The 57,671-nt window shown below is 36.9% G+C and carries 53 protein-coding genes and 1 tRNA gene (1 of these 54 running past the window's edge); 36 read left to right on the top strand and 18 right to left on the bottom strand.

Annotation, left to right across the window (positions count from 1 at the left end; all coding sequences use genetic code 11):
- Both NPY00_RS00270 and NPY00_RS00265 read right to left on the bottom strand, forming a co-directional pair.
- Nucleotides 1–132, bottom strand: the 5' portion of a protein-coding gene (locus NPY00_RS00270) for a lysophospholipid acyltransferase family protein (RefSeq protein ID WP_269020028.1). The gene continues 690 nt to the left of window position 1, outside the view; the window shows 132 of its 822 coding nt (coding positions 1–132); the start codon lies at nucleotides 130–132; its stop codon lies off the left edge, out of view.
- Nucleotides 133–744: 612 nt separating this feature from the next.
- Nucleotides 745–819 (bottom strand) — tRNA-Gly (locus NPY00_RS00265).
- 207 nt (nucleotides 820–1,026) lie between these two features.
- On the opposite strand from NPY00_RS00265, the gene NPY00_RS00260 reads away from it, so the two are divergent.
- The 6 genes from NPY00_RS00260 (at nucleotide 1,027) to NPY00_RS00235 (ending at nucleotide 6,325) form a co-directional block, all read left to right on the top strand.
- Complete coding sequence (locus NPY00_RS00260; protein ID WP_269020027.1) at nucleotides 1,027–1,992, top strand: ABC transporter substrate-binding protein; 966 nt, start codon at nucleotides 1,027–1,029, stop codon at nucleotides 1,990–1,992.
- A gap of 46 nt (nucleotides 1,993–2,038) precedes the next feature.
- The gene (locus tag NPY00_RS00255) at nucleotides 2,039–2,935 is read left to right on the top strand and encodes an ABC transporter permease (RefSeq protein WP_269020025.1); all 897 of its coding nucleotides are present in this window, start codon (nucleotides 2,039–2,041) and stop codon (nucleotides 2,933–2,935) included.
- The gene (locus NPY00_RS00250; protein WP_269020024.1) at nucleotides 2,928–3,722 is read left to right on the top strand and encodes an ABC transporter ATP-binding protein; all 795 of its coding nucleotides are present in this window, start codon (nucleotides 2,928–2,930) and stop codon (nucleotides 3,720–3,722) included. The genes NPY00_RS00255 and NPY00_RS00250 overlap by 8 nt, the downstream gene beginning before the upstream one ends.
- Nucleotides 3,723–3,726: 4 nt before the next feature.
- Nucleotides 3,727–4,770, top strand: a complete 1,044-nt coding sequence (gene holA, locus NPY00_RS00245) for a DNA polymerase III subunit delta (RefSeq protein WP_269020023.1) — start codon at nucleotides 3,727–3,729, stop codon at nucleotides 4,768–4,770.
- 194 nt (nucleotides 4,771–4,964) lie between these two features.
- Nucleotides 4,965–5,819, top strand: a complete 855-nt coding sequence (locus tag NPY00_RS00240; RefSeq protein ID WP_269020022.1) for a YihY/virulence factor BrkB family protein — start codon at nucleotides 4,965–4,967, stop codon at nucleotides 5,817–5,819.
- A complete protein-coding gene (locus tag NPY00_RS00235; protein ID WP_442864017.1) occupies nucleotides 5,816–6,325 on the top strand; it encodes a YaiI/YqxD family protein in 510 nt (169 codons plus the stop codon). Before NPY00_RS00240 ends, NPY00_RS00235 begins: the two co-directional genes overlap by 4 nt.
- A gap of 1 nt (nucleotide 6,326) precedes the next feature.
- Here NPY00_RS00235 and NPY00_RS00230 read toward each other — a convergent pair whose 3' ends face one another.
- Nucleotides 6,327–7,025, bottom strand: a complete 699-nt coding sequence (locus NPY00_RS00230) for a TlpA disulfide reductase family protein (protein WP_269020241.1) — start codon at nucleotides 7,023–7,025, stop codon at nucleotides 6,327–6,329.
- A 336-nt stretch (nucleotides 7,026–7,361) separates the two neighbouring features.
- Here NPY00_RS00230 and NPY00_RS00225 point away from each other — a divergent pair, with 336 nt between their 5' ends.
- The 4 genes from NPY00_RS00225 to NPY00_RS00210 all read left to right on the top strand — a co-directional run bounded on the left by NPY00_RS00225 (nucleotide 7,362) and on the right by NPY00_RS00210 (nucleotide 12,368).
- Nucleotides 7,362–7,541 carry an LptM family lipoprotein gene (locus tag NPY00_RS00225; protein ID WP_269020019.1) on the top strand — a complete coding sequence of 60 codons (180 nt, stop codon included), beginning with the start codon at nucleotides 7,362–7,364 and terminating at the stop codon, nucleotides 7,539–7,541.
- Nucleotides 7,542–7,549: 8 nt separating this feature from the next.
- Nucleotides 7,550–8,824, top strand: a complete 1,275-nt coding sequence (gene lysA / locus NPY00_RS00220; RefSeq protein ID WP_269020018.1) for a diaminopimelate decarboxylase — start codon at nucleotides 7,550–7,552, stop codon at nucleotides 8,822–8,824.
- 123 nt (nucleotides 8,825–8,947) lie between these two features.
- Nucleotides 8,948–11,365: a TIGR02302 family protein gene (locus NPY00_RS00215; RefSeq protein ID WP_269020017.1), complete on the top strand. Its 2,418-nt coding sequence runs from the start codon at nucleotides 8,948–8,950 to the stop codon at nucleotides 11,363–11,365.
- A gap of 268 nt (nucleotides 11,366–11,633) precedes the next feature.
- On the top strand, nucleotides 11,634–12,368 hold the full coding sequence (locus NPY00_RS00210; RefSeq protein WP_269020016.1) for a class I SAM-dependent methyltransferase: 735 nt from the start codon (nucleotides 11,634–11,636) through the stop codon (nucleotides 12,366–12,368).
- A gap of 56 nt (nucleotides 12,369–12,424) precedes the next feature.
- On the opposite strand, the gene NPY00_RS00205 is transcribed toward NPY00_RS00210, so the two are convergent.
- Nucleotides 12,425–13,108 (bottom strand): response regulator transcription factor, encoded by a 684-nt coding sequence (locus NPY00_RS00205; protein WP_269020015.1) that lies wholly within the window; start codon nucleotides 13,106–13,108, stop codon nucleotides 12,425–12,427.
- A 68-nt stretch (nucleotides 13,109–13,176) separates the two neighbouring features.
- Between NPY00_RS00205 and NPY00_RS00200 the strand changes: the two genes are divergently transcribed.
- Nucleotides 13,177–13,740, top strand: a complete 564-nt coding sequence (locus NPY00_RS00200; protein WP_269020014.1) for a L,D-transpeptidase family protein — start codon at nucleotides 13,177–13,179, stop codon at nucleotides 13,738–13,740.
- On the opposite strand, the gene NPY00_RS00195 is transcribed toward NPY00_RS00200, so the two are convergent.
- Together NPY00_RS00195 and tsaD are read right to left on the bottom strand one after the other, a co-directional pair.
- On the bottom strand, nucleotides 13,732–14,166 hold the full coding sequence (locus tag NPY00_RS00195) for an EVE domain-containing protein (protein ID WP_269020013.1): 435 nt from the start codon (nucleotides 14,164–14,166) through the stop codon (nucleotides 13,732–13,734). The two genes, NPY00_RS00200 and NPY00_RS00195, sit on opposite strands and share 9 nt — an antisense overlap.
- A 227-nt stretch (nucleotides 14,167–14,393) precedes the next feature.
- Entirely contained in the window at nucleotides 14,394–15,488 is a 1,095-nt protein-coding gene (tsaD, locus tag NPY00_RS00190) for a tRNA (adenosine(37)-N6)-threonylcarbamoyltransferase complex transferase subunit TsaD (RefSeq protein ID WP_269020012.1), read from the bottom strand.
- Between the two features lie 436 nt (nucleotides 15,489–15,924).
- Here tsaD and NPY00_RS00185 point away from each other — a divergent pair, with 436 nt between their 5' ends.
- Genes NPY00_RS00185 through NPY00_RS00175 form a run of 3 tightly spaced genes read left to right on the top strand, consistent with a single transcriptional unit; the run spans nucleotide 15,925 to nucleotide 19,647 of the window.
- Nucleotides 15,925–17,223 carry a COG4223 family protein gene (locus tag NPY00_RS00185; RefSeq protein ID WP_329957987.1) on the top strand — a complete coding sequence of 433 codons (1,299 nt, stop codon included), beginning with the start codon at nucleotides 15,925–15,927 and terminating at the stop codon, nucleotides 17,221–17,223.
- 39 nt (nucleotides 17,224–17,262) lie between these two features.
- A complete protein-coding gene (locus tag NPY00_RS00180; RefSeq protein WP_269020011.1) occupies nucleotides 17,263–18,834 on the top strand; it encodes a heme biosynthesis protein HemY in 1,572 nt (523 codons plus the stop codon).
- A gap of 57 nt (nucleotides 18,835–18,891) precedes the next feature.
- Complete coding sequence (locus NPY00_RS00175; RefSeq protein ID WP_269020010.1) at nucleotides 18,892–19,647, top strand: glutamine amidotransferase; 756 nt, start codon at nucleotides 18,892–18,894, stop codon at nucleotides 19,645–19,647.
- A gap of 246 nt (nucleotides 19,648–19,893) precedes the next feature.
- Here the strand turns inward: NPY00_RS00175 and NPY00_RS00170 are convergent, their stop codons facing one another.
- Nucleotides 19,894–24,594 (bottom strand): NAD-glutamate dehydrogenase, encoded by a 4,701-nt coding sequence (locus NPY00_RS00170; RefSeq protein ID WP_269020008.1) that lies wholly within the window; start codon nucleotides 24,592–24,594, stop codon nucleotides 19,894–19,896.
- Nucleotides 24,595–24,820: 226 nt separating this feature from the next.
- On the opposite strand from NPY00_RS00170, the gene NPY00_RS00165 reads away from it, so the two are divergent.
- The 4 genes from NPY00_RS00165 to rpsP all read left to right on the top strand — a co-directional run bounded on the left by NPY00_RS00165 (nucleotide 24,821) and on the right by rpsP (nucleotide 28,004).
- Nucleotides 24,821–25,468 carry a carbonic anhydrase gene (locus NPY00_RS00165; RefSeq protein WP_269020006.1) on the top strand — a complete coding sequence of 216 codons (648 nt, stop codon included), beginning with the start codon at nucleotides 24,821–24,823 and terminating at the stop codon, nucleotides 25,466–25,468.
- Between the two features lie 254 nt (nucleotides 25,469–25,722).
- Nucleotides 25,723–27,294 carry a signal recognition particle protein gene (gene ffh, locus NPY00_RS00160; protein WP_269020005.1) on the top strand — a complete coding sequence of 524 codons (1,572 nt, stop codon included), beginning with the start codon at nucleotides 25,723–25,725 and terminating at the stop codon, nucleotides 27,292–27,294.
- A gap of 13 nt (nucleotides 27,295–27,307) precedes the next feature.
- A complete protein-coding gene (locus NPY00_RS00155) occupies nucleotides 27,308–27,496 on the top strand; it encodes a hypothetical protein (protein WP_269020004.1) in 189 nt (62 codons plus the stop codon).
- A gap of 145 nt (nucleotides 27,497–27,641) precedes the next feature.
- Nucleotides 27,642–28,004 (top strand): 30S ribosomal protein S16, encoded by a 363-nt coding sequence (rpsP, locus tag NPY00_RS00150; protein ID WP_269020003.1) that lies wholly within the window; start codon nucleotides 27,642–27,644, stop codon nucleotides 28,002–28,004.
- Between the two features lie 146 nt (nucleotides 28,005–28,150).
- Here the strand turns inward: rpsP and NPY00_RS00145 are convergent, their stop codons facing one another.
- Nucleotides 28,151–28,369 carry a DUF1674 domain-containing protein gene (locus NPY00_RS00145; protein WP_269020002.1) on the bottom strand — a complete coding sequence of 73 codons (219 nt, stop codon included), beginning with the start codon at nucleotides 28,367–28,369 and terminating at the stop codon, nucleotides 28,151–28,153.
- An 85-nt stretch (nucleotides 28,370–28,454) separates the two neighbouring features.
- Between NPY00_RS00145 and htpX the strand changes: the two genes are divergently transcribed.
- The 5 genes from htpX (at nucleotide 28,455) to NPY00_RS00120 (ending at nucleotide 34,795) form a co-directional block, all read left to right on the top strand.
- Nucleotides 28,455–29,504 carry a zinc metalloprotease HtpX gene (gene htpX, locus NPY00_RS00140; RefSeq protein ID WP_269020001.1) on the top strand — a complete coding sequence of 350 codons (1,050 nt, stop codon included), beginning with the start codon at nucleotides 28,455–28,457 and terminating at the stop codon, nucleotides 29,502–29,504.
- Nucleotides 29,505–29,553: 49 nt separating this feature from the next.
- Entirely contained in the window at nucleotides 29,554–30,921 is a 1,368-nt protein-coding gene (locus NPY00_RS00135) for an RsmB/NOP family class I SAM-dependent RNA methyltransferase (RefSeq protein WP_269020000.1), read from the top strand.
- A gap of 32 nt (nucleotides 30,922–30,953) precedes the next feature.
- Entirely contained in the window at nucleotides 30,954–32,693 is a 1,740-nt protein-coding gene (locus NPY00_RS00130) for a heparinase II/III family protein (protein ID WP_442864016.1), read from the top strand.
- Nucleotides 32,694–32,860: 167 nt separating this feature from the next.
- Nucleotides 32,861–34,477, top strand: coding sequence for a bifunctional phosphoribosylaminoimidazolecarboxamide formyltransferase/IMP cyclohydrolase (gene purH, locus NPY00_RS00125; protein ID WP_269019999.1), 1,617 nt, complete (start codon nucleotides 32,861–32,863; stop codon nucleotides 34,475–34,477).
- 159 nt (nucleotides 34,478–34,636) lie between these two features.
- Nucleotides 34,637–34,795, top strand: coding sequence for a DUF1127 domain-containing protein (locus NPY00_RS00120; protein WP_269019998.1), 159 nt, complete (start codon nucleotides 34,637–34,639; stop codon nucleotides 34,793–34,795).
- Between the two features lie 275 nt (nucleotides 34,796–35,070).
- Here NPY00_RS00120 and NPY00_RS00115 read toward each other — a convergent pair whose 3' ends face one another.
- Nucleotides 35,071–35,835, bottom strand: coding sequence for an SURF1 family protein (locus NPY00_RS00115; RefSeq protein ID WP_269019997.1), 765 nt, complete (start codon nucleotides 35,833–35,835; stop codon nucleotides 35,071–35,073).
- Nucleotides 35,836–36,037: 202 nt separating this feature from the next.
- Between NPY00_RS00115 and rpmB the strand changes: the two genes are divergently transcribed.
- The 4 genes from rpmB to NPY00_RS00095 all read left to right on the top strand — a co-directional run bounded on the left by rpmB (nucleotide 36,038) and on the right by NPY00_RS00095 (nucleotide 40,395).
- Nucleotides 36,038–36,322: a 50S ribosomal protein L28 gene (gene rpmB, locus NPY00_RS00110; RefSeq protein WP_269019996.1), complete on the top strand. Its 285-nt coding sequence runs from the start codon at nucleotides 36,038–36,040 to the stop codon at nucleotides 36,320–36,322.
- 718 nt (nucleotides 36,323–37,040) lie between these two features.
- A complete protein-coding gene (locus NPY00_RS00105; protein ID WP_269019995.1) occupies nucleotides 37,041–37,256 on the top strand; it encodes a hypothetical protein in 216 nt (71 codons plus the stop codon).
- A gap of 1,969 nt (nucleotides 37,257–39,225) precedes the next feature.
- Complete coding sequence (locus NPY00_RS00100) at nucleotides 39,226–39,387, top strand: hypothetical protein (RefSeq protein ID WP_269019994.1); 162 nt, start codon at nucleotides 39,226–39,228, stop codon at nucleotides 39,385–39,387.
- A 345-nt stretch (nucleotides 39,388–39,732) separates the two neighbouring features.
- Nucleotides 39,733–40,395, top strand: a complete 663-nt coding sequence (locus tag NPY00_RS00095; protein WP_269019993.1) for a VUT family protein — start codon at nucleotides 39,733–39,735, stop codon at nucleotides 40,393–40,395.
- A 159-nt stretch (nucleotides 40,396–40,554) separates the two neighbouring features.
- On the opposite strand, the gene cobT is transcribed toward NPY00_RS00095, so the two are convergent.
- The 3 genes from cobT to NPY00_RS00080 all read right to left on the bottom strand — a co-directional run bounded on the left by cobT (nucleotide 40,555) and on the right by NPY00_RS00080 (nucleotide 44,218).
- Entirely contained in the window at nucleotides 40,555–42,426 is a 1,872-nt protein-coding gene (gene cobT / locus NPY00_RS00090; RefSeq protein WP_269019992.1) for a cobaltochelatase subunit CobT, read from the bottom strand.
- A 14-nt stretch (nucleotides 42,427–42,440) separates the two neighbouring features.
- Nucleotides 42,441–43,427 (bottom strand): cobaltochelatase subunit CobS, encoded by a 987-nt coding sequence (cobS, locus tag NPY00_RS00085; RefSeq protein WP_269019991.1) that lies wholly within the window; start codon nucleotides 43,425–43,427, stop codon nucleotides 42,441–42,443.
- Between the two features lie 170 nt (nucleotides 43,428–43,597).
- Nucleotides 43,598–44,218 carry a J domain-containing protein gene (locus NPY00_RS00080; RefSeq protein ID WP_269019989.1) on the bottom strand — a complete coding sequence of 207 codons (621 nt, stop codon included), beginning with the start codon at nucleotides 44,216–44,218 and terminating at the stop codon, nucleotides 43,598–43,600.
- A gap of 121 nt (nucleotides 44,219–44,339) precedes the next feature.
- Here NPY00_RS00080 and NPY00_RS00075 point away from each other — a divergent pair, with 121 nt between their 5' ends.
- Nucleotides 44,340–44,618, top strand: coding sequence for a BolA family protein (locus tag NPY00_RS00075; RefSeq protein WP_269019988.1), 279 nt, complete (start codon nucleotides 44,340–44,342; stop codon nucleotides 44,616–44,618).
- Between the two features lie 21 nt (nucleotides 44,619–44,639).
- On the opposite strand, the gene NPY00_RS00070 is transcribed toward NPY00_RS00075, so the two are convergent.
- Both NPY00_RS00070 and NPY00_RS00065 read right to left on the bottom strand, forming a co-directional pair.
- A complete protein-coding gene (locus tag NPY00_RS00070; protein WP_269019987.1) occupies nucleotides 44,640–45,596 on the bottom strand; it encodes a tyrosine recombinase XerC in 957 nt (318 codons plus the stop codon).
- A 14-nt stretch (nucleotides 45,597–45,610) separates the two neighbouring features.
- Nucleotides 45,611–46,435, bottom strand: a complete 825-nt coding sequence (locus NPY00_RS00065; RefSeq protein WP_269019986.1) for a SapC family protein — start codon at nucleotides 46,433–46,435, stop codon at nucleotides 45,611–45,613.
- Between the two features lie 149 nt (nucleotides 46,436–46,584).
- Between NPY00_RS00065 and rimM the strand changes: the two genes are divergently transcribed.
- From rimM to NPY00_RS00025, 8 genes are all read left to right on the top strand, one after another.
- Entirely contained in the window at nucleotides 46,585–47,169 is a 585-nt protein-coding gene (rimM, locus tag NPY00_RS00060) for a ribosome maturation factor RimM (protein WP_269019984.1), read from the top strand.
- A complete protein-coding gene (gene trmD / locus NPY00_RS00055; RefSeq protein WP_269019982.1) occupies nucleotides 47,166–47,864 on the top strand; it encodes a tRNA (guanosine(37)-N1)-methyltransferase TrmD in 699 nt (232 codons plus the stop codon). Before rimM ends, trmD begins: the two co-directional genes overlap by 4 nt.
- A gap of 198 nt (nucleotides 47,865–48,062) precedes the next feature.
- Nucleotides 48,063–48,503, top strand: a complete 441-nt coding sequence (rplS, locus tag NPY00_RS00050; RefSeq protein WP_269019980.1) for a 50S ribosomal protein L19 — start codon at nucleotides 48,063–48,065, stop codon at nucleotides 48,501–48,503.
- Nucleotides 48,504–48,972: 469 nt separating this feature from the next.
- Nucleotides 48,973–49,332, top strand: coding sequence for a hypothetical protein (locus NPY00_RS00045; RefSeq protein ID WP_269019979.1), 360 nt, complete (start codon nucleotides 48,973–48,975; stop codon nucleotides 49,330–49,332).
- A gap of 657 nt (nucleotides 49,333–49,989) precedes the next feature.
- On the top strand, nucleotides 49,990–50,391 hold the full coding sequence (gene sdhC, locus NPY00_RS00040; RefSeq protein ID WP_269019978.1) for a succinate dehydrogenase, cytochrome b556 subunit: 402 nt from the start codon (nucleotides 49,990–49,992) through the stop codon (nucleotides 50,389–50,391).
- An 18-nt stretch (nucleotides 50,392–50,409) separates the two neighbouring features.
- Nucleotides 50,410–50,796 carry a succinate dehydrogenase, hydrophobic membrane anchor protein gene (sdhD, locus tag NPY00_RS00035; RefSeq protein ID WP_269019977.1) on the top strand — a complete coding sequence of 129 codons (387 nt, stop codon included), beginning with the start codon at nucleotides 50,410–50,412 and terminating at the stop codon, nucleotides 50,794–50,796.
- 5 nt (nucleotides 50,797–50,801) lie between these two features.
- A complete protein-coding gene (gene sdhA, locus NPY00_RS00030; protein WP_269019976.1) occupies nucleotides 50,802–52,646 on the top strand; it encodes a succinate dehydrogenase flavoprotein subunit in 1,845 nt (614 codons plus the stop codon).
- Nucleotides 52,647–52,660: 14 nt separating this feature from the next.
- Nucleotides 52,661–53,440: a succinate dehydrogenase iron-sulfur subunit gene (locus NPY00_RS00025; RefSeq protein WP_269019975.1), complete on the top strand. Its 780-nt coding sequence runs from the start codon at nucleotides 52,661–52,663 to the stop codon at nucleotides 53,438–53,440.
- Between the two features lie 610 nt (nucleotides 53,441–54,050).
- Here the strand turns inward: NPY00_RS00025 and virB11 are convergent.
- The 4 genes from virB11 to NPY00_RS00005 form a co-directional block, all read right to left on the bottom strand.
- On the bottom strand, nucleotides 54,051–55,112 hold the full coding sequence (gene virB11, locus NPY00_RS00020) for a P-type DNA transfer ATPase VirB11 (protein WP_329957986.1): 1,062 nt from the start codon (nucleotides 55,110–55,112) through the stop codon (nucleotides 54,051–54,053).
- Nucleotides 55,087–56,241, bottom strand: coding sequence for a type IV secretion system protein VirB10 (virB10, locus tag NPY00_RS00015; protein ID WP_269019973.1), 1,155 nt, complete (start codon nucleotides 56,239–56,241; stop codon nucleotides 55,087–55,089). The genes virB11 and virB10 overlap by 26 nt, the downstream gene beginning before the upstream one ends.
- Entirely contained in the window at nucleotides 56,241–57,041 is an 801-nt protein-coding gene (gene virB9 / locus NPY00_RS00010; RefSeq protein ID WP_269019972.1) for a P-type conjugative transfer protein VirB9, read from the bottom strand. The genes virB10 and virB9 overlap by 1 nt, the downstream gene beginning before the upstream one ends.
- 26 nt (nucleotides 57,042–57,067) lie before the next feature.
- Nucleotides 57,068–57,671: virB8 family protein (locus NPY00_RS00005; protein ID WP_269019971.1), on the bottom strand; the 604-nt coding region annotated here is incomplete at its 5' end.

Below are 57,671 nucleotides of genomic sequence, written 5' to 3'. Positions count from 1 at the left end.
AATCCATGCTTTTTTACGCGGCATTAAAAAATAAAAAGGGGCATAAAGAATCATTTGTAAAAAGGTTGCAATGTAAAAAACTAATGTAAAAAGAAGAGAACGAAAAACAAGCACGACATTGTTCTGTTTCATGGTTGCTAAAAACCTTATTGTATAAATCAGTTATACCTGAAAAATATCTTTATTTATATTTTTCAGTTATTTATTTTTAAATGTTTAAAATATAATACAAAACAATTGATGACATCATAAATACTTAAAAACAAGTTTTTTATTTTGCCATTTCTCTTCGTTGTTATTTCTCAAATTTTTATTGAAATTGTAATCTTGTGTTGATCATAACAATCCCTGATAGTGAGTGTGGTAAACATGAATAGCAATATCCGTATTTTCTACATTATATTTTTATTCATTGAATTATTTTGAAATATGCAAATAAGCATAAGATATTAAGTTTTACAGCTGAACTGCATGACAAAATTGTTATTACGATTTATAAAAAATTACCATGTTTTATAACTATGAGTAATTTATAGAACAAGATTCCATTTTATTAAAAAGGTGCTATTTTCGTTCATAAAGTTTGGCAGTTAAAGAAGCAATAAACTGCTTTAAAAATACTTTAAATTATCTCAATTTTTTTTGAGAAGAACAGAATTCAATTGACTTTCTTATAATAGAGAAAATCGAAATATTCTCATAGAAAATTTCTAACGCCAATTTGCATAACAACAAATTAAAAAATGGAGCGGGCGATGGGATTCGAACCCACGACCCCAACCTTGGCAAGGTTGTGCTCTACCCCTGAGCTACACCCGCTCACCGATTTGAAACAAATTCTGTCTCACGCATTGTCTGTATGGCGTAGGCTTATCAGAATTGCAACAAAAAAATATTATTTTTTGTGATTTATTTTTTCAATGTTAAAAAATGGAAATAAATATTGATTTTTAGAGTGCTCTTTAATAGGTTTGCCGCTTAATGGGATACTGCCTGTATTTTTCATCAATAAGGGTAAGATAGTAAGTGTTGAAAATAGTAAGTGTATGTTTTGCTGTTGTATTTTCTTTTATAATAAATGATTTTGCAAAAGCTGAAGATCGAGTAAAAATAGCTGTTACTCAAATTATCGCGCATAATTCTTTAGATGCAATTCGTAAAGGAATGGAAGATTTTCTGTTAGAAAGCGGTTATAAAAATGGTGAAAATTTACAAATAACCTTTTTATCAGCACAAGGAAATATTACTACAGCAACTCAGATTGCACGGAAATTTGCAGGGGAAAAACCTGATGTTATTGTCGCGCTTAGTACACCTTCAGCGCAAACGATGTCAGCTGCGACAAAAAAAATTCCCATTGTTTTTGCTGCAGTTTTTGATCCTGTTGAAGCAAAATTAGTTCCCTCGTTAATTAAGCCTGGAGGCAATGTGACAGGAGTTTCTGATTATACAGATATTGCAGAAAATCTTAAGCTGTTACAAAAAGTAAAACCAGAGTTGAAAAAAATAGGTTATCTGTATAATGCATCAGAAGCTAATTCTGTTTCAACTTTTAAGGTTTTAAAAAAATTGGCGGATGGTGCTGGAATGGATGTTATTCCTTCATCAGCAGCAAAATCTTCCGATGTTCAAGCTGCAATACGTGCCTTAATCGGTAAGGTAGATGTTATTTTTGTTCCTACAGACAATACGATTGTATCTGTTTTAGAAGGAGCCGCAAAGGTTGCTCTTGAAACAAAAACGCCTTTATTTGTTGCTGATTCTGATACTATTGGGCGTGGCCCTTTCATAACGCAGGGTGTAGATTATTATGATATGGGGATTGAAACTGGAAAATTGATCTTGCGTATTTTAAAAGGTGAAAAACCAGGGGATATTGATGTGGTACGTGTCAATAACAACAATATGATGGTTGATATGAAGGTAGCCAAACAAATTGGTGTGATGATACCGCAAACAGTTCTTGAATCTGCAGTGAAAGTTCTTCAATAGATTTCCATTAATAAGTATCTTAAGTTTTTATATAGGCTATTATCTTATGAATATATTCGCTGTTTCTGGAGCTGTAGAGTTAGGCCTTATTTACGCATTTGTTGCTCTTGGTGTTTATCTTTCATTTCGCGTTTTGGATTTTCCTGATTTAACCGTCGATGGTTCGTTTCTTCTTGGATCATGTGTGTGTGGTGTTTTGATTCTTTTGGGTTTTAATGCGTGGATTGCTATGGCGTGTGCTTTTGCTGCAGGAATGATGGCTGGTTTATTAACGGCTTTGTTAAATTTGCAATTTGGTATTTTAAATCTTTTAGCTTCAATTTTAACAATGTCAGCACTTTATACGGTTAATCTGCGTATTATGGGAATTACAGGAGGAGCAAATGTTAATTTAGCGCTTTCTGATACAGCTTTAACACCTTTTTATGGTTTGTTTGGTTTACCAGATATATTTGTGCGTCCTCTTTTTGTTGGTTTTATTTTGCTTGTTGTTGCTTTTTTTGTTTGGCGCTTTTTAGTGAGTGAACTCGGTCTTGCTATGCGAGCTATGGGTACTAATTCACGGATGGCGACAGCACAAGGAATTCATACATCTGCATTGATTTATTTTGGGATGGGTCTTTCAAATGCGTGTGTTGCACTTGGAGGAGCTCTTTATATTCAAACAGCAATAGCGACAGATATTACAGGTGGAATTGGGACAATTGTTTTTGGTCTAGCTGCTGTTATTATTGGTGAAACTTTGTTTCGGACGCGAAGTATTTTTTGGATTATTGTTAGCTGTATTGTAGGCTCTGTTCTTTATCGTGTTGCGGTTCAATTTGCATTTGAAATAGGGGGACTTGGAATTGATCCGTCGACAGATCTTCAATTAATTACAGCACTTTTAGTTGTTTTGGCTCTTGTGGTGCCGCGCTATTTAGAAAGACGTAGACATGATTGAGTTTTCTCATGTAGAGGTTACTTTTAAGCCAAAAACACCTTTAGAAAAACGAGCTTTGATTGATATTAACTTCAAAATTGATCAAGGAAGTTTTGTTACGATTATTGGGTCTAATGGTGCTGGGAAATCAACATTATTGAGTGTTTTAGCAGGAGCTATTCTTCCGACAAAAGGACAAATCATTATCAATGGGCATAATATTTCTCGCCAGTCGGTAAGCGAACGAGCAGAAAGGATTGCTTGTGTTTTCCAAGATTCATTAATGGGAAGTTGTGGTGCTTTGACCATTGAAGAAAATTTAGCGCTTGCTACTCTTAGGGGGCATAAACGGGGTTTTCGTCTAGCTTTAACGCGCGAAAATAAAGAGTTTTTTCGAGAGAAGATTGCTCAATTGGGTCTTGGCCTTGAAAAATGCATGCATAACCGCATGGATAGTTTATCGGGTGGACAACGTCAGGTAATTTGCCTTGTGATGGCAACTTTAGCGCGTGCAGATGTTTTATTACTTGATGAACATACCTCAGCGCTTGATCCGGGAATGGCTGATTTTGTAATGAATTTAACAGAAAAAATTGTTAAAGAAAAAAAACTAACAACTATGATGGTGACGCACTCTATGCGCCAAGCACTTGATCATGGAGATCGTACATTGATGTTGCATGGGGGACGTGTTATTTTGGATGTACATCAAGAAGAACGTAAAAATTTACATGTGAATGATTTAATTGCTATGTTTCAAAAAGTTCGCGGAGAAGCTCTCGATGATGATGAACTTTTAATGGATTAAAGTTTTGGCTCAAAAAAAAGCGCATGAAGTTGATGCTTTTTTAACGCGTTTTTCGCGCTCTTTTCCTATTGTTTTAATTTATGGGCCTGATCGTGGTCTTGTTTGTGAGCGTGCACGGCGTTTCGTTAAATTGACACAGATCTCGGTAGAAGATCCTTTTTCGACTGTTCGTTTGGATGCAACTGAAATTGATAAAGATCCCGCACGATTAGGCGATGAAGCGCATACTTTATCGTTTTTGGGAGGAGATCGTTTAATATGGATATCGAATGGAGCTAACCAAAAAGGATTTCTTGCTGCACTTAAAATTTTAATTAAAGAGCCTCCTCAAAAAAGTTTTATTTTAATTGAGGCAGAGGATTTGAAAAAAGGAACAGGGTTGCGCAGTCTTATTGAGACAGCATCAACAGCAATAGCTTTGCCTTGTTATTCAGATGATTTTGATGCTCTTGATGTATTAATTAATGAGGTTTTGAATTTTTTTAAGATGACTCTTTCTGTAGAAGCGCGTCAGTGGTTACATGAAAATTTAGGAGGAGATCATCTTGTTTCGCGAAGCGAATTGGAAAAACTGTGCCTTTGTACTTTAGATAAAAAACATATTACTCTTGAGGATGTCAGAGCTGTCGTGAGTAATGTGAGCGCTTTTTCTCAAGATGAAGTGATTGATGCTATTTTATTGGGAGATGTTACTGGTTTTGATGCTTCTTTTCGCCGATATGCGATAACACAAAGTGCACTTTTTTTTATCTTAAGCGCTGCACAAAGACATTTTCAACAGTTACAGCTTTTGCGTTATCAAGTGGAGGTTGAAGGAAAATCTGCTTTTGCAGTTATTTCTCAAGCGCGACCACCCATTTTTTTTCAGCGAAGAAAAACCGTTGAAAGTGCTTTGAGATATTGGAAATTAGAACAAATTGCTTCTGCGATGGAAAGAATTCAATGTGCTGTTTTAGAAAGTCGTAAAAATCCATTTTTGAGTAAAGCGATTATTCGTCAAGCTTTATTAGCTTTAGCTGTGACTGCACAGCGTCAAAAAGCATCTTAAAATATAGAATTTGTGCAATCTGTGGATTGATTCAAATTGATTAGGGCTTAGGCATTTTAAGAACTTGACCCTATTCATGATTATTCTTTAGAATACATCTGTTTTTATACCAAAAGGCTTCCATTTATGAATTTTAGATAACTTTTATAGAGTTTGGAATAAATTAAAACAATATCTCTAGAAGGTATGAAAATGTGGTAAAAGTTATGTTTTGGTATAGTTATCGCATTGTTGTTAATGCTGTAAGTCATTATTGGCGTGATAATGGGAGTGCTTTTGCAAGTCATGTTGCTCTTTCAGGGCTTTTAGCGTTTTTTCCTTTTTTTATTTTTGGAACTTCTGTTGCGAGTTTTTTAGGAGCATTTAAAAATACACCACAAAAAATTGGTGCGCTTGTGCAATTATTACCAGATGCGATTGCAGAGCCTTTATCAAAAGAAATTATCAATGTTTTAATGACTCAACGTAGAGATTTGTTAACACTTTCTGCTATTGGAGCAGCTTATTTTGCTTCTAATGGAGTGGAAGCGTTACGGACAGCTTTGAATAGAGCTTATCGTGTTGTTGATCGGCGGAGTGTATTTTTTTGTCGTTTTCAAAGTTTGTTTTTTGTGATTGTGGGAGCGATTGGTCTTGTTGTGATCAGTTTTTTATTGGTTTTGGCACCTTTGTTGATTAGAATTATGCAAAAACATTTTCCCTTTATTGTTGAATATATTGGTATAATACGTTTATGGCGTTATACGATTGCGATGATTGTTTTATTTATAAGCCTTTTAGTTGTTCACAAATGGTTGCCGGCAGGAAAACGAAAATTTATAGATGTTTTTCCAGGAATTGTGATAACAATGTTTTTTTGGCTTGTGGCTTCAATTGCTTTTGCTCAATATTTAACAATGTTTAATTATACCTCAACCTATGCAGGATTGACTTCCATTATGGTTGCAATCATTTTTCTCTATATGTTAAGTGCAATTTTCATTCTGGGGGGCGAAATGAATGCGGCAATTATGTTTTATCGTGAGAATGTGCAACATTCAGATGAATGAAAGAATTTTTTTTGAATACAAGTAAAGGTGAAAGCAAACATAAAAAACTTCCTATCACTTTATTTGTTGATGCGGATGCTTGTCCTGTAAAGGATGAAATCTATCGCGTTATGGATCGTTATCAGCTTAAAACATTTGTTGTCGCAAATCATTTTTTTTCTCTTCCCAATAATATGCTTCTTGAAAGAGTGATTGTTCCTAAAGGACTAAATTGTGCTGATCATTGGATTGTGAAACATGTGCATGAAGCGAGTATTGTCATCACAAGTGATATTCCTTTAGCAGCACAAGTTGTTCAGGCTGGAGCAGCATGTATTTCACCAGTCGGTCGTATTTTTGATAAAAATTCTATTGGTCAAGCTTTAGCGATACGCAATCTCATGGAAAGTTTGCGAGAACAAGGAAATTTTATAGGAGGTTCTCGCCCTTTTTGTCGTAAAGACCGTTCTTCTTTTTTATCGGCATTGGATTTAACAATACAACGTTTAAAAAGGCGCGGCTATTAAGCTATTGTGTTTCTTTAATAACAGTTTTTATCAATGCCTTAGCATCATCATTGTTCCATGGAGCTGCGCCATTGAATGATGCAATGAGATCGCCATTTTTATCGATTAAAAGTGTGACGGGTAATCCTACAGCCAATCCTTGTTTTCGGATGTCTCTAAAGATATTCATTGTTTTGTCACGGTAGTAAACTAAATTATCTGCGTGTACCTTTTGGAGAAAATCTTGAATTTTTTCAGGAGAAGCTGCTTTATCAACGTTAATCGCCATGACATCAAAGTTTTCTTCGCCCATATCACGTTTTAATTGTGCCAGTTCTGGCATTTCTGCACGGCATGGTGCACACCATGTAGCCCATAGGTTGATGAGCATCGGTTTTCCATTAAATTCAGCGAGTATATGATCTGTACCGTGAAGATCTTTAAAAGAAAGTTGGTTTGTATTATAAGGTGTATCAGCAAAGCGGAGATAAGTAAAAAAGCCTTTAGCTGCTTTTTTTATGACCATTATTTTTTCTGCTTGTGTTTTTTGGGTGTTAATTTCTTGTGCTTTTGCTTCTGAAATAAAGTTAAAAGACAAATCTATTATTTTTTCATTGTGGTTTATTATTGAGTATGAACCAAAAAAAATAAGCGAAAATGCGATGAAGTATTGAATTGTTTTCTTTTGAATTTGAAAGTGAGCAAGAATTTGAGAAATCATCATTTTATCCTAAGTGTGTTGCTTTCAGCGTACAACAAATAATACGTCAAATTTATAAAACAGTTTGAGTTGAGAAGGATTTTTCTACAGTTAAAGAAGAAATTAATATTCTAATTATTTTTGCTCAAAAGTTTTATCTACAAATATTGTATATTTACTTTCTAATGGTGCAATGTTAGCGCAAATGGAAATCATTTTGCAATGTAAAATTTCAGCCGTTTTAATGGAAGAACTCTTTCAGAAAATTTTTATAAAATTGTTTATAGAAAAAAATATTTTGTAATTGATTGAGTGCTTTTATTTTAAATGCATAAAAAATATGAGAGAAAAAGACAGATGAAAATAATTTTTAAACGTTTAGCGATTGTCTTTTTTTACTGCTTTATTATAGCTGGATGTGGACGTAAAGGGGCATTGCTACCACCTGTTTCAACGGTGGTGGAGACTTCGCATGAAGGATTAGTTTCTAAGAGCACAGCAGATAAGTCTTTTGTTCTCGATCGGTTGATACAGTAGGGATTTTTATGCGTTTTTTTTCTTATCACCAGGATATGCTTCACGTTGAAGATCTTTCACTTTCTGCAATTGCACAAGATGTTGGAACGCCTTTTTATTGTTATTCAGCTTGTGCACTGGTTACAGCTTTTAAAGACTATCAAAATGCATTTCGAGATATGCCGAGTTTGATTGCTTATGCTGTTAAAGCGAATTCAAATCAGGCTGTTTTACGACTTTTAGCAATCAATGGAGCGGGCGCGGATGTGGTTTCAGAAGGAGAGTTACGACGCGCACTTGCTGTTGGTATTCCGCCTCATCGTATTGTTTATTCTGGTGTTGGAAAAACGGTAAAAGAAATAGATTTTGCTCTTGAACAGGATATTTATTGTTTTAATGTTGAATCTGAGCCAGAGCTTGAACAATTATCAGCGCGCGCTGTTGCGCTTTCTAAAAAAGCACGTGTTTCATTGCGTATTAATCCAGATGTTGATGCAAAGACGCATAAGAAAATTACAACAGGAAAAGCTGAGAATAAATTTGGTATTCCGTTATCATTAGCTCAGAATGTATATAAAAAAGCAGCACAATTGCCCAATATTCATGTTTGTGGCGTGGATATGCATATTGGAAGTCAAATTTGTGATTTAAAACCATTTGAAGATGCATTTTCTATTGTCGCAGATTTTGTCCGTCAATTATGGAATGAAGGTCTTCCAATAACCCATATTGATATTGGAGGAGGACTTGGTATTTCGTATGGTAATGAGCAATATTCAGTGCCATCTCCTGTTGATTATGCAGCAGTGGTTAAGAAACATATTGCCCCCTTAGGAATCAACATTATCATAGAACCTGGGCGTAGTATTGTTGGTGAAGCTGGTGTATTGGTAACTTCTGTTGTGTATTTAAAAAAAGGACAAGGACGGAATTTTGTTATTGTGGATGCGGCGATGAATGATTTTATTCGTCCAACGCTTTATGATGCATGGCAAAATGTGATGCCTGTTAAGAAAACTCCAGAAAATGCGCCGCTGATGCAGGCGGATATTGTTGGTCCAGTTTGTGAAACGGGTGATTATTTAGGATTGGATCACTCTTTACCTGTTTTGATGACAGGTGATCTTTTAGCGATTACAAGAACTGGAGCTTATGGTGCTGTCATGTCAAGTACCTACAATAGCCGACTTTTGATCCCAGAAATTTTGGTTCAAGGGACGCGTTATGCAATTATTCGTCCGCGTTTTGAGTATGCACAATTAATAGGTTTTGATCGTATTCCTGAGTGGATTGAGCATTGTTAGTGATTATTTGTCTTATTTCGACTTAATTTTGATGAAACAATTTATTTTTTTATTACTAAAGAGATCTTATAATTTTAATGAGCTGCTATAAAAATTATAATAAAGAAGGATAAAGATTGATCAATGAGGAATAAAGACATCAAAAGTTTTGCGAGAATAAAGCTTTTGTATGTGCGCATTTTGGCTTTGTGCGTTTTATGTTATGAACGAATATGGCCGCGACTATTGCCATTTTTTCTCATTTTTAGTCTTTTGTGTTCAGTAAGCTGGTTTGGCATTTTTAGCATCCTGAATTATTGGGTGCATTTATTTCTTTTATGTCTTTTTTTGTTGTCCATGGTTGGGAGTTTATTTCTACTGTATGGTTTTCATTGTCCTACAGTCAAAGATATTGATCGCTATATTGAACAAAAAAGTGGACTTAAAAATCAGCCCTTAAGTGTTCAGACAGATTACTTATGTTCTGAAGATGAAGAAGGTTTGAGTGCTTTTATTTGGCATGAACATCAGCGTCGTATGGCAAAAAAAATACGTCATTTACGCGTTGGTTTTGCCCATCCTAATAGTGCTTTTTATGATCCTATGGCGCTCCGATCTTTATTTGTGCTTCTTTGGGTATGCGCTTTTAGTTTTTCTTTCGGTTCGTCAGGAGGACGTTTGGCCGATGTGTTTGATTTACATCTTGCGGTAAATGATACATCAACACGAGTTGATGCGTGGATTACACCACCTTCTTATACAGGGATTGCACCTATTTATTTGACAAAACGTGAAGAAACACTGTTGACGGTACCTGAAGGAAGTAACCTGATTGTGCGTGTCGTCAATGGTAAGGATGTTACGGTAAAAGCAGTATCTGAAGAAAATGCACAATCAGTTTTATTGTCTCAAAAAAGTGAAAAAATAGCTTCAAATGATTCAATTACTCATTTTGAAGCAAAGTTAGAACGTTCAATTTATTTGTCTGTATTATCTCGGCAGAAACAACATCAATGGCATTTACAGGTTATTAAAGATACATCTCCGACAATTCATTGGTTAGAAAAACCAGGACGGATTTTATCGGGTTCATTAGAATTACAGTATGAAATGGATGATGATTATGGAGTTACAAAGGCTTTTGTTGAAATAAATCCTCTTTTCGATCAAGATAAAAATGCCCTTTCTCTTTATAAAGCTCCTGAAATAAATCTGCTTTTAGCTCGTGGTGGAAAAGGTAAAACGCGAATGGTACAAGATGTATCAAGTCATCCATGGGCGGGTTCAGAAGTTAAAATTACTCTGGTGGCAGAAGATGGAGCTGGTCAACAAGGACGCAGTAAAACTTTTATTATGACGTTACCTCAGCGTATTTTTGGGAATCCTGTTGCACGTGCGGTGAGTGAACAGCGTCGTTTATTAGCTCTTGATGCGTCCAAGCGAGAGAATGTTCTTGATATGCTTGCTGCTTTGCTGGTACGCCCAGAAGAGGGGCTGCAAAATTCAACACATTTTCTTGCATTACAGAGTGCATGGACAAGGCTTTCTTTGGCAGAGACGGAAGATCAATTACGCGATGTGGTTCATTATTTATGGAAAATTGCTTTAGGAATTGAAGAAGATCAGATTGAATCTGCTCAACAAAGATTAAAACAAGCACAAGCTGCTTTGCGTGATGCGCTGCGTCATGGTGCTTCAAGTACAGAAATTGAACGATTGATAGCGGATTTACGCCAAGCAATGAATAATTATATCGATTCTTTGGCTCAAGAAATGTTAGAAAATAGTGATTTTAATGGAAAAAATCTTTCTGAAGATACCTTACAAAAAAAGCTGAATGCGATTGAAGAAATGGCAAAAACAGGATTTTCTTCTGCGGCTGAACAACTTTTAGCTGAAATGGAACAAGTGCTTGATCATTTGCATGTTTTCAGAAACAGTCAAATGGAAAATAAAGAAGATAATCCTACAGCACAAATGAAAGAAAAGATTGATCAACTGGGTGATTTAATGCGTCGTCAGCAAGAAATTCTTAACGATACGCATCAGTTAGAAATGGAAAATAGACGAGGAGCAAATATATCCAAAAAGAAAAGTGACGCTTTGAAAAAGCGGCAAGCTGAGTTGCAGTCTGAATTATCCGTGTTGGAAAAAGAGCTGTCGTTACAAGGAACTGAACAAAGTGAAGCTCTAAAAGAGGCAGAAAAGAAAATGAATTCTGCAAAGACTGCTCTTGGTCGTGGGAATCATGAAATGTCTATACAAAATCAATCAGAGACTTTAGAAGCTTTACGACAAGGTGCACAGAATCTTTTGAAAAAAATGCGTGAAGAACTTAAAAGAGCAGGCAATAATCAAAAGACTTTTTCTGAGCCTAAAGATCCATTAGGGCGTTCATTGTCTACAGAAACGAGCCAAGATCAAGAAAACCAATTTTTACCGCAAGAAAGTGATAGAATTCGTGCGCAGAAAATTTTAGAAGAAATTCGTAAACGTCTTGGAAATGAGTATATTCCAGAAATAGAAAAAAATTATCTGGAAAGACTTCTTCGCTTTAATTAGCTATCGATTGTTCTCGTTATGATGGGCAACAAGGATGTTAAAAGTTTTGATGAGAAATGTACTCAGTATAACAGGGTAAAGCAAAGATATTTCTCATAAATTTATTTAAGAGAAGGTTTGTGTTTATTTTATGATTTTTTCGGAATCATTTGAGTTAAAATATAGAATATTAAAATTTTTTCCTCTTGTGGAGAAAAGACAAGAATCCATATAAAGTTGAGTATCTAGAAATTGTAGCCTTTAAAATTTTTTTACTTGGGACGTTAAATTGGACGTAGTCACACTTAGAGATTTTTATACTTCTACACTTGGTATACGAGTTCAGACGACGCTTTGTGACCAGTTAAATTTGTATTGGCCTGATCTTACAGATAAAAAAGTTATTGGTTTGGGATATGCGCTTCCCTATCTTTCTGCATTGCGGGAACGTGCACAGCAATGTTTTGCTTTTATGCTTGCGCGTCAAGGATCTTTGCCTTGGCCTTGTTCGGATAAGGTTGCTACAGCACTTGTCTTTGAAGAGGATTTACCTCTTCCTGATGCTTCAGTTGATTGTATTTTGTTAGTTCATGCGCTTGAATATACGGAAAATTCACATGAAACTTTAAAGGAAATATGGCGTGTTTTAGCACCTAATGGCCGTTTGATTGTTGTTGTTCCAAATCGTTCTGGTTTTTGGGCGCGAAACGATCACACACCTTTTGGTTATGGAGAACCTTATAGTCGGCAGCAAGTTATTCGCTTATTTGAAAAAACAAATTTTATTGCTGGACCAATCCAAGAAATTGTCCATTATATTCCTTCTTCTCGGTATGGGGCACCATTCTTTTCACTTTTTTATGAACCACTTGCACGCCATCTTTTTCCTTATTTTGGCGGGTTGTTAATGTGCCAAGCGCAAAAACGTATTTATCAAGGTTTATTTGTACAGCCTCGTTTGTCGCGACGTATTTTTATTCCTGCTTTATCACCACAGACTCGCGAGAAATATATTTCCTCTTAATATGATTTTTGTTATAAAGAAAAAATGAGGGAGAACAAATTAATTACAGATAAAACTTAGAGATTAAGATAATATCCGTTTTGTTCTGTGATAAGAATTTGTGCATTGAAAGGATCTTTTTCAATTTTTTGCCGTAAGCGGTAAATGTGTGTTTCTAATGTATGGGTAACAATATTCTCATTATAGCCCCAAATTTGCTTTAGGAGTGTTTCTCGACTCACAATTTGATTTTTGGTGTGATAAAGATATTTAAGAATCGCTGCTTCTTTTTCTGTAAGACGAATGGGGTTATTATGTTGATCAAGAAGAAGTTTTTGCCCTGGTTTAAAAGTATAAGAACAAATGTGAAAAACAGCTTCTTCATTTTGTTCGTGGTGGCGTAGTTGAGTGCGGATGCGTGCTAACAGTACTGCAAAACGAAAAGGTTTTGTTACATAGTCATTGACGCCTTTTTCTAGATCTAAAAAAGTATCACAATTTGTATTATTATCAGTGATCATGATGATGGGAGAGCGGAATCCTTGGGTACGTAATTTTTTAACAGCTTCATACCCATCAAGATCAGGAAGTTGGATATCAAAAATGGCCAGATCAACATTTTTTTCTTGTGCTATTTTAATTCCTCCTTCAGCTGTTTTTGCTTGGAGCACTTTAAATTCTTCATGAATTTGCAATTGTTCTACCAAAATAGGGCGTAGATCATTATCATTCTCAACAATTAAAAGAGTATAATCATTCATTTTTTTTCCTTATAAAGCGTGTTTGCATTATCGTAAGTGGAAATGAGTTTCATGAAAAATGGTATTTGATGCAAGTAAAATTAAAAAAGAAATTATATAAAAAACAAACTTGTATTACGACTATAGTTATTCGTCGGCAAATGAGAACACAGGCACGGGGTATTGTTTGTATTGGTCAGCATCGTTTTTTTTGTGCGTTAGGAAGATCAGGTATTTCTTCGTTTAAACGTGAAGGTGATGGTGCGACACCTTTGGCATCTATGCGTTGTTTAGCAGGGTTTCGTAGTACTTTTTATCGTTCTTTTCCACGCTCAACTTTGCCTTTTTGGCGCATTCGAGCACAAGATGGTTGGTGTGATGCGAGTGGTGATGCCAATTATAATCGTTTGGTGCGTCTCCCTTATCCTAAAAGTGCTGAAAAGATGCAACGTGATGATGGGCTTTATGCTATTGGTCTTATTTTGGATTGGAATATTACTGAGAGGAGAATGGCAAGAGGAAGCGCTATTTTTATGCATTTAGCACGGCATGATTATGCGCCAACAGCAGGATGTATTGCACTTTCTCGTCATGATATGGAGCGTCTTTTACCTTATATTAATCAGCGAACAAATATTATTGTTTTAAGATAAAAGTGTTGTTTTATTGATCCCACCCATAGAGCAAACCTCTTTCCATTCATCTTCTGCAACAGGTTGGACTGATAAACGCATGGTTTTAACGAGTGCCATGTTTTTGAGTTTTGGATTGGCTTTGATTTGTTTTAATGAAACAGGTACTGGCATATCACAAATTGCGCGAATATCGACACATTCCCAGCGCGGGTCGAGTGTTGTCGTGTCATGATGCGCTTCAGCGCAAACCTCCACAATGCCCACAATTTCTAAACCCTGGTTTGAATGATAAAAAAAACCTTTATCTCCATATTTCATAGCGCGCATATTATTGCGTGCTTGATAATTGCGCACACCATCCCATTCTTCACCGGAATCACCTTTTTGTTTTTGCATATCCCATGACCATTTTTGGGGTTCAGATTTAAAAAGCCAATAAGCCATGAAAGTTCCTTTTGATGTCCATTGGAATGTGTTTTCGGATTGTTTTTAATAAAAAACAAATGGTTGAATAACATTATTAAAAGCGATTTGGAATTTAAATTATCTTAACAGATTGTCATAAAAAGCGCTTTTGTTTGATAAAAACATAAATTGTAGGAGGCAATTTTTATGGTGTTATTTTCTTGTCTTATTTGAGAGTAAGCATTTTGAAAATTCAGTTATCATTTTTATGCTTTTGTTCCGCGACGTCCTGCTCCAATTAAAGGTGTGGCTTTTTCATCGAGAGGCCAGCGTGAACGAGGAGCGATATCAAGAGAGCTTGTTTGCCCTCGTATTAATCGTTCTGCTCCGGCAAAAGCAATCATTGCAGCATTGTCTGTGCACAGAGAAAGAGGAGGAGCGATAAATTCAAAACCGTGTTGATGAGCAAGTTCTTGTAAAGTAGAACGAATGGCTTGATTAGCAGCAACACCTCCAGCAACAACTAAAGCAGGAGAATGGTTCTTTTGATTCTGAGAAAAAGGATAATGGCGAAGAAATTCTTGCAGAGCCAAACTAACGCGATCTTGTACGGTATCAGTAACAGCTTCTTGAAAGCTTGCAGCAATATCAGCGATGTCTTTATCTGTGAGAGGTGCCATAGCTGTTGCGGCTTGTCGAACAGCAGTTTTTAAACCAGAAAAAGAAAAGTCTAATCGTTTTTCACCTTTTAGAGGTCGAGGAAGAGGAATGCGATTTTTATCACCTGATAAAGCTGCTTTTTCAAGTGAAGGACCACCAGGATAAGGAAGACCTAAGAGTTTTGCTGTTTTATCAAAAGCTTCTCCTAAGGCGTCATCAATTGTTGTTCCTAAACGCTGATAATTGCCAACATCATGAACAAGAATCATTTGCGTATGGCCGCCTGATACTAACAATAGTAAATAGGGAAATTGAACATTATGGGTAAGAACAGCTGTCAGAGCGTGTCCTTCTAAATGATTGACGGCAATAAAAGGTTTTCCCGTGGCAAGAGCTAGAGCTTTTGCACTCATAAGTCCGACTAAAAGCCCTCCTACTAAACCAGGACCACTTGTTGCTGCGATACCATCAATGTCTTTGAGTTTTAGTTTTGCTTCTGTTAATGCTTTAAGAATGAGACTATCGAGAATTTCGACATGAGCACGAGCGGCAATTTCTGGAACGACACCACCATAAGGAGCGTGATCTTCAATTTGGCTCCAAACAATATTGGAGAGGATACGACTTTTTCCTTTGGGATTATGTTCAATAATAGCAGCAGCAGTTTCATCACAACTTGTTTCTATTCCCAATAGGCGCATTTTAGGCTAAACCTTATCGTTAAATTGAAAGATTCTTTCGAGTGTGCGTATCATGTACAAATGAAGATGCAAAGGAGATTTCTTAAAATGAGTTTTGGCAAACATAAAGAAGATATATACAAATATTGATATTTTATCGTGCTCTTCTTGAAACTTTTACAATGATACTCTCATAGATCATATAAAAAGATTGATTTTTTTTGAGTATATTTCAATGCATATTGCGTATTTATCCTATTTTTTAAATACATATTTGTGATTGGAAGTAAGCTTAAAAAAGTATCATACAAGTATCTCTTTGAAGAAAAAGACTATTCTGTGCGCTGTTTATGAAAAAAAAGACACATAAAAAATATTTTTCAAAAAAAATTCATTAAAATTTCTTTCATTTTGTTATTTTATTGTAAAATGATGTGAGAAATATAAGGTGATAGTTATGGCAGAAAAACCGAAAGCAAAATCACATTATACAGGTGGTCGTCGTAAAGCGCCTGTGATTGAACATAAGACTGTAGAAAGTGATGAAGAGGAAACAAGACACAGTTCAACAGATTCAATTGTGGTAGAAAAACAAAATAAGCCCTATGAAGAAAATACTTCTACAGTTTCCTGTATTTCTAAAGTTTATTTACTAATGTCAGGCGTTATCGGTGGCTTTATTGCTTTAGGTTTTGGAATAGGGCTTCAAAAATCTGGTTTTTTTCCTTCTTCCAAAGTGCATCCTTCCAGAGTGCATCATCATATGAAGGAAGAGCGTGTTTTTCATGAATTTGAAGTAGAACGAAAACAATTAAAAGAAGTGGTGGAACGATATAGGAATTCTCTTCCATTGTTTGAAGACAAAATAGAGAATGTTACTAAAGAGATTGAGACGTTGAAAGAAGCTTTTCACTCTTTTTCATCGCAACCTGTTAAATTTTTTCAAAAAGATAAAACTTCTCAAGAAGAATACAAAAGAATTCTTTCAAATTTAGCAGAAAAAGTAGATCAGCTTACCGAAGAATTTGAAGCTATGAAATCTGTTAAATCTTTTAAAGAAGAAAAAAAGGAAAGTTTTTCCATTTTAGAAGAAAAGGTGGCTGCTCTTGAAGAGCATATGCAAACTTTTGTTAATATTTCAAAAGAGATGAATGAAGTATTGCTTGTTGGACAAAATAATATCAATGATTTAAGTGTCTTAAAACAGCAGTTAAACACTATACAAGAAGAAATTGCTGCAAAGAGTCATCAGAAAGATGAAACAAAAACGGCAAAGTTTATTGCGATCAACGCGTTAAAAAATGCCGTGGATCGTGGTGGATCCTATGTTGATGAATTGAAAATGCTACAGAATGTTCTTCCTTCTGATGTAAGTTTTGATTTATTACAAAAAACAGCCCATACAGGTCTTCCTACTTCTGCTAGGCTTTCAGCTAATTTTGCAAATGTTGCAGATACGATTGTTCGTACACAAAATATTGCTGCGCCGGATGCTGGTTTTTCTGAGCAAATATGGATGTGGATAAAAAATTTGGTTGTTTCACGACCTATAGGAGATGTTGAAGGAGCAACGCTTGGTGCAATTGTGGCACGGATGGAAGTTGCTATTCAAGCCGGTGATTATCAAAAAGCTTTAACAGAATGGCAAACATTGCCTCAAAATGCACAAGATGTTTCAATCGATTTTATGCGTCAGCTTGAACAGAATTTGGCTGTGCAGAATGCTCTTCAGAAACTGTTAATTTCTGTGCAATAAGAATCTTCTTAGGCAATGGATATGTAAATAGGATCAAAAATGGTACGTATTTTTATCTATATTTTTATTGTATGTATCCTAGGTACAGCTTTTGCATGGATTGCTAATCATAATGATGTTTTAGTGATAACATTTTTACATTATCGATTAACAATTTCACTTTTAACTCTTTTAAGTGCTTTTATTTTCCTTTTAGGAATATTTATGCTTTTATGGTGGTTTTTGGGAATTGTTTTTTCTATTCCTAGTGGTCTTTCTAATTATTTTTATGCACGACAGCAAAAACAGGGTCGCGAAGCTCTTTCACGAGGATTTCTTGCTGTTTTTGCTGGTGATTGTGGAACTGCACAAAAAATGGAAGGTCGAGCATTAAAATATTTAGCAAAAAATCATGAACCATTAATAAAACTTTTACAGGCTCAAATTTTATTTTTGCAAAAAAACTCTAAGGATGCCATTGAATTATATGAAGAAATGAGAGAAAATTCTTCAACAAAACTTGCTGGGCTTTACGGTTTGTTTCGTGAAGCAATGAACGCAAAAGCTTATGATGCAGCACAGCAATATGCAGAAGAAGCGTTGTCTTTGTCTCCAGCTCTTTTGTGGGCAAGCCAAGCTGTTCTTGATCGTTTAAGTGCTGAAGGACAATGGGATAAGGCGCTTGAGGTTTTTAAAAAAACACAGAAAACTTTACCACGCGCTGCTCGTTTTACAGAAGAACACAACCGTACATATGCTGTTTTGTTAAGTGGAAAAGCCCTTCATTTGTTTGATACGCATCCTGTTGAGGCGCGTACCGCTATTTTGCAAGCACATAAGTTAATGCCAGATTTTGAACCGATAATAACGATTGCGGCAGATATTCTGTATCAATTAAAAGAGGTCCGTAAAGCCGATAAAATGATTATTAAGGCTTGGCAAAAAAATCCTCATCCTGATTTAGGAATGCTCTATCTTGAAAGAGAAAAAGGAGCTGTTGGGCGTTTGAAAAAAGCTAAAAAATTAGCGGCCTATAACGAAAATGCATTTGAATCAATGTTTCTTATTGCCAAAGCTGCTTTAGATGCCGGTGAATTGGTATTAGCGAAAGAACAAGCGCAAAAGGCACTACAAATTCATCCACGTGAAAGCGTTTATTTATTGTTGGCAGATATTGAAGAAGTGCAAGGAAATGATCCAGGATTGGTAAAAAAGTGGCTTTCATTAGCTTTGCGTGCGGAACGTGATCCAGCATGGATTTGTGAAGGGACTCTTTTTTCTTCTTGGGCAGCAGTTTCTCCGATAAGTGGACGATTGGATTGTTTTGAATGGAAAGTTCCGCCTCGTTTGCCTCCTGTAACATTAGAGGCTGAAAATATTGCACTGAAAAAAGAATATAAAAAATATAGTATAGACAAAGTTGTTTTTATTGAAGATAAACCATCTGAAGTCTTTTTTCCTATGGAAGATGAATTTTCTAATGAAGTTCAAATAGAGAAACAGGAAAAAGAGATACAAGATCCGATACATTTAAATGTTGATAATCCAGGAATAAAAATAGAAGAGGATACCTCTTTATCAAAAAAGAAAGAGGGTTATTTAAAGAGAAAGAGCTATAATAAACATTATTGAATGACTTGGTTAAAATAAATCAAATTTCATTCGAGAGGTCAATTGATTGGTTAAAAAATGTCTTTGGTAGAAAAATGCTTTTGTAAACAGCAAAGAAACAACAAACCAAGAATCGCGGTAGTTCTTCATCGTCAATTTGTATACACGGGTCGTTTGGGGCAATTTTTACAACAAAATGGTTTTATTCTTGATATTTATCGGCCTATTTTTGGTCAGAAACTTCCAAATACGTTAGAAAATTATGCGGGCGTTGTTATTTTAGGGGGCCCTATGAGTGTCAATGATAAAGATGCTTATATTTGTAAAGAAATTGATTGGATTTCTTTGTCCCTGAAAAATAATAAACCTTTTTTAGGAATTTGTCTTGGAGCACAAATGTTAGCACGCAATATCGGTGGATGTGTGCATACGAGAAATGATGGATTTGTTGAAGTTGGTTGGTATCCATTAGAAGCAACATCACAGGGAAAAGCTCTGATGGAGTGGCCAGAAATGGTGTATCAGTTTCACGATGAAGGGATCTATGATTTGCCGAAAGAAGCTGTTCTATTAGCAACAGGTCAGCTTTATCCTACACAAGCATTTCGTTATGGAAATAATGCGTGGGGTATACAATTTCATGCCGAATTTACACGAGCAATGATGCGGCGTCTGGTGGTGTGTTCTGCTCAAAAATTAACTGAAAAAGGAGCACAACCTGTTTCTGCACACTTTGAAGGTCGTTTAGTTTATGATCGCGCTTTACGCAAATGGTTCAAAAATATGCTGCTTCATATTTTTGGTGCTCCCTGCTGTTTGGCCTATGAAAATTAAAAATGGCGTTTGTGTTTAATGTGATCATTTAAAAACAATTTTATTGTGTGTGTTTTGTCGATTGAGAGTGAAAAAATATTTTTCAGCTCAGCTGTTGAAGGGATGATTTTGACTATTTTGATCTTTAAAAAATATCGTCTATTTTTAGTTTCAAAATAAATAGACGGCCAATTTAATGCATCTTTTATGAAATCTCTTATAAAGAGAGGAAAAGTTTTTCTTAAATTTGGCCGTCTTTTATTACTTTTAAGCTTGGAAAGCAGAGTTTGTGAGTTGAGCAATCATGCTGGCTGCAAAAGTAAAGCGAGAAATATTGAGATCACCTTCAATAAGGGCGCCAATTCGGTTGATGACATTATGTAGTTGATCTTTTTCTGCTGTACTCCAAGCTGCAAGAGGATCATTATTTTCACCATAATTTTTGAGAATTTTTATCACGATTTGACGCAAGTTCTCAGCAATGTTCTCTTTTGCTTGGCTCAAAGCTATATTATCATAATAATCAATAACGGGAATTGTTTGACTTGCTTCATTGATGCGATTGATGCGAATAGTTTGGAAAAGTGAAGAATAAACTTTTGCGGTTTTAATAAGGTCGCTGTTGCATTGCTTTGCGACTAAAGAAATATCACAAATCATAGATGCAACATCGAGAAGAGCCAATTGTTTTGCAATCTCTTTTGAGACTCCTTCTTCACTATAGTGTATCATTTTTTCTTCAATTTTTTGTTTAATACCACTCTCGTTGAAGTGCATAAGTTGCTTTTCAATAAGACTACGGGATTCTTTAATGGCTGATACAAGCTCTTCTAATGATGAAGAAAGGTCCATATTACGCAGACCCCAATTTGTTGCTTCAAAGAGCATTGAAGTAATTGCTGCGTAGAATTTATTTTGAATAAGACCAGATACTTTATTATCAAGGCGATCAATTTGTTCAGACAATTGAGGAATTTCAAAACCATCTCGGATAGCGATAAAGACACGAATGATATTTTCAATCTTTTGTCCTGTTGTATCTTGCAGACGACTGATGAAAGTAATTCCTCCGCGATTAACAATATCATTGGCGATGAGTGTTGCGATAATCTCACGGCGTAGCTGATGATGAATGATTTCTTTTTCGAACTTTTGTTGCATTGGAGTCGGAAAATAGCTCAACAAAGCTGTGTTGAAATATGCATCATCAACAATAGAATTTTGAGCAATTTCTTCTTGCAAAGTTAGCTTAGCATAGGCCAAAAGAACAGCAAGTTCTGGACGCATGAGACCTTGGTTTTGGGTTATTCTTTGGCGTAAGATTTGTTCGCTAGGAAGAATTTCAACATGACGATCAAGCAGCTTTTTCTGCTCTAAATCATGCATAAAACGTATTTGATAAGGTAAATCAACAGTGCTATGACTTTCAGCGAGGGAAAGAGCAAGCGTTTGCAGATAATTATTGCGAAGAACTAATTGTTCAACTTGCGGAGTCATATTTTTCAAAAGTTCATTTCGCGCATCGCGAGTAAGTGTTTTTGCATGCAATGCTGATGCAAGAGCGATTTTGATATTAACTTCGAGATCAGAACAATTAACACCTGCAGAATTATCAATAGCATCGGTATTACAGCGTCCACCATTCAGAACATATTCAATGCGACCTCGTTGAGTCATGCCAAGGTTGGCTCCCTCTCCGACAATTTTAGCGCGGATTTGATTACCGGTAATTCGAAGAGCATCATTGGCACGATCACCAACTTGAGCATTGGTTTCTGTTGTTGCACGGATATAGGTTCCAATGCCTCCAAACCATAAAAGATCAACGGGTGCTTTTAAAATAGCAGATATAATTTCAAAAGGTGTTCCTTCTTGTTTTTCAAAGCCGATAGCCTGTGCTGCTTCGGGAGAAAGCGTAATGGTTTTTGCTGTGCGTGAGAAGATACCTCCACCTTTTGATAATTTGGTTTTATCATAGTCTTGCCAACTTGAGCGAGGAAGTTGAAATAAACGCATGCGTTCTGCGTAACTTTCAGCGATATTTGGGTCTGGATCAATAAAAATGTCACGATGGTCAAAAGCTGCAATAAGCTTTGTTTGTTGGGAAAGAAGCATTCCATTTCCAAAAACATCACCGGACATATCTCCGACACCAACACACGTAAAGGGTGTTGTTTGAATATCATGATTAAACAATTCTCTAAAATGTCTTTTGACAGCTTCCCATGCACCTTTTGCAGTGATTCCAATGGCTTTGTGATCGTAACCTGCAGATCCCCCAGAAGCAAAAGCATCATCGAGCCAAAAATGATTGGCTTGGCTAATGGTATTTGCAGTATCAGAAAAAGTTGCCGTTCCTTTGTCAGCAGCAACCACAAAATAAGGATCATCACCATCATGACGAATCACATTGTGAGGCGCACTTATTTTTCCATTGATTAGATTATCTGTAATGGAGAGCATTGCTGTGATATAATCAATATAAGCTTGCCGTGCTGCTTCTGCTATAAGAGCACGATCGTTTGTTTGAGGAAGATTATGTGGATAGAACCCTCCTTTTGCACCAACAGGAACGATAACCGAGTTTTTAACTTGTTGAGCTTTAACTAGACTTAAGACTTCTGTACGATAATCTAATGCGCGGTCGGACCAACGAATACCACCACGAGCAACCGAACCAAAACGCAAATGAACCCCTTCAACTTCTGGGCCATAAACAAAAATTTCTCGGTATGGACGTGGTTCAGGGAGATCTTCAATTTTACGAGGATTCAATTTTGTTGCTAAGATTCGTCGTGGGCTGCCATCTGAAAGAGGAGTAAAAGCGTTGGTTCTTAAGCTTGCTGCGATAAGGTTACGATAACGGCGCAAAATGAGATCATCATCTAAACTCGGTACTTTTTGGAGTTTTTCTTCGATGCGTTGTTGAATGATTTGTTCATTCTTTTGTCTTTCTTCTTCTGTATGACTTGGGTGAAACTTCAAATAAAACAGAGCATACAGATCTTGAGTAATATCGGGATAGTCGTTTAAAGTTTGAGCAACACGTTCTTGTGAGTACGGTATCCCAGCTTGTTGAAGATAACGTCCATAATGACGCAAAATAACAATTTCACGCCAGTTCAGCTGAGCTGTTTGAGTGAGAGCGTTGAAAGCATCATTATCAGCGTTGCGTGCCCAAACAGCTTCGAATGTTTCAGCGTACTTTGAACCGTTTTTGTCAAGATCAACATGAAGTTGGAAAGCACTTTCTAACAACATGTCATGAAGATACACATGGTGTCCGTGTCCATCTGGGAGCTTTAGGGTTTGTTCAGCGATAACACGAAAGCCCATATTTTCAAGAAGAGGAACCCGCTTAGAAAGAGATAGAGCTTCAGAACGGTGAAATAATCTGAGAGCAATTCTGTGTTTTTCTGTATTGTGAGTCGGATAAAAAGTAACAAAAAGAGGATTTTTATTATTAAGGCTTAGAATGTGACCCGCATCATCAACGGCATTTTCTGCTGAAAATAAGTCACGATAACTATTTGGGAATTGATTGGCAAGAAATGTTTGCTGGTCTGTAGCTTTTCGTGCAAGAGCCACTGTTTGAATACTATCTTCCCAGTTTTGAGTAATAGAACGAATATTTTTTTCAAGAGTTGCACGCTCAATAAAAGGGATGCTTTCATTTCTTTTACAGTGAATGGTATAATGGACACGTGTCAGTGTGCTTTCTAAAAAAAGGGGATAGGATTCAACAAAATTACCTTTGTAGATGTCTGCTAAATGTTCACCGATCTTTTCGCGAATTTTCCCACTATATTGGTCACGGGGTACATATACAAGGATAGAAACAAAACGTCCAAAAGGATCCGTATGAGCAAGAACACGTAAACGTGGGCGCTCATCTAGTTGTAGAATAAGTTTGGCATTTTCAGTTAATGTGTCGACATTGGAACGAAACATTTCATCTCTTGGATAGGTCTCTAGAACACTGACAAGAGCTTTCCCAGAATAATCAGCTCGATTATAACCAAGATGTTGAATAATCGTTTCAGCTTTATCTTTTAAGAAAGGAATTTGCAAAATAGAGCGTGTATATGCTGAAGAGGTAAATAATCCTACAATACGCAATTCTCCGCTGAGATGTCCTTTTTGATTAAAAATTTTAATGCCAATATAATCGAGCCAAACGGGACGGTGAATTTTTGAACGGCTATTGGCTTTTGTTACGATAAGCAGATTATTGCTTTCCATAAAGGATAAAACTTCTTGAGGAGGCTCTTCTACACAGGCATCCCCAATAATACGAATGGAAGCATCTGTCAGAATACCAAGTTTTATATCTCCTGCTGTGAAGGCTTTGGAAGGTTCTACATTTGGGGTGAAATTATATGTACGCATTCCAAGGAAGATAAAATTATTGCCCATGAGCCATTTAAGAAACTCAACGGCTTTTTCACCTTCTTTTTGGTAATGTTGTGGCAGATTTGTTTGATAGGCATGAATGTGCTTTTTGACTTCCTCAAGCATGGGGTTCCAGTCTTGCACAGCAGCATTAACTTGTTCGAGCACTAAAAAGAGTTCATCTTTAAGTTTTTTAGTTTTTTGTTCATCAAAAAGTTCAATGTGAATTTGCATTAAGCTGATTCGTTGTCCAGAAGCACAATCGAGAATAGGATGAGCAATCAAATAAATGTGCTTTGTATGTTGATTGAAGACATTCAAAATAGAATCAAGCAGAAAAGGTTTGTTATCATTAACAAGCGTGACAACAGTGATAGGCTTTCCATTACGGGTTAAATTATGGTCAAAACAAATTGTTGTTGCTTCTGTTTTATGCTGGTTAAAGGCTTCAGTGGCGGTAGCAGCAGCTTTTTGAAGCTCTTCTTTTTTGTAACAGACTATATCTTCTCTATCTGTATGAGTGAAAAGGATTTGTTCTATTTCATCGTAATTTTTTTTTACACATTGTTTTAACACAATAATTGCCCCTTTTTTCCTCTTGACGACCTGTCCTCCTCACAAGAGTAGGTCATGATGTTAACCTTTGTGCACTGTAACACCTTCTTTTCGAATGAGATAGTTTTTTAAAAAGATAATAAACTTATTTTTCTTAGTTTTTGGCAAACTATTGGTATATGGAGAAAGTCTATTGTGTAGAAAGAAGGATATTTTAAATGTATAATATAAAGCAAAGTAATTTATCATGACATATTTACCAAAAAAACTTTTAACTGGGTATCAATCGTTTATAAAAAATCATTTTTCGCACAAAATGCCGCATTATCAGCAATTGGCAGATGAAGGGCAGAAACCAGAGATTTTGGTGATTGCTTGTTGTGATTCTCGTGCTATTCCGGAAACAATTTTTGATGCTCGACCCGGTGAAATTTTTGTGTTGCGCAATGTTGCAAATTTAATTCCGCCATTTTCTCCTGATCAACAGTATCATGCAACATCAGCAGCAATTGAATTTGCAGTGAAATTATTAGAGGTCAAGCACATTGTCATTTTGGGTCACGCGCATTGTGGTGGGATTAACACTATTCTCGATGGACGCTGTCAATCTTTAGCATCAGATGATTTTATTGGTCAGTGGATGAAGCTTTTAGCTCCAGCAGGAGAAGCTGTTGCGAGTAATAAATTTCTTACTGCAGCAGAGCGACAGACAGCGTTAGAACGTATTTCTATCCGTTATTCTTTGAAAAATTTGGAAACATTTCCATGGTTAAAAGCGCGCAAAGATCAGGGTCTCTTAACGTTACATGGAGCTTGGTTTGATATTTCAAGTGGTGAACTGTGGAGTATGGATCATGAAACAGGAAATTTTGTGCGCGTTCAAAATGAATTTTGATAAACATACCTACCTTATAAATTAAATATCCCTATTCTTTCGCATAAAAAGGAAATATGTGATATAATCTTGACAAAGAAAAGTTTTTGTTGTTTGAAGAAATGAGCATTTAATAACAAAAAGCTAAATGAGAGCCACTGACTGGGACCCCGCTGTTGGGTATAAAGAGATCCCAGAGGTCAACATCCGACGACGCGATGCGTTCTCGGGTGCTGTTTTGGTTTTTTGTTGGTTATGCAGCAATGAGGTAAGTGATGTTTGAATCTTTGCAAGAACGATTGGGATCTATTCTGTCTAATTTGACAGGACGTGGAGCTTTGTCTGATCAAGATGTGACTTCAGCACTGCGTGAAATTCGTCGTGCTTTATTAGAAGCAGATGTTGCACTTGATGTTGTGCGTTCTTTTACCGACAGAGTTCGTGAAAAAGCGGTTGGGTCTGCAATTGTTAAGTCCATTAAACCTGGCCAAATGGTTGTTAAAATTGTTCATGATGAACTTGTTAACATGTTGGGTGGGGAAGGTGTTTTAAGTGATTTAAATGCGCCAGCGCCAGTTGTTATCATGTTAGTTGGTTTGCAGGGATCAGGAAAAACAACAACAACAGCAAAGCTTGCAAAACGTTTAACCGACAAGCAAAGTAAAAAAGTTTTAATGGCCTCGTTAGATACACGTCGTCCAGCGGCACAAGAACAGCTTCGTCAATTGGGTGAACAAGCCAATCTTGCAAGCTTACCTATTGTTACTGGTCAATCTGTTATTGATATTACTGCACGTGCTGTGCAAGCAGCTAAATTGGGTGGTTATGATGTTCTTCTGCTTGATACGGCAGGGCGTAACCATATTGATGAAGAATTGATGGAGGAATTGTTGGAGGTCAAAGCATCTTCGCATCCTCATGAAATTATGTTGGTTGCTGATAGCTTGACCGGTCAGGATGCGGTTCATCTTGCACGTTCATTTGATGAACGTGTCGGAATTACAGGGATTATTTTAACTCGAATGGATAGTGATGGTCGTGGGGGTGCGGCTCTTTCTATGCGTGCTGTTACGGGTAAGCCGATTAAAGCAATTGGAATTGGTGAAAAAATAGACGCTTTAGAAGAGTTTTATCCTCGTCGTATTGCGGATCGTATTCTTGGTATGGGAGATATTGTTTCTTTAGTTGAAAAGGCTGCAGAAACAATTGATCATGAAAAAGCCGCAGCATTTGCAAAAAAGATGCAGGCTGGGAAATTTGATTTAAATGATCTTGCAGAACAATTGCATAAAATGAAAAAGCTTGGCGGACTGGGAAGCATTATGGGAATGCTACCGGGTTTGAGTAAGGCAAAAGATCAAATTATGGCTGCAGGTTTTGATGATCGTCTTTTTAACCGACAATTGGCTATTATTTCGTCCATGACTCCAGAAGAACGGGCTCGCCCTGAGCTGTTGAAGCATAATCGGAAACAAAGAATTGCAAAAGGATCCGGCACAAGTGCTGCTGATATTAATAAACTGTTGAAAATATATCGCCAAATGGCTGACATGGTAAAGGCGATGGGAGGAAAAAATCAACGGAGCTTTATGGGAAAAATGTTTGAAGGACTTGGGGCTAAAATGGGATTAGGGGGCGCAGATTCTCTTAAAAATGCTCCTAATTCTATGCCTGATTTATCGGGGTTTGATCCCAGTCAATTATCAGAATTGCAAAAACATGTTGAGAAAAGCAGTTTAGGGCAGACTCTTCCGGGTCTTCCTGGAAGTGGAGTAAAACTCCCTGAATCCCTTGGAAATCTCCCTTATAGGGGAGGAAAAAATCCTCTCTTTCCGAAGAAAAAATAAAAGAAAGAATTTTATGCCGATAAAAAGAGTAAACAAATTAATGCGTTTACAAAGAGTAATTGAGCTTTCCATTACGACATTGATGCGTGTTGTGGCAAAGTCCTGTCATTGTGTGTGGGGAAATAAAATTTTAAAATGTCATTATGTTTTGTCTCGCGTAGATTTTATGCAATTGCAACATCAGGTAATTGGTTCGCGATAATGCATGATAGATGGTTATTGGGGTAGAAAAAATTTAAAAGAGCGTTTTTCAATAAGTTATTCGTCATTGTATAAAAATTGCTGAAGAGCAAAAAAAATAGTGCATTGGTTGCGACGAAAGCCAAGGCTAATAATAGGAGAAAAATATGGCATTAAAAATTCGTTTGTCCCGTGGTGGTTCAAAAAAACGTCCTTACTATCATATTGTTATTGCAGATGCGCGGAGCCCGCGCGATGGTCGTTTTCTTGAACGTGTTGGTGCATGGGATCCCATGTTGCCTAAAGATGGGCAGCGTGTAAAATTGAACGAAGACCGTATTCAATATTGGCTTGGTCAAGGTGCTCAACCGACAGATCGTGTTTTGCGGTTTTTAGATGCTGCTGGTTTAAGAAAACGTCCAGCGCGCAATAATCCACATAAAGGTGAACCTGGCAAGAAAGCACAAGAACGTATGGCTGCAGCAAAACAAGCTGCAGAGGAAGCTGCTGCTGAGACAGAACAAGCGTAATTTCTTCACAATCGCCTACATTCTACATTGTATTTAAAATATTGATGTGTAAGTAGGCGGTTGTAATCTCTTTTTATGGGAGCGATTTTGAGGATATTGGACTTTTTAATAAGGTTGTTTTATTCGTTAAGGTTGATTTTTGTTTTTTAAAAGTCAATAGCACGGCCTTTTATTTCCCAATCTCCATAGCGAGCTGGATCTTTACCGCCGCGCCCTCCTTTTTCTAAAGGTACATTTTCTTTTGTTTCTTTTTTGCGTCTTTCTTCGGCTTCTTGTAAAGCGCGTTGTGCCTCTGGAGAGAGAGAGCGTTGTTGTTGAGAGAAATTGACGCTCTGTTTATTTATTTTTTCATCTTTTTTATTCATTTTACACCTTAGTTCCATTGAAGAAGAAGGAACAAAAACCCATCATATAAGAATAATGATGTTTTATCACGGAGTTTTTTCAAGAATGAACATAATGCGTACAGCAATGCTTTTGGCTTTTATGACGGCTCTTTTTATGGGGGTTGGCTATCTCGTTGGAGGAAGCAATGGTATGGTTATTGCGCTTTTGATAGCGGGAGGCTTAAACTTTTTTTCTTATTGGAACTCGGATAAAATGGTTTTGCGAATGTATGGTGCTCGTGAAGTGGATCAGCATTCGTCTCCAGTTTATTATAAAATTGTGCATGAATTAGCCCGAAGAGCTTCTCTGCCACAGCCAAGAGTTTATGTCATTGATAGTGAGCAACCAAATGCTTTTGCTACGGGGCGTAATCCACACAATGCTGCTGTTGCTGCAAGTACAGGACTGCTGAAACAATTGAGTCCAGAGGAAGTTTCTGGTGTTATGGCTCATGAATTAGCGCATATTGAAAATCGTGATACATTGACGATGACACTTGCTGCAACCATTGCAGGAGCTGTTTCGATGCTTGGTAATTTCGCTCTATTTTCTGGAGGACAACGCAATTCTTCAGAAAACTCTCATAGTTCTGGAATGATTGGAACGATTATTGCTTTGTTCGTGGCACCTTTTGCAGCTATGATGGTGCAAATGGCTATTAGTCGGACACGAGAATATGCTGCTGATCGACGAGGGGCTGAAATTTGTGGTAATCCTTTATGGTTAGCTTCAGCTTTAAGTAAGATTGCAGGGGGAGGACATGCAATATACAATGAAGAAGCAGAACATAATCCAGCAACCGCTCACATGTTTATTATTAATCCTTTAAGTGGTGAAAAGGCAGATAGCCTCTTTTCTACACATCCCGAGACGGCCAATCGTATTGCTGCTCTTTACCAACAAGCCAAAGAGATGAATGAGCCATTACCTCAGAGTATAAAGTGGACTGTAGACAGTGGAATGAGTGAAAAAAACAAGAATTTAAGCTATAAAAATTTTGAGTTAAATGCTAAGAACGAAAAACTGAGTGATCAAGAAATAAGGGGCTTTCGGCGCATAACAGATCGCCCCGCTTGGCTTATTCATAAAGATTCGAAGAAACCTCGATCATAAATTTTAAAGAAGATAAATTCTAAACAACATAAAATAATAAGGCACTATTTTGAACAGCAAAAAAACGGGATATGGATCTGAAATAAATGTTCCGGGGTTGGCTGTTCGCCAAGTTTGCGTTCGTCTGTTAGGGGCTATACTCGATAAACATACATCTCTTTCTGGTTTAACAGATAATGAGCATGGACATCCACATTATTTAAAGCTTTCACATCGAGATCGTTTATTGTGTCGTGCTATTTTGAGCGCTGCGTTGCGTCATAGAGGGCAGATTACAGCGGCGTTATCACAATTTTTAGAACGTCCTTTACCACGGCAAGCGGTTTCATTGCAGCATCTTTTACATATTGGTGCAGCTCAAATTCTTTATCTTGATATTCCTGATCATGCTGCAATTGATTTGGCTGTGCGTGTTGCTAAACTTGATCCTCGTATGCGCCGTTTTTCAGGATTGGTGAATGCGATTTTACGTAATTTTGCACGTGCAGCAGTCTCTTTGCGTATGCAAAACCCCATTCTTGAGAATGTTCCAGCTTGGTTTGCACAGCTTTTAGTGTCTGCATATGGAGCGGATAAAGCGAATCAAATTCTTACTGCTCAGGAAAAGGAACCGCCGCTTGATTTGACAGTAAAATCTGATAGCTCTGGTTGGGCAGAACGGCTTGGAGGTATTGTTTTACCGAATGGTTCGGTTCGATTAAACACTGTGAATTGTTCTGTTGTTGATTTACCAGGATATGCAGAAGGAGAATGGTGGATTCAAGATGTTGCGGCAGCATTGCCTGCTTGTTTGTTGGGAGATATCCGTGGAAAACAAGTGGCTGATCTTTGTGCTTGCCCTGGAGGGAAAACAGCGCAATTGGCTTTGCAAGGTGCCAATGTGACAGCCATTGATATTTCAGCGAATCGAATAAAACGTTTACATGAAAATATGAATCGGCTTCATTTTTCAGTCAATTATTGGACTGGTGATGTAAAAAATTTTGATTCTGGACAATTGTTTGATGCTGTTCTTCTGGATGCTCCTTGTTCTTCTACTGGAACGATCCGTCGTCATCCGGACATTTTATGGACCAAATCGATGAACGATATCGTTAAATTGGCAGCATTGCAGTATGATTTGCTTTTGACGGCAATCACTTTGGTTAAAAAAGGTGGGCGGATTATTTTTTCTAACTGTTCTTTGGCAAAAGAAGAAGGTGAAGATCTTATTCAGAAAATTTTATCGACACGTAATGATATTGTTTTAGAGCCTATTTTAGCAGAAGAAATGGGTGGTATGGCTCATTTATTGTCGGATGAGGGGGTTTTACGCACAACGCCAGCTGATTATTGTGGTGATGTTGTTGATTCTGAGAAAAAATTGTTAACAGGAATGGACGGTTTTTTTGCTGCTCGTTTTCGGAAAGTATTTTAGTTAACGCTTCATTTACCAAAATCATCGAAAGTATGTTTGATAAAATATACGGAGATATGGTTGTGACGATTGCAGTGATAGTCCCACAGATAAAAGCATCGACTTTTGTGTATAAGGCACATCAATTTTTACGGCGTTTATGGGTTGGGCCATTGTTTCGTTGGCGATTTTCAGGTTTTCGTCCGCACAAGATTTTAGCGCATCCGATTGATTTGCATCTTGCTGATCCTGCAATGGCGCATGAATTTTATCATGGCCGTTTTGCTTTTGCGGGTCGTGTTGTCCATTCTGGTGCTGTTTCGCCGTTTTCCTTGATTCCGCCAACCCCTGAATGGGAAATTGCACTGCATGATTTTCATTGGTTACGGCATATGACAATGGCGCACAGCGAATTAGCTGCAGCGCATGCGCGCTCTTTATTGGAAGATTGGTTTGACCATAGTAGTAAGAGTGTCAAAGGACTCCCATGGAGCAATGTTGTTGTTGCGCGGCGTTTGATTTCGTGGATTTGTCATTCACAAATGTTATTGAGAGGTGCAAGTGAACGATTTGAAAGACGTTTTTTACGTTCGCTTGGTTTTCAGTTTCGCTATTTACGCATTTCGATTCGTAGTATGGAAAACAATGATAAACGCTTGCAAGCCGCAATCGCTTTGACATTCGCTTCACTCGCTTTACCTGTTTCTTCTGCGATGAAAAAGAAAGCGCAAATATATCTTGTTCAAGAGCTTTCACGACAAATTCTTATCGATGGAGGTCATATTTCACGCAGTCCTGCAGTGTTGCTCAGTTTATTGTCTGATTTATTATCTTTGCGTCACCTTTATATGCACAGCAATGAAAAAGCCCCACGAATTCTCATTGATTCTATTGAACGTATGCTGCCAGCTTTACGGTTTTTTGTCCATGAAGATAAAACGTTGGCGCAGTTTAATGGGACGGGATCTATTATGCCAGCACATTTATCTGTTATTTTAGATCTTGATGAAACAGAAGGGCACCCTTTTAGTTATGCACGTTATTCCGGTTTTCAACGCTTACAGGCCAATCAAACGACAGTTCTTGCAGATACGGGAAAGTTTCCACCATTGTCTGTTGCAGAAAATGCTTGTTCTGGATGTTTGTCATTTGAAATGTCTTCACAAGGGAGTCGTTTTATTATTAATGCAGGGATTAATTCTTATGGACGTTCAGAATATCGGCATTTTGGACGTGTCACAGCGGCGCATTCAACGGCAACAGTGAATGATTGTTCAGTAGGCATTTTTCGCAAAAAAAAGAACAGTGAAGCTTCCCTTTTAATAAAAGGTCCAACAGATGTAAATGTGCAACGTATAGAAAATTCTGAGAAAATTGGTTTTATTGCAAGCCATAATGGTTATGTGCAACCTTTTAGTTTGATTCATGAACGTGGTCTTATTTTAGCGGCAAATGGATCTATCATTGAAGGGTTCGATCGCTTTTTTATGCCTCATAATGAGCAATCAAATAAGCGTAATAAAGTTGCTCAAGAAAATAATAATGTGGCCGTGCGATTTCATATTCATCCACACATTGAGGTTAGCCATGAGGGAAATTCTATACGTTTGGCTGCTAGCAGTGAAAATGTGTGGCATTTTATATCACCTGACGTGCATATCTGTCTTGAAGATTCTATTGATTTTGCAGAAATATCAGGTCCACAACGTACGCAGCAGATCGTTTTATATTTTCGTCCCGTATCGCAGGAAAAAGTTCGTTGGCGTTTTGTTCGTGATCAAATGAATTCATAAAAGCTCTATCAATTAAGCTGATTCGCTAAAAGAAGCGTGATTTTCTTTAATGTTGATGTCGAAGAAGAGCATTGTGTTCTTTTAAGAAGCTGTGACAATGGTGTATGCTGTGATTCTTTTATATGATTGTATTTGAATCTTTGCCATTTTATTTTTAGGATTTTGTTATGGCTGTTACTTCAGAAAATTTTCCTATCCCTGATCTTCATCGTGTTCGTCGTGCGCTTCTTTCTGTTTCTGATAAAACTGGTTTAGTGGAATTTGCTCAAGCACTTCATGCTTATGGCATTGAATTGATTTCAACAGGAGGAACATCTCACGCGCTGGTTGCTGCTGGTTTACCTGTCAAAGATATTTCTGCAGTAACAGACTTTCCAGAAATTATGGATGGGCGTGTTAAAACACTTCATCCTCTCGTTCATGGTGCTTTATTAGGAGTGAGAGATAATCCCAATCATGCAGATGCGATGGAAAAGCATGGAATCAAAGGCATTGATCTGCTTGTGGTTAATCTTTATCCTTTCGAAGAAACATCTCAATCAGGGGCAGATTCGCAGACAATTTTAGAAAATATTGATATTGGCGGACCAGCAATGATTCGCGCTGCAGCTAAAAATCATGCTTATACAGGTGTTGTAACAGCCGTTTGTGATTATGATTCGGTTTTAGATGAATTAAAAAAGAATAATGGATTCCTAAGTTTTCTATTTCGACGTCAATTAGCTCTTCGTGCTTATGAACGCACAGCCTCGTATGATGCTGCTATAGCGTCTTGGTTTGCGCAAGACTTAAAGATTGAAACGCCATCTTGGCAGAGCTTTTCTGGTCGTCTTGAAAGTGTGATGCGTTATGGAGAAAATCCGCATCAGAGAGCAGCATTTTATCGTTTTCGTGATAAACGTTTTGGGGTTGCAACAGCAACACTTTTGCAAGGCAAGATGCTATCGTACAACAATATGAATGATACAGATGCAGCTTTTGAGCTTGTTGCAGAATTTGATCCTCAGAAAACACCTGCTGTTGCTATCATTAAACACGCTAATCCTTGTGGAGTCGCAGAAGGGAAAAGTTTGAAAGAGGCTTATTTGAGTGCTCTTGCTTGTGATAGTGTATCGGCATTTGGTGGAATTATAGCTTTAAATCAGACACTTGATGAAGAGTGTGCACGAGAGATTATAAAAATTTTTACAGAAGTGATTATTGCTCCGGATGCGACAATGGCTGCGCGTGAAATTATTGCGCAGAAAAAAAATCTCCGTTTGCTTATAACAGGTGGTTTGCCTGATCCACGCGGCAGTGGATGGATGGCTAAAACACTTGCAGGAGGAATGTTGGTACAGTCTCGGGATAATATGGTTGTTGATGATCTTCATTTGCAAGTGGTCACGAAGAGAGCACCAAGTGAAAGCGAAATGAGAGATCTTCAATTCGCTTTTCGTGTGGTTAAGCATGTTAAATCAAATGCTATTGTCTATGCAAAAAATAGCGCTACAGTTGGTATAGGGGCAGGTCAAACGAGTCGTATTGATTCGGCAAAAATTGCCGCTCAAAAGGCCGAAGAAAGTGCGCAAAGAATGGGATTAACAGAACCTTTAACCAAAGGATCTGTGGTTGCATCTGATGCGTTTTTTCCTTTTGCTGATGGTTTATTAGCTGCTGTTGAAGCTGGTGCAACAGCGATCATACAACCAGGGGGATCTGTGCGTGATCAGGAAGTCATTGAAGCGGCGAATGCACATGATTTAGCTATGGTTTTCACAGGTGTACGACATTTCCGTCATTAAGTTGATTGGCAAAGATTCTTAGCTGTTTAAAAGAAAAAAGTATTCAGTGTTTCTGTGCTATAAATGCATAACTTATATGCATTTATAGCACATCTCATTTTTGTAATTTATTCTATGTAAAGTGCTTTAGAACTTTAACATAAGGTTTGGGTAAAAGACGTGAATATTTTACGTTCCTATAGTCGTTGGCGTCGGTATCGTCGAACGATTAATGCTTTAAGTACTCTTTCTGCGTATGAGCTGAATGACCTTGGTATTAATCGTGGCGATATTCGCTTAGTTGCATGGCGTTCAGTCCATAAATCTTCTTCTTATTAATTTTTGATTCGATATTGATATGAGTGTTTTAATCATGAAAACCGCCTGTTGGTAGAAAATCGGCGGTTTTTTTATGGTTTATTATCAAGCTAGGATAAAGTAATAAGAGATATTATCATCAATGTCTTTTTGGTTTTTTCATATGTGTTTCTTCGCAAGAAAGAAATGTGAGCTCTGTTCATAGAAAATTTAAATGTGAGATGCTTTATGGTGAAGAAAGAAACCTATAAAATGAGAAATCTGAAACACTTTTTTTATCATGAAGGATGATTTTTTTAATTTTTATGTCGCAAAAGAAACAGACAACCTCCTAGAATACCAGCAGCTAAAGTAAACCACGTTATTGCGTAAATCAGATGATTATTCTGAAATTTTACTACGGTTAGACCTGCAATGGGGAGATCTGATTGTGTTTGCTGGCTGGCATCAATAAAATACGGAGCAACAGGCGATAATGCGAGCTTTTGCGCCATAGCAGGCAATTGTCGCGTATACCATAGATTTTGAGAAGGATCATTTTTACGTGGGAAAAATCCATTTTTTTCACTCATTCGTAAAAGGCCGATGATTGTCGTTTGTTTTGTATTCTCAAAATGAGAATCAGAAAAAGTATTTTCTTGTTTTTGGAAATGATGACGCGCATCCATAGGAATAAAACCACGATTGATAAAAGTTAGAGTTTTATCATTTGTCTGTAACGGCGTTAAAACCCAATAGCCGGTTGTATTTTGGGCAACGGCAGTGACAAAAATGGTCTTGTCTATTAGAAGTTTTCCAGTGATTGTAACTGGTCTATACTCATCTTTTTCAAAAGTAACGTGTGGCCATTGATTTTGAGGAGGAGCTTGGATGGGGGGTAAATGAATTCGTTGATTGGCACTGGTAATAAGATTCGTTTTCCAGTTTAATCGCTGCACTTGCCAAATTCCAAGTGCACTAAAAATAAGAAAAAAAAAGAGACATAATGCGCCAAACAAAATAGAAGAAAAATGAATGTATTTGCCTTGAAAGCTCATTTTTGGTCGGTGAATTTTATTCATAATAAAGTTTTCTTGGTAATGTATTAAAGAATTTTATACGTTTTGTAAAAAAGAGAGAAGAATTTTTCATAAAAGATTTGACATTTTGTAATTACTATTCTATAGAGACGCAAGTTTTTAATAGCGCTCTGTCGAAGAAAATTCTAGGGTATGTATGGAGTTCTTTAAAAGCTGAATATTAAAAATGTATAAGGTGAAGTCTATGTCTCGTGTCTGTGAATTGACTGGAAAAGCTGTTCAGTATGGAAATAATGTTAGCCATGCGAATAATAAGACACGTCGTCGCTTTTTACCAAATCTTTGTAACGTGACATTGATTTCAGAGGTCCTTCAGAAGGGATTTCGTTTGCGTATTTCAGCGAATGCTTTGCGTTCAGTTGAGCATCGTGGTGGTTTGGATAGTTTCTTGGCTAAGGCTGATGATAAGGAGTTATCACAACGTGCACGTTTGTTAAAGCGCCAAATTTCTAAGAAAAAAGCTGAATAACAGCCCTGTTGTCTTAGAAAGTGGTAATACGCTTTAAATCTTGGGGGATATTGTGAATTTTCTGACGAGGGATAGAATCCTTGTGCTTAGATTTAATATTTTTTAAGATTTTTTTGTTACCTTTCTAATATTTATTTTCCCCTTTAAAGGGTGTTATTTAGAGAAGTTTGAGTAATATCAAATAAGAAGGTTCTTCTGTGTCATTGAGGAGAGCTGTCTAGTATAGCTGATAATGTTAACCGAGCAAGTGGTAAAATATGGGATCATTTTTTACCGGCTTTTTTGTGGAGTGTTGATAGGAGCCTTTGTTATTTACATGGATCCTAGAAATGTTCTCAGGGGGTGTCGCGTGCGACTTTGTGCTCAGTTGAAGGTTTCAGCTAGTAACAGAATAGTGTTAACAGGTGAGTTATGCTTTCCTGTTAACGCAAAAGGTCTGCTGATTGTAGCAATAAATTAATTACGCAAATGGTATATCTGTTGTTGGTTTAGTCTTTGTTATGAAGCCTTGCGATAGAGTTGCTATTTGCGTATTTTAATGAGGACCTAAATATCATTATAATAGGTTTTCTTTAGCTTTTAAATTAAAGTTATGAAAATCTTTTTTTGTATGTTTGTCAAACAATGTCGCTATTCCATTAAGTTAAAAATGAATGGAGGTGTATTTAATTTTCTCACTTTTGCGTGTGGTTCTTGAGTTCTAATTTGGGAGAAGATTATGTCGACAGTTTCTGTAAGTCAGCAAGGCTCTTGGTCTACAGTGTCTCAGTTTTTTAGTAATCTAGGAAATTGGTTATATAGTTTTTTTTCGAAGGCTATAGGCTTCATTGTGGATACTACAGTAAATCATGTTAATACATCTGCAGATGGTATAATGGCAGGGCTTCATGCATCTGCTCTAGCTATAGAATCATCTTCGCACGTTCTTTTTTAAAGAAAAATTTTAAAAATAGATTAGTTTGCTTATGGATAAAAGTGGTTGTCTTGTATGGCAGCTATATTGATGCCGCAAAGATTGTGCTTATTTCATGAATTCTTTGTTTTGTTATATTGATTTGAAAAGCGCTTTGGTATGGTTTTTTTTCTGAAGAATGAATGAAAGTATAAATATTACATATAGTTTGTCGGTTTTGGATGAGACTGTGTGAGAAGATATTACAGTGTATTTAAGAGGCTAAATCTTTCAATTAAGAGCTGAATAAACGATTGAATGATTTGTCATATTTTGAAACATCTTTTTTATGTAATTTTGAAGAAAAGAGCTATGAAAATTTGGGATAACTTACGAGAAATATGGGATGCTTTTAAGGAAATTGCAAACGGTTTATATAATTTTATGACGTCATTTCCTGACATTTATAGCACACCTGTGTATGGTGCTTTATTTTAAAATTTTTAGATTACACAATGGATGATATTGTTCATATTTATAAAATAGATCTGTTCGATATTCTATAGTGCTGACTATGAAAAGAATAGGATATTTGTATATTTATGAAGCAATTAGATGAGGTGATTTCAAAGATTTTGATAGAAAACCTCAAAAATAAATATGTTACGATATATCTGTAGATTCAAATAGTCGGTTATTTTTACTATTTTAATTTATTTCAAAATGTGTTTTATCTAACTTTAGAGAGTATGATATGATGATACTTACTATACCTAATTATAATGTAATACGTTTTATTTTAAAAGTTTTATACACATTTGCCCCTCGGTTGTGTGTTGTGTTGATTGGAATGTTAATCGCGATGCTTTTCAGAGATTTTGATTAGATGATTAATAATACAATGTTTTATTTTCAACAGAGACGTTTTTTATTTTAATTGGTAAACTCATACGTATTGTTTTTGATGAGATCTTTAATCGTATAATCTTAACTACGAAATTACTTTGATTGAATGATTTATATTTAGATTGAGAATCATTACATTTTTTGAGTTTTTATATAAAAATAATTATAATAATATATATGTCTTTTAATACGTTAAATTATTAAAAAGTGGAATAACTCGCTTAGTTGTGTTAGTTCACATCCGTTTTGTGGTTTTTTATATGTATAATATAATTTACTCTGTTTCAGAGTTTCCCTGTCGCACTAAAGAGATTCTAGCTAAGTTATTTGACCCATATAATTCGTTGTATACATGGGTGCATTTAGTCTCTGATATGTCTTATAAATCTTACTGGAATATGCCTGCTCTGTATGATCTTTTCGGTGAGATTGCGAGTTTTATGAGAGCTTTTTATAAAGTGGTAGCGAAGAGCTTTTCTTCATTTAATACTGTTTTTGGTTTATCTTCACACGTTCTTTTTTAGTTTAAGATCGCAATGAATGATAAGAATTATGCTATTTGTTTTAAACAAAATGGTTTAATTTTTGTGTGAATATTCGTTGTGTGTATATGAATTATCTGTTATTTGCACACTGAAATGTTATCTTTAATAAAGTCAATATGTGCGTTCGTGATCGTTGCTATGTTTTTTGAAAAAAGATCAAAGAAATGCTTTGAGTGTGATTTCATTTTTTTCTGTTTTAAAATATCCTTATCTATTTTTGTGTTCTGGAGAAGATTATGATTTTCTATTCGCCTACTGCTAACGTAAAGTGGAATATAATGTCTCTAGCAAATGCTCAGTTAGCTGAAAGAAAATTTTGGAATAATGTGGTGGATTGGTTGGCTTCTATTTTTCAATTTATTTTTTGCAATAATGGTTCGTGTTTTTAGTAGGAATGGTACATCATTTACGTGCAATCAGCTCAGAGTTGGGTGATACGCTTTTGTTTTTTTAATAGGCTGTTATTCTATTCAATCTTGATAATGTAATGCGAAGTTTGCGACATTGGGTTGTGTATTCCAATGTGTCTGATTTTTTATGTTTGGTGTTAGGAGAATATTATGAGCTTTCCGGCAATATTTAGTACGATGTACGCGGCTATATACAGAGCATTTGATCTAGCAATTACATTGCTGCTGGAAAGTAAATTCCGTGGCGCTTTTGTTTGGTTTGCTCAGAATGTGATTCCTAATTTCTTCGATTTTTTCTATGCTGCAGTTTGATATTTATCGTCTATGCAATGCTCATGTATCACCTTAATATAAAACATTAGATGTAGAATTTATAATATTTTCCTTAAATATAGCATTTATACGATCTGCTAAAAATATTACTTTTAATTTTTTCGCATTGATTGTTAAAATATTTCAGTATAAATTGCCAATTTGTAATATTTAAGTGTGTTTTTCATGGATCATTGTCATGATTATTTACGTGTTTATCAAAACATTGGAACACTTAAAAAAAGCGAATTAGATCGTTTAAGATTTTCATGTGTTTTGCACCAAAGATAGATTTTTATTATAGAATTTTTGGTGTTTGATTGAGTTTATTCTTTAGGGGAAGAAATGTTGTTTACAGGTGAAGTTCTGACAGAACAACAAAATAAAAAACCGATCGTTTTTTCTATTTTTGCCATGTGCATTACAGTGACGTTGTCCAATATTTTTGTGCAATATCCTGTCTATTGGTTTGGTCTCAATGAATTATTGACTTATGGGGCTTTTACTTATCCGATTGCTTTTTTGATTAATGATCTAACCAACCGTTTTTATGGTCCGGATGCTGCACGCCGCGTTGTGTATGCTGGTTTTATAACAGGATGTTTTGTTTCTTGGATATTAGTAACACCACGGCTTGCCGTGGCATCAAGTACGGCGTTTTTATTTGGGCAATTACTAGATATTCTGGTCTTTACACCTTTGAGACGTCAAAAATGGTGGAAAGCACCTTTGGCAGCCGCATTGGTTGGTTCTGCTTTGGATACAGTTTTGTTTTTTGCTATTGCTTTCTCTCATCATTTTGTTTTTATCGATCAAATGACAGGGTATGTTGATGGTTCTATTTGGGATAGTACAGTTTTTTTAGGAATTGGAATTCCAGTTTGGCTTTCACTTGCTTTTGGTGATTTTTTGGTAAAAATCGTTATGAGTTTGTTTATGCTGGTTCCATATGGGGTCATTTTAAAAAATTTTAAGTCTTATACTTTATCCAAAGAGATGCAAAGGTAACGTATTTCTTTGTAAAACTATCAAAAAGGCATTTTTTAGAAATATGCTTGACAGCACTTATATCTATTGATCTTGAGCGTATGGTATATCATCAAATACAGATTTCTATATTTTTATGATTTATAATAGGTTTGATGAAGAAAAAATCTATTTGAGCTGTTAAGTTTTAAAGAGTACTTCTAATTGTTTTGTTATCGCATTAGCTAATTCGTCAGCGCTTCCAATTGTCACAGCACGTTGATAATAACGTGTTACATCATGGCCAATGCCAATAGCAACTAATTCTATCGGTGAATGTGTTTGGATTTCTTGAATAACAGCGCGCAAATGTTTTTCAAGATAATAACTAGAATTAACAGAAAGTGTTGAATCGTCAACAGGTGCACCGTCGGAGATCACCATAAGAATACGGCGATATTCACGTCGCAATAAAAGACGTTGATGAGCCCAAATGAGTGCTTCACCATCAATATTTTCTTTTAGTAAGCCTTCTTGTAGCATTAAACCTAAGTTGCGGCGAGCGCGACGCCAAGGAGTATCTGCATTTTTATAGATGATGTGACATAAATCGTTAAGGCGTCCTGGATGATTTGGCTTTTTTTGCTCAATCCACTTTTCACGTGATTGTCCACCTTTCCAAGTTTTAGTTGTAAAACCTAAAATTTCAACTTTAACGTGACAACGTTCAAGAGTTTGCGCTAAAATATCTGCACAACTCGCAGCAACAGTAATTGGTCGACCTCTCATTGAGCCTGAATTATCAATGAGAAGTGAAACAATTGTATCACGAAATTGTGTATTGCGTTCTATTTTGAAAGAGAGCGATTGCATGGGATCAATAATAAGACGTGGAAGCCTTGCAGTATCGAGATATCCTTCTTCAAGATCAAAACTCCATGCACGATTTTGTTGCGCCATAAGGCGACGTTGGAGGCGGTTGGCTAAGCGACCAACAATGTTTTGAAGATGATTGACGTGTTTATCAAGACACTGACGTAAATGATTTAATTCACTTTCAGAGCAGAAATCAGTGGCTTCCAAAATTTCATCAAATTGATTGGTAAAAATTTTATAATCCGTAAGATGTTCCATTTGTTGCAAAGAACGCAGAGGATATTTAGAATTATTTGTTTTCTGTGACAAAGGATCTGTTTTTTCTGATCCTATTTGATCATGATCATTAGATTGTGTCGCTTGTGTTTTCCCTTCGTCTTGTTCATCACATTCTTGTTCGGTTTTTTCTTCTTTTTGATTTTGAAGTCGTTTTTCTTTATCGCTCTCTGTTTTTATTTTATTGTCAGTATTATCTTCATTTTTTAATTCTTTATTGTTGGATTCGTTAGGGTCTGCTTCAAGCTGAGTGGACATCTTTAAAGAAACAAGCATTTTGCGGACAATTTGCGCAAAAACGTGTTGGTTATAGATGTGATTTGTCAGTTCGTAGAGCTCTGATGCAATTTTTTGTTCGATTGATTGACGCCATAACTCTAAAACAAGACCTGCTTCTTTTGGAGGAAGACGTGCTGTTATTTTTTCACGTAATAAAAGCGCAAGGGCTTCGTGAATAGGAGCTTCATTTTGATTTTTAATGAGCGGATAATGTGCTTTTGTGTATTTATCAGCAAGCATTCTATCAAGATTTTGTGCGATTCCTTCCATTGCTAAAGCACCGATTGCTTCAACACGGGTTTGCTCAAGCGCATCAAAAATAGCGCGTGCCTCTGGTTCTTGTGGTGCAAATTGAGCGTGAATGTGGTTATTATGCCATGCTTTTCGAAGAGCTATAGAATCGCTTAATCCACGAGTGATCGCAATATCTTTGTTTGTTGCGTGTTGTGGTAATTCTGGTAAATAGGCGTAGTTTCCGTTGAGTAATGGTTTGTTGTGACGAAAAGTAACTTCAAGATTGCGTTCTCCAGAAATGGCGCGAATACAAGTGGAAGTGGCTTTTTTAAAAGATTCAAGATCAAAAGTATTCTTGGAAACGAGTTTTGTCAGGTTTTGACCGTTATCGCCATTTTTTGCGGTCATGATGAAGCAATTCCTTAAGGCGAGAGACTATAATTAAACGATTCGGAAAGTTCTTTCCCAAAGGCACGTTGATAAAATTCTGCAACAGTTGCGCGTTCGAGTTCATCACATTTATTAAGAAAAGTTAAACGGAAAGCAAGGCCAATATCTTGAAAAATGGTTGTATTTTCTGCCCAAGTAATAACGGTCCGTGGACTCATAACGACTGAAAGATCTCCATTGATAAAAGCTTTCCGAACCATGTCAGCAACATGCACCATGCAGGAAATTATTTTCTTACCTTTAGTATTTTGAAAAGCTTGAACTTTTGAATATACGATATTGACTTCAGTATCGTGAGGCAAATAATTTAATATCGCAACAATCGACCAACGATCCATCTGAGCTTGATTGATTTGCTGTGTTCCATGATAAAGTCCTGTTGTATCACCAAGGCCAATGGTATTTGCGGTTGCAAAAAGACGAAAAGCTGGATGAGGTGAGATAACACGACTTTGATCAAGTAAACTCAGGCGTCCAGAGGTTTCAAGCACGCGTTGAATGACAAACATAACATCAGGTCGTCCTGCATCATACTCATCGAAAACAAGAGCAATGTTATTTTGATAAGCCCAGGGTAAAATACCATCTTTAAACTCTGTGATTTGCATCCCATCTTTTAAAACGATAGCATCTTTTCCTACTAAATCGATGCGACTGACGTGACTGTCGAGATTAATTCGAACACAAGGCCAGTTTAGACGCGCGGCAACCTGTTCAATATGTGTTGATTTTCCTGTTCCATGATAACCAGAAATCATGACGCGACGATTAAAAGAAAAACCTGCTAAAATGGCTAAAGTCGTTTGCTGATCAAAAAGATAATTAGGATCTATATCAGGAACATGCGGGCTTTTGATACTAAAAGCGGGAACTTCCATATCCGTATTGATTTTAAATACATCGCGAGCGCAAATTGTAATGTCAGGTATATTGTCGTCAGTAAGATTTGTTTTTGTCATTGCTTATTTAGAGGAGTTGCCGCTGTTTACCACTTCAAGAAAAAAAACAATACAGGACATAAGACACTTATGCAATGTTCTATGAAGAGGCTTATGAAAAGATTAAAGAATAACTTGCTATATTACCCATTGAAACAGAATGAAACGGTTTAGTTGGAACAATTAAAGCTTTAACACAGGCCAGATTTTTTGAGTAAATTATAGGCGTTGAGAACAGCACGAAAACGCTCCTCTGAAGAACGATTTCCCCCATTAGAATCAGGATGATGTTTTTTGACAAGCTCTTTATATTTTGCTTTAATTTCTTGGGCTGAAGCATTTGTTTTTAATCCTAGAGTGTCAAAAGCTTTGGCTTCTAAAGGTTTTACTTTTCGTGTGCGAGTACTTGTTGAATGAGATTGAGTAAAAAGAGTATAAGGATTATGCATCCGGTTTTGATAAGCAGCAGTTCCAGAACGGATTTTTGAATAATCGGCAGCTGTTCTTTTAGAAGTGCTATTTCTCATGTCTGTTGACCATGTAGGACGATGACCTGTGAGAGAATCTTTTTGAAATTTTGCGATATCCTCATCACTCAAACCTGAAAAATAATTAAAATTTTTATTATAGGCGCGTACGTGATTGATACAAAAATAAAGATATTGTCCTTCACGATTTCGACCTGCTGGTGCTTTGTGTGATCCTTCTTTTTCACACCCTTCCCACTGACACTGTTGTGTTTGTGTCTCGGTTTTTTTTCCTTTATTGGAGCTAATACGAATCGAGTCGAATAATTTAGATGTTGTAGTCATATTTTTGACTTATGCAAAATTGACTCATTTTACAAGAATTGACTTTTTAAAAAATGTGTTTTCATATTTATGTTTTTTAAAACAAAGCAATACACAATATTCGTTTTGTGAAAGGAAAAAGATGCCTCTTTCTGTCCAAATGGTGATTCAAACAAAGCTTAATGATGCTTTTTGCCCACAAACACTTGAAGTGATTAATGAGAGCCATCTTCATGCTGGGCATCATCATGAACATCATATTTTTGATGGGCGAGGAGAAACACATTTTCGTGTGAAGATGATTTCTTCTTTTTTTTCAGGAATGACGCGAGTAGAAATCCATCGTGCGATTTATAAAGTTTTACAACAGGAATTAGCAGAAAATATTCATGCCTTGGCGCTTGAAGTTGAAGCGGTTTGATGTGTTTATGTTATCATTTTTTCAAGCACGTGGGTGCGCTTTTTGATAAATTTCTAGCAAATGTTCTGTTTCAATGTGGGTGTAGATTTGTGTTGTGGATAAATCTGCGTGACCAAGAAGCTCTTGAATGGTACGTAAATCGCCTCCACGCGATAAAAGATGCGTTGCAAAAGAATGACGTAGTGTATGCGGTGTTGCCGTTTCTGGCAAACCGAGGTGAGTGCGTAAATTTTGAACGGCTCGTTGAATAATCGCAGGTTGCAAAGGTTTGCCTCGAGCGCCTCGGAACATTGGTTGATCATTCACTAAAACATAAGGACAACATTGAAGGTAATGCTGTACTGTTTCGTGGACGATTTTGAGAAGAGGAACAATGCGTGTTTTTCCACCTTTTCCAATGATGGAGAGACTTTTGATTTCGGAATGAGAAAAATGTTTTGGAGTGAGTGCGAGAACTTCTGATATCCGCATTCCACAACCATACATCAAGGTTAAAACTGCAGCGTTACGTGCTGTAATCCATGGTTCATCTTCTTGTTGATTTTCTTGTTTGATAACTTTAAGAGCAGCGTGGATAGCTAAAGGTTTAGGGAGTGACTTTGGTTGTTTAGGGGTGCGCGTAAGTTTGACAGCAGGAACATCAACAAGTTTTTCGCGAGATAAATGTTTGAAGAAAGAGCGTAAACCCGCCATATTTCGGCTTAAAGAACGCGAACTTATATTGGATGTACGACGATAAGCTAAGTAAGAACGAAAATCGACAACACGTAAGTTAGCAAGATCTTTGAAGGTTGGTTGGTGTCCTAAATGTTGACAGAGAAAAGATAAAAATTGCCGTGTATCACGTTCATAAGCATTTATTGTATGTATAGCCATACGACGTGTTTTTACAAGATTATCTAACCAGTTTTTTCTCGCGATTAAAATAGCGTGGTCTGCTGGAAGCAGACCACTATTTTTGTCTTTTTTTTTGCTCATTTTTCAAGATAGTATTAATTTGTTTTTTCTTTCTTGTTTTGAGGTTTCATGTCATTGGTAGGATTATCTTTTTGGGAGAGATCTGTGTTATTGCTTGTCATTTGATTTTCATTTCTCATAGAGAGAACTTTGACAAGATTGTTCATTGACATAAGATGCGCAAAAATCCACCCTAAGAAGCCATTTTTATGCAGTTTTGCAAGCTGCTGAGCCGATAATTTATTTAGTTTCTCTTCATCTACAATCCAGAAATCTTCTAATAAGGCTGATAGCCCTTTATCGTCTTTTACATTAATTGATTTTTGGCTCAAAAGATCCATGCTTACGAGGGTGTCGATGAACTCAGAAGTTTTTTCCATCGCAACTCTAAATGTTTCAAGAAAACGGATACGGTCTTCCATAAAAGGTGAAACAGATCCATCTGAGTTGAAGAGGTTTGTTCCTTCAACTTCATTAAACATCCCTGATTGTTGATCAAAGCAAACGGAAAGTTCTTTTTCATTGGGAATTTGTGCAAGAACGAAAGGATAGCGGCGAACAAAAGCCGGGATATATGCAACTTTTTTCCAACTTTTATCGGCAGCAATATAGTCATTTTCATTATTAGAAAGACCAACGAGAGCCACAGATGTATAATGTCGCTTTTCTTGTTCATCGAGTGCGCTCATAAACAAAATAGGATAATCTACAGCAGCTTGAAAAAATTCACTTCCCGCTAAAGGAACCCAATGCGTATCTTTGGCAAAAGACATATCTTTGGGAGAGACAAATTTAAAATTTTTATGAGTGATTTTATTGAATGGAATAATGTTCTTATAAAAAAGCATAATATTTGCCATAAGATGTCTCCTTTTATTAATCTTTATTAATTTACTTTTGTCATCAAAAAAGGTCTTCTCAAGAGATTTTTGATATGGCAACAAAATTAAAAAAAATATGGACTAAGAATTACGTCTTTCAATTTACTTAAAAGAAATGTTGTTTTCATATGGAACATAATAGAAAAGAAAATAAAAAGAAAGCCTGGATTGCTGTTATTGGTGCAGCTCATGGTATAAAAGGAGATGTTTGGCTCAAAATATTTAGTGCTGAACCACAAATTTTAAAGACATATGGTATTCTCTATGATGAAATAGGGCGTTCTTATGAAATTGTAACACTTAGAGTACAAAAAAAAGGTGTGATTGCTCACTTTAAAGGTGTCGAAGAACGCAATGATGCGGAAGCTTTAAAAGGAATTAATCTTTATGTAGAACGTGATCAATTGCCCGATAATTTGGATGAGGATGAATTTTATCAAATCGATTTGATTGGGCTTCGTGTTTATGATGATGTCAATCAGTTTTGGGGCGAAGTGAGCGGCTTGTTTAATTTTGGAGCGGGTGATTTATTGGAAATACGATTAATTTCACGCAAAACAGTTCTCATTCCATTTAGTAAAGCAGCGGTAACAAAAATTTGTATGGATTCTGGTTTTATTGTAATTGACCCAGTTGCAGCCGGTTTATCTGAAGATAAAGAATTAAGTAAAGAGCTTGAACTAAAAAATGAAGATAAAGGAATAACCAAATGAGGTTTCAAGCACGTGTTTTGACATTGTATCCTGAAATGTTTCCTGGTCTTTTGGGATATTCTTTAGCTGGGCAAGCTTTAAAACGTGGAATATGGTCTTTAGAAACAGTGCAGATTAGAGATTTCGCTTTCGATAAACATCATAGCGTTGACGACACACCGGCTGGTGGTGGGGCTGGAATGGTGATGCGAGCAGATGTGTTAGCAGCTGCCATTGATAGCATTCCTAGTGATTCGCCAAAGTTATTACTCAGTCCACGCGGACGCCCTTTTAACCAGGCTTATGCCCGTTTTTTGGCGTCAGGAACAGGTGTGACGTTGATTTGCGGGCGCTTCGAAGGAGTGGATGAACGTGTGATAGAGGCACGAAAATTGGAAGAGGTTTCTATTGGGGATTATATTCTCTCTGGAGGAGAAACAGCGGCTTTTGTTCTCTTGGATGCTATTGTGCGTCTTCTTCCTGGCGTTATGGGAAATAAAGCTTCTGGAGAATATGAAAGTTTTGAAAATGGTTTGCTTGAATATCCCCATTATACGCGTCCTTCTGTTTTTGAAGGATATAATATTCCATCAGTGTTGATGTCGGGTCATCATAAAGAGATTGCAGATTGGCGACAGAAGCAAGCTGAATTGCTGACGCGGCAACGTCGACCTGATCTTTATTCTCTTTACAACAAAGATCGTCAGAAAACTTGATTCATTGTGCAAGATAGTGTATTGCACAACACATTTTCCAGAGAATTTTCTGTGAATCAAAACATAAATTAAGAGATGGTGTATTCGCTCCTGTGTCAAGCATAGCCTGAAAGATGTTTTCTTGTCATGTGAGAAAACTTTTTTCGGCAAGAGTTGAGCGCTCTGGCTGTTCGATAAAGAGCATGAAGGATGAAAGACATGAATATTATAGCACAGCTTGAAGCTGAGCAATGCGCGAAGATTGAAGAAAAACGTCAACTTCCAGCATTTCAGGCGGGGGATACAGTACGTGTTATGGTGCGTGTAACGGAAGGTACGCGGACGCGTGTTCAAGCTTATGAAGGTGTTTGTATTGCACGTTCAGGAGGCGGTTTAAATGAAACTTTTACCGTTCGTAAGATTTCTTATGGTGAAGGTGTTGAACGTGTGTTTCCGGTTTATTCTCCTTTAATTGAAAGTGTTGAACTTGTTCGCCGAGGTAAAGTTCGTCGCGCAAAACTCTATTATCTTCGTGCTTTAAGAGGTAAGGCTGCGCGTATTTCTGAAAAGAGAGACTATCGAAAGAAGAATTCTGCAGTTGCAAAAGCAGCAGACACAGAAGTCGTTGTTGAAAGTGCTGGAAATCAGACGACTGAATAAATTTTTAATAGATATTATAAAGATAGTGTCCCACGGATTCACTTTAGAACATCTTGAAAAGCTTAATCGTCATGGCTTGAAGTGTTGTGATCAGTGAAAAGAAGCGGTTCTTCGATGTTGATTCGAACACGTGGGCTCATTTTCTGTTTCGTTTAATACGATGCAGTTCAAGATATTTTTTTCAAATGCTTACTCTCATCTTCCAGAATAATAACAGAATACGCCACGATTCTGAAGAATTTGCGCTTTTCATTTTTCATAAATTATAAAACAGTATAATTCTAAAAATAGTATACTGATTTAAATTCACGTTCTTTTTAGAGTTTTAAATTTTTGATGACTCATGGAATTTGAGTGATATCAATTATATTGCAATTTAGTTCAATAACTACTTTAACATTTGCATATTGTGTTTTTTTTTGTAAGAAAACATGCTGAATGTGTTCGAAATATGAAAAAGGGGATATCAATGACAAGTAACACAAATAATGAACAAGAAAACAATCTTCGCGAAGAACATGATGGAGCTCCTTTATACAAAGAATATCATCAAGGTAATACTTCTAATACGTTAATTTATTCTATTTTTCTTTTTCTTATGTGGATTCGTTTTCCGGTACGTTTAGTGTTAAAAATCTTTATGGGTTTAGGTGGAATAATGCTTTTAATGACAGCTTTTATAGCAATTAATAGCTCTGCACCAATAAGTTTTCCCTTGGTCATGGGATTCATAATGGGTTTTGGTTCTTTTATTCTCATGTGGTTTTATGATAGGTTAATACTGCGTTTGGCATCTCGATGTGGACAAAACATTGCGCTGTTTATGTAAAAAGTACCACAATTTTTCAAATAATTTATTATTATTAGAAATCTTTTTGTAAGTCATATTCTTGATTTGAAGATTTTCGAGCAGGATTTCGAGCAGGAAGAGTTAATCGTGTCTATAAAATGGTTGTTCTTTATCACAACCATTTTATCTTTTTTTATATTTGTTTTGATTCTTGTCTTATTTTTTATTGTTTTATGAAGAATGATGATAAAAAAATATTTTATAAATCTTGAAGAATTTTATTCTTTACAAAGAAAATCATTGTAGTTTACCAACAATCAAAATTGATACAACTTATTTCAATTATAACAATTGCAGTTTTCGTTATTATAAAAGCTATTGTTATTATTGTAAAATATTCCACCGATATTTGAAAATAAAATGCGATGAGTATGAAAAAATATTCGTTTACCAGTAAGAAATGGCGTTAGACCTTTGACGTGAAGATAAAATTGTATTAAACAGTACGTGTTTTGCAGTGTAATACTTGCAAAACGATCGGTTTTTTTATGCGTGACCTTTAATCCGTCATTTTAAACAACCGACCTGAAAATCAGCATCGTAAAATGCTGAGCAAGTGAAAAGTAATGCACTTGGTCGTTTATGCGGGGGACTCGCTTATGATAAAGTTGCAGGAAAGCCAGGTCAGGATATTTTATGACAGAGAAAGTTAGGACAAAAGCTCGCCCTCGTTCTCCTCATTTGACTATTTATCGGTGGTCAATCACGATGGCGATGTCAATTGGACATCGCATTACTGGTATTGCTCTCTATTTTGGCATGATATTTCTTGCTCTTTGGTTAGTGGCGCTTGCTTGTGGAGGAGACATATTTAATACCGTTAATGGAATTTACGGATCACTCCCTGGGCTTTGCTTGTTATTTCTTTATACTCTTGCTGGGGTTCATCATATGGTTGGTAGTATTCGCCACATTGTTTTGGACATGAATCCTTGTCTTTTAGCGAAAGAACAAGCAACGTTGATTGCGTGGGCAACAGTTTTTATTTCTCTTATTCTCACTATTGCAATCTGGATTATTGGGTATAGTGTCATTTAGCTAGGGGTGGAGAGACAGATGAAAAAAGATTTTCGAACAGAACTGGGGAAGGTGCGCGGTCTTGGCAGTGCGCATAGAGGCACAGAACATTTTTGGTCGGAGCGTTTATTAAGCTTTATTAATGTGCCGTTTTTTATATTTTTTCTTATTCTTTTTCTTTCGGTTGTCGGAAAAGATTATAGTGTTGTTCATACACGATTGTCACATCCCGTTGTGGCTGTTTTGATGGGGATGATGGTTTTTGTAAGCCTGTATTATATGAAACTTGGGATGCAGGTTGTTATTGAAGATTATATTCCACGAGAAAGTGTACGGATATTATTTCTCGTGTTGAATGTTTTATTTTGTTTTATTATGGGCGGTGTAATGATTTTTGCCCTTTTAAAAATCGCATTAGGGGTTTAAGCAGTATGGTGGGCACAAAATCATCTTTGGGCGCTAAAGTGGGTAACGCACCCTATCGTTATGAAGATCATAAATTTGATGTTGTTGTCGTTGGTGCAGGTGGTGCTGGTTTGCGTGCAACGCTTGGCATGGCTGAACAAGGATTAAAGACAGCGTGTATTACAAAAGTTTTTCCAACACGTTCACATACAGTTGCTGCTCAGGGTGGAATTGCTGCGTCACTTTCAAATATGGGACCTGATAATTGGCAATGGCATTTGTATGATACTGTCAAGGGATCGGATTGGCTTGGTGATACGGATGCGATGGAATATTTAGTGCGTAATGCGCCTGCCGCTGTTTATGAGTTAGAGCATTATGGCGTTCCTTTTTCGCGGACGCAGGAGGGTAAAATTTATCAACGTCCTTTTGGTGGGCATACAACAGAATTTGGAGAAGGACCTCCAGTGCAGCGAACTTGTGCAGCGGCTGATCGTACGGGACATGCAATTTTGCATACGCTTTACGGGCAAAGTTTGAAACATAATGCGCAGTTTTTTGTTGAGTATTTTGCACTTGATTTGATTATGACAGATGGTGTGTGTACAGGTGTTGTTGCTTGGAACCTTGATGATGGTACAATACACCGTTTTTCTGCGAAAATGGTTGTGCTGGCAACAGGTGGTTATGGGCGTGCTTATTTTTCCGCGACATCAGCTCATACGTGTACGGGTGATGGTGGAGGAATGATTGCACGTGCAGGATTACCGTTGCAGGATATGGAGTTTGTTCAATTTCATCCCACAGGAATTTATGGTGCTGGTTGTTTAATCACAGAAGGGGCTCGGGGTGAAGGAGGATATTTGATCAATTCTGAAGGAGAGCGTTTTATGGAACGTTATGCTCCTTCTTTTAAAGATTTAGCTTCACGTGATTTGGTTTCACGGTGTATAACGCTCGAAATTCGTGAAGGACGCGGTGTTGGTTCAAAGAAGGATCATATCCATTTGGTTCTGAGTCATATTGATCCGGCTGTATTGCACGAACGTTTACCAGGAATTTCTGAATCTGCCCGTATTTTTGCAGGCGTTGATGTGACAAAAGAACCTATTCCTGTTCTCCCAACAGTTCATTATAATATGGGTGGTATTCCTACCAATTATCATGGAGAAGTTTTAAATCCAACCGTTGATTCGCCTGACCGCATACAACCAGGCTTGATGGCTGTAGGTGAGGCGGGGTGTGCATCGGTTCATGGTGCTAATCGTTTGGGTTCGAATTCGTTGATTGATCTGGTTGTGTTTGGGCGTGCTGCAGCAATTCGTGCGGGTGAAGTAATCGACCGTGAAGCAAAAATTCCACCAATTAATGAAGCAGCAGTTGATGAAATTATGGCGCGTTTTGATCGTTTACGCTTTGCTCGGGGTGCTGTTCCAACAGCGGTATTGCGTGAGAAAATGCAGCGTACGATGCAAGAAGATGCTGCAGTTTTCCGGACAGAGGATTCTTTAAAGCAAGGATGTCAGCGCATCAGTAAAATTTGGGATGAGCTTTCCGATATTAAAGTGACTGATCGCTCTTTGATATGGAATTCTGATTTGGTAGAAACATTAGAGCTTGAGAATTTGATGGCAAATGCAATAACGACTGTTTATTCCGCGGAAGCGCGTTTGGAAAGCCGTGGTGCACATGCGCGTGAAGATTATCCAGAACGTGATGATAAAAATTGGCGTCAGCATACACTTTCACGTTTGTCAGAAGATGGGAAAGTGACCTTATCATATAGGCCTGTTCATGTGGATCCGTTGACATCTGAAGCAGATGGAGGGATTGACTTGAAACGTATTGTGCCTAAGAAACGTGTTTACTAAGGGGAAAATGAATTATGGTGCAAATTAGGCTGCCCAAAAATTCTCAAGTTAAAGCCGGAAAAGTTTGGCCTAAACCGGAAGGCGCAACAAAACTGACCGAGTTTCATGTTTATCGTTGGTCGCCTGATGATGAAGAAAATCCTCGTCTTGATACTTATTACGTGGATCGATCTGCTTGTGGGCCGATGATTCTTGATGGTCTTTTGTTTATTAAGAATCATATTGATCCAACTTTAACACTGCGTCGTTCATGCCGTGAAGGTATTTGTGGTTCATGTGCGATGAATATTGATGGAAAAAATACGCTGGCCTGTACTAAAGGTATGGATGAGGTAGAACATCCAATTAAAGTTTATCCGCTTCCTTCTATGCCAATTGTTAAAGATTTGGTTCCTGATTTAAAGCGTTTCTATGCGCAACATCGTATGATTGAGCCTTGGTTGCAAACGGTATCGCCTGAACCTGAAAAAGAGTGGCTACAAAGCTATTCTGATCGCCAAAAAATTGATGGTCTTTATGAATGTATTCTTTGCGCGTGTTGTCAGACATCATGTCCAAGTTATTGGTGGAACGGGGATCGTTATTTAGGTCCGGCTATCTTACTTCAGGCTTATCGTTGGATTGCTGATTCTCGAGATGAAATGTGTGGAGAGCGTCTTGATAATTTGGAAGATCCTTTTCGACTTTACAGATGCCATACAATTATGAATTGTACGCAAACGTGTCCAAAAGGATTAAATCCAGCAAAAGCAATTGCTGAGATTAAAAAGTTAATGGTTGAGCGCAGTCTTTAAAAATTTTGTTCTAGAAGAAACAGAAAATATAGAGCACTCTTCTTCTGTGGACTGCGGCGTTTGAGTTTATTCATAAATCATTTAATGAATGATACTCGTGTGAAAAGATTAAAGTGTTTGATCAATATCAAGCACTTTATTGTTTTTCATTTAATTAAAAAAGACTCATGAAAGCTTTTTATTTCAATGAGACCCAATTATCTAGAAGAACTATAATAGTTATATCAATGACACTGAAGATCATTATAGATTATTGCTGAAATACATTTTTAAATTTTTCTTTTTTTCTAAACGAATCTTTTTGAATTAGATTGTTTTAATTTTATTTTTGTAGATCATATGCCGTTTCAGCATTTCTTCTCATTATTTTAAAAAACTCGTAAAGTTTAGTTCGTAAATTAAAATGCAACGTGCAGATTTACGCAGAGCGGAACAAGATCCTACCCTTTATTAAAGGCGCTGTATTTATGTCTATGTGAAAAATCCACTTTCCTCCTCAATTGGTCTTATGAAGAAGAAAATTCAAAAACTGTATTTTCAGATACAAAAAAACTGCAGTAATATGTCACAAGTTTTGACTAAATTTTAAAAGAAACTCTCAAAAATTTATTTAAGCCATTTTTGATTTAGAAAAAATTGGGTCATAAAAAACTTCGGTGAGCTTTCGATCTTTGAAGAATAATATAACATCAATTGTTGTATAGAGAACTTGCTTTATTACTTGAATATCAAGCTGACGACCAACTTCAGATTTCTTTATGAGTGTCGCGCATCTCTCAAATGTTTGTAAAGCATTGTTCGCATGTGTTGTTGTGATCGATCCGGGATGTCCAGTATTGAGCGAATTGAGATATTCCCATGCTTCATTGCTACGCAATTCAGCGAGAAAGATTCGATCAGGTGATTGGCGCATACATGCTTCTAAACATTCATCAGCAGAAATCCGACCTGCACCATAACCATAAAGCATATGCACATGATTAGGATGATTGGGAAGGAAAAGTTCATGAACATCTTCAATTGTAATAATACGTTCTTCTGTAGGGACTTTTTCAACAAGAGATCGAGCAAATGTTGTTTTACCTGATCCAGTTTTCCCTGAAATAATGATATTGCGTTTATAAAGGACGCATTGTTCTAAAAATTCACAAATTTGATTATCTCGTTTTAATTGCAACAGATGAACTTCGAACGGTTCTAATCGTGTAAAATCTTGCACGGAGAGAAGATTATTTGCTTCTTGTGCCGAAGGTTTATTGAAACTCACATCATTAAAAGAACTAAAAGCTCCATCAGCCTTGAGTTCATCAAGTGTTTTGACCACGAGAGAATGTTTTCGAATTACAAATGACAACGTTCCATCGATGACAGTGGGGGGCTGAATAATGACACCCCGTTGTCCTCCAGGTAACACGACATTGTTAACACTTTTAGGTGTTAGACCATTATAAACAATGACAGCTGTTACAAGAGTTTGCAAAAAAGATGCCGTTAATTCGGGTACACTGTGTACCTGCCACCCTTCGAAAGTTTTTGTCCACAATTCACAAGGACGACAGATTGATAATTCAGTCACTTCTGGAATTTCTAAAAAGCGATCAAGAGGTCGCAGAAGCTGTGCAACCGCTTGATCTTTTTGAATCCGATTAGTTTGTTGTGAGAGTGTAGACATCACTAAAATCCAAATCTCTAGCAACAAAAATATTCACACGTTCACCCTGATTTTTGTAGAGTGTTGGCTCAATGTTCATTGAATTATGCAGTAATTCTGTAACAACTGATTCAGCATTTTGAGTATCTGGCAATGGAGGAGACTTTTTTTCGTCAGAAGCTTTTGCATTTGCCTTATTTTTTAACCAGCCTCCTACATCAGTAATAACGCTGATTAAGATCGCACCACCGAATCGCTCCCAAAAATGCCGATCAATCCAACCACCAATACCAGCTTCACCCAATGCACCAGTGCCTGGTGAATTAAGATTGATAACAACGCCAGAAGGTGTTTCAACGCGTAACCATTGAACAAAAACGCGAGATTGTCCTTGTTGAATACCACTTTGATAAAATCCAACAACTTTTGAACCACGATCTAACAACACAACTCGACCACTGGTGGAATAGACATCACGTGTTAAATGACACGTAGTCATACCTGGTTGTGTTGTAATGATTTTGGTTTCAAGGATACAATCAAGCTGCGTTCCTTGTGTGATAATAAGATCACGATTTTTAAGTTGATGAGCACGCGACTTGTTTAATTGCACGGGTTGCAATTGATTAAATAGCTCATGGTTATTTTCTGTCGTTGCGGTATCATTTGATTGATAAGATGAGCCACTGCTGCCTGAGTCAGAAGAAGTATTAAGGCTCGAATTGAGCATACGTCTACGAGCTAATTCTTCGGTATCTTTAATCAACTGTGATGGAATCGTTGTTTGAATGAGCTGAGACCATGTTTGAGAAAGATTTTCTTCTGGGTGCACTGCTTCTTCTACACTCTCTGTTTCTTCTTTAATGATACGAGGTGTGTAGCTAGGTATAATTTGTTCAACTACCTCTTGTTGCTTTTCTTCATGCTCAGGAGTGTTTTTGCGTATATTCCAAGCTTTCCAAGATAATACAAGCGGTATTGCTATTACGGCAATAAACACTGCTATTAACAATGCACGCATACCGGGCACAGTTGGACGACGTTCCGAATCTAAGTTGGAGTGACCGTAATCACCCGTAATATGCTTTTGTTCAACGTAATCCAGCTCTACACTCGCGTTAATTCCATCTCCTTTCTTGCGACCGAACATTATTTATCTCCTTTATTGATGCGATGAACCACTGGGGATATCGTACCCGTCGTGTTTGGCACACCATTGGGGTCATAAGCTTCATTAAAGATAGCTAAGGCGCGATTACCAAGCCGTATTATCCACCTAGGATTGATTTTATGAAGAGCGATAATGTTATTAGAATCACCCATGACAGTTCGTGGTATTAAGCTTTCCTTTCCTTCAGAATCAACAACGTAAATTGAAGGCATATCCATATTGGCAGAAAACTTAAAGTAAGTGATAAGCCCATTGTCCCAAGCGTTAATCGGAGCGATATCTCTATCACCACTCATGGTGTAATTAAGATTATAGGTTTTGGCTCCTTTATGAAAAGCACGTTCAATTGCGACGTGTCGCTTGCTTTCTTGCACTTTTTTAGCATCAGTTTCAGGATAATGGAAAGCTAATTCATAGGTAGCACCAGCACGGTCATTACGGAACTGTAACCGAAATTTGTAACTCCGTTTATCTGTAACAATAATGAGGTTAGTATTGGCAAGTTCTGCTTTGGGCTTAATAAAAATATGACGCCCTCTGTGGGCAAAAGCATATGCTTCAGAATCACCAAAAGCATGCGTGATATATTGTTCACCCTCTTCAAGGATAATATGTGTTGCAACCCCAAGAACGGTTTCGATTTGAACCACATCAGCTCCATCATAAGTCACATAACGGATTCGATGATCATGTTGCGAACTGAACGGAGTTTGGAGTGCCTGCACAGGCGTCGCGTAAAGCGAGGGCAATAGTAAGGCAACAAACGCAAGTTTTTTCATAATAACCAATACCTCAATTATTTACCTCAATTATTCGAAAGCATTTCTGGGTCAACACGGTAGCTCGTAATCTGGAAACCAAGGGGATTAAGCAAGCGATCAGATGATTTCATTGGTGCACCGACATATGTATAACCAACCGTCGCAATCATATGCTGTTGCGGTTCATAGGTGCCATTGCTATTGTGCTTTTGTGTTGTGAAACGTATGGTTGCTTGACCACGTCCATTGGGTTGGATTGAGCGTACTTTTACAGTAATGCGTGCTCTGTTGGCAAGAACTCGGTCACGAGCATTGTCACCGTCATAAATACTAAAAAATTCTTGTTGAACATTTGGCGCGCTCAATAATGCTGCAGTATCATAAGTTAACTGAATCGTATCATAATCATAGCTTTCGCGATTAAGTACGTATTGATTGAGCCAATATATGTCTACAACTTCACCATAGCTCGTTTCATGTTCGCGCATCACTGAAACAACATCGACAGCACCGGTAGCGTTATCAACACGCAATATTAAGGGCGTTGGAGCTGGCTGAGAAAACCCCACAACACCACATGCCATACCAAGTAAACCAAAAACGCAGGTGATACCTGCGATTCGCCATGCATTTCGACGTGACTTTACA

Origin of the sequence: Bartonella sp. F02 (assembly GCF_026929975.1) — a bacterium.
In the GTDB taxonomy this organism is placed as follows: Bacteria; Pseudomonadota; Alphaproteobacteria; order Rhizobiales; family Rhizobiaceae; genus Bartonella.
Note: the sequence above shows the minus strand (reverse complement) of the source record. Positions and strands in the feature narration are given on the sequence as shown.

Coding starts and splice junctions, on each gene's coding strand:
- NPY00_RS00255 (WP_269020025.1), top strand. CDS start 2,039: ATGAATATATTCGCTGTTTCTGGAGCTGTAGAGTTAGGCCTTATTTAC.
- NPY00_RS00250 (WP_269020024.1), top strand. CDS start 2,928: ATGATTGAGTTTTCTCATGTAGAGGTTACTTTTAAGCCAAAAACACCT.
- NPY00_RS00235 (WP_442864017.1), top strand. CDS start 5,816: ATGAAAGAATTTTTTTTGAATACAAGTAAAGGTGAAAGCAAACATAAA.
- NPY00_RS00230 (WP_269020241.1), bottom strand. CDS start 7,025: ATGATTTCTCAAATTCTTGCTCACTTTCAAATTCAAAAGAAAACAATT.
- NPY00_RS00225 (WP_269020019.1), top strand. CDS start 7,362: ATGAAAATAATTTTTAAACGTTTAGCGATTGTCTTTTTTTACTGCTTT.
- lysA (WP_269020018.1), top strand. CDS start 7,550: ATGCGTTTTTTTTCTTATCACCAGGATATGCTTCACGTTGAAGATCTT.
- NPY00_RS00215 (WP_269020017.1), top strand. CDS start 8,948: ATGAGGAATAAAGACATCAAAAGTTTTGCGAGAATAAAGCTTTTGTAT.
- NPY00_RS00205 (WP_269020015.1), bottom strand. CDS start 13,108: ATGAATGATTATACTCTTTTAATTGTTGAGAATGATAATGATCTACGC.
- NPY00_RS00200 (WP_269020014.1), top strand. CDS start 13,177: ATGCAAGTAAAATTAAAAAAGAAATTATATAAAAAACAAACTTGTATT.
- NPY00_RS00195 (WP_269020013.1), bottom strand. CDS start 14,166: ATGGCTTATTGGCTTTTTAAATCTGAACCCCAAAAATGGTCATGGGAT.
- tsaD (WP_269020012.1), bottom strand. CDS start 15,488: ATGCGCCTATTGGGAATAGAAACAAGTTGTGATGAAACTGCTGCTGCT.
- NPY00_RS00185 (WP_329957987.1), top strand. CDS start 15,925: ATGGCAGAAAAACCGAAAGCAAAATCACATTATACAGGTGGTCGTCGT.
- NPY00_RS00180 (WP_269020011.1), top strand. CDS start 17,263: ATGGTACGTATTTTTATCTATATTTTTATTGTATGTATCCTAGGTACA.
- NPY00_RS00175 (WP_269020010.1), top strand. CDS start 18,892: ATGTCTTTGGTAGAAAAATGCTTTTGTAAACAGCAAAGAAACAACAAA.
- NPY00_RS00165 (WP_269020006.1), top strand. CDS start 24,821: ATGACATATTTACCAAAAAAACTTTTAACTGGGTATCAATCGTTTATA.
- ffh (WP_269020005.1), top strand. CDS start 25,723: ATGTTTGAATCTTTGCAAGAACGATTGGGATCTATTCTGTCTAATTTG.
- NPY00_RS00155 (WP_269020004.1), top strand. CDS start 27,308: ATGCCGATAAAAAGAGTAAACAAATTAATGCGTTTACAAAGAGTAATT.
- rpsP (WP_269020003.1), top strand. CDS start 27,642: ATGGCATTAAAAATTCGTTTGTCCCGTGGTGGTTCAAAAAAACGTCCT.
- NPY00_RS00145 (WP_269020002.1), bottom strand. CDS start 28,369: ATGAATAAAAAAGATGAAAAAATAAATAAACAGAGCGTCAATTTCTCT.
- htpX (WP_269020001.1), top strand. CDS start 28,455: ATGAACATAATGCGTACAGCAATGCTTTTGGCTTTTATGACGGCTCTT.
- NPY00_RS00130 (WP_442864016.1), top strand. CDS start 30,954: ATGTTTGATAAAATATACGGAGATATGGTTGTGACGATTGCAGTGATA.
- purH (WP_269019999.1), top strand. CDS start 32,861: ATGGCTGTTACTTCAGAAAATTTTCCTATCCCTGATCTTCATCGTGTT.
- NPY00_RS00115 (WP_269019997.1), bottom strand. CDS start 35,835: ATGAATAAAATTCACCGACCAAAAATGAGCTTTCAAGGCAAATACATT.
- rpmB (WP_269019996.1), top strand. CDS start 36,038: ATGTCTCGTGTCTGTGAATTGACTGGAAAAGCTGTTCAGTATGGAAAT.
- NPY00_RS00105 (WP_269019995.1), top strand. CDS start 37,041: ATGTCGACAGTTTCTGTAAGTCAGCAAGGCTCTTGGTCTACAGTGTCT.
- NPY00_RS00100 (WP_269019994.1), top strand. CDS start 39,226: ATGAGCTTTCCGGCAATATTTAGTACGATGTACGCGGCTATATACAGA.
- NPY00_RS00095 (WP_269019993.1), top strand. CDS start 39,733: ATGTTGTTTACAGGTGAAGTTCTGACAGAACAACAAAATAAAAAACCG.
- cobT (WP_269019992.1), bottom strand. CDS start 42,426: ATGACCGCAAAAAATGGCGATAACGGTCAAAACCTGACAAAACTCGTT.
- cobS (WP_269019991.1), bottom strand. CDS start 43,427: ATGACAAAAACAAATCTTACTGACGACAATATACCTGACATTACAATT.
- NPY00_RS00080 (WP_269019989.1), bottom strand. CDS start 44,218: ATGACTACAACATCTAAATTATTCGACTCGATTCGTATTAGCTCCAAT.
- NPY00_RS00075 (WP_269019988.1), top strand. CDS start 44,340: ATGCCTCTTTCTGTCCAAATGGTGATTCAAACAAAGCTTAATGATGCT.
- NPY00_RS00070 (WP_269019987.1), bottom strand. CDS start 45,596: ATGAGCAAAAAAAAAGACAAAAATAGTGGTCTGCTTCCAGCAGACCAC.
- NPY00_RS00065 (WP_269019986.1), bottom strand. CDS start 46,435: ATGGCAAATATTATGCTTTTTTATAAGAACATTATTCCATTCAATAAA.
- rimM (WP_269019984.1), top strand. CDS start 46,585: ATGGAACATAATAGAAAAGAAAATAAAAAGAAAGCCTGGATTGCTGTT.
- trmD (WP_269019982.1), top strand. CDS start 47,166: ATGAGGTTTCAAGCACGTGTTTTGACATTGTATCCTGAAATGTTTCCT.
- rplS (WP_269019980.1), top strand. CDS start 48,063: ATGAATATTATAGCACAGCTTGAAGCTGAGCAATGCGCGAAGATTGAA.
- NPY00_RS00045 (WP_269019979.1), top strand. CDS start 48,973: ATGACAAGTAACACAAATAATGAACAAGAAAACAATCTTCGCGAAGAA.
- sdhC (WP_269019978.1), top strand. CDS start 49,990: ATGACAGAGAAAGTTAGGACAAAAGCTCGCCCTCGTTCTCCTCATTTG.
- sdhD (WP_269019977.1), top strand. CDS start 50,410: ATGAAAAAAGATTTTCGAACAGAACTGGGGAAGGTGCGCGGTCTTGGC.
- sdhA (WP_269019976.1), top strand. CDS start 50,802: ATGGTGGGCACAAAATCATCTTTGGGCGCTAAAGTGGGTAACGCACCC.
- NPY00_RS00025 (WP_269019975.1), top strand. CDS start 52,661: ATGGTGCAAATTAGGCTGCCCAAAAATTCTCAAGTTAAAGCCGGAAAA.
- virB11 (WP_329957986.1), bottom strand. CDS start 55,112: ATGTCTACACTCTCACAACAAACTAATCGGATTCAAAAAGATCAAGCG.
- virB10 (WP_269019973.1), bottom strand. CDS start 56,241: ATGTTCGGTCGCAAGAAAGGAGATGGAATTAACGCGAGTGTAGAGCTG.
- virB9 (WP_269019972.1), bottom strand. CDS start 57,041: ATGAAAAAACTTGCGTTTGTTGCCTTACTATTGCCCTCGCTTTACGCG.